Annotated in this window: 47 protein-coding genes, 1 tRNA gene and 6 pseudogenes (2 of these 54 cut by a window edge); 23 read left to right on the forward strand and 31 right to left on the reverse strand. The window is 55.8% G+C overall.

Annotation, left to right across the window (positions count from 1 at the left end; genetic code table 11):
• From ACMYSN_RS18065 to ACMYSN_RS18090, 6 genes are all read right to left on the reverse strand, one after another.
• Positions 1-40, reverse strand: the beginning of a protein-coding gene (locus ACMYSN_RS18065; protein ID WP_123756376.1) for an ElaB/YgaM/YqjD family protein. Its footprint begins 266 nt before the window's first position; 40 of the gene's 306 nt are visible here — the first part of the coding sequence; it begins with the start codon at positions 38-40; its stop codon lies off the left edge, out of view.
• Positions 41-85: 45 nt separating this feature from the next.
• A complete protein-coding gene (locus tag ACMYSN_RS18070) occupies positions 86-454 on the reverse strand; it encodes a DUF1090 domain-containing protein (protein WP_123756377.1) in 369 nt (122 codons plus the stop codon).
• Between the two features lie 149 nt (positions 455-603).
• Positions 604-987 carry an EnvZ/OmpR regulon moderator MzrA gene (gene mzrA, locus ACMYSN_RS18075; protein WP_462498282.1) on the reverse strand — a complete coding sequence of 128 codons (384 nt, stop codon included), beginning with the start codon at positions 985-987 and terminating at the stop codon, positions 604-606.
• Positions 988-989: 2 nt separating this feature from the next.
• Positions 990-1652 (reverse strand): DedA family general envelope maintenance protein YqjA, encoded by a 663-nt coding sequence (gene yqjA / locus ACMYSN_RS18080; RefSeq protein ID WP_123756378.1) that lies wholly within the window; start codon positions 1650-1652, stop codon positions 990-992.
• A gap of 332 nt (positions 1653-1984) precedes the next feature.
• Complete coding sequence (gene exuR / locus ACMYSN_RS18085) at positions 1985-2761, reverse strand: transcriptional regulator ExuR (RefSeq protein WP_462495680.1); 777 nt, start codon at positions 2759-2761, stop codon at positions 1985-1987.
• A gap of 129 nt (positions 2762-2890) precedes the next feature.
• On the reverse strand, positions 2891-4192 hold the full coding sequence (locus tag ACMYSN_RS18090; protein ID WP_462495681.1) for an MFS transporter: 1302 nt from the start codon (positions 4190-4192) through the stop codon (positions 2891-2893).
• 482 nt (positions 4193-4674) lie between these two features.
• Between ACMYSN_RS18090 and uxaC the strand changes: the two genes are divergently transcribed.
• The 3 genes from uxaC to ACMYSN_RS18105 all read left to right on the forward strand — a co-directional run bounded on the left by uxaC (position 4675) and on the right by ACMYSN_RS18105 (position 8241).
• Positions 4675-6087, forward strand: coding sequence for a glucuronate isomerase (gene uxaC, locus ACMYSN_RS18095; RefSeq protein WP_123756381.1), 1413 nt, complete (start codon positions 4675-4677; stop codon positions 6085-6087).
• 18 nt (positions 6088-6105) lie between these two features.
• Positions 6106-7593 (forward strand): UxaA family hydrolase, encoded by a 1488-nt coding sequence (locus ACMYSN_RS18100; protein ID WP_462495682.1) that lies wholly within the window; start codon positions 6106-6108, stop codon positions 7591-7593.
• 93 nt (positions 7594-7686) lie between these two features.
• Complete coding sequence (locus ACMYSN_RS18105; protein ID WP_462495683.1) at positions 7687-8241, forward strand: YgjV family protein; 555 nt, start codon at positions 7687-7689, stop codon at positions 8239-8241.
• Positions 8242-8259: 18 nt separating this feature from the next.
• Here the strand turns inward: ACMYSN_RS18105 and sstT are convergent, their stop codons facing one another.
• The 4 genes from sstT to ACMYSN_RS18125 form a co-directional block, all read right to left on the reverse strand.
• Positions 8260-9507, reverse strand: a complete 1248-nt coding sequence (gene sstT, locus ACMYSN_RS18110; protein WP_462495684.1) for a serine/threonine transporter SstT — start codon at positions 9505-9507, stop codon at positions 8260-8262.
• A gap of 254 nt (positions 9508-9761) precedes the next feature.
• Positions 9762-10730: a TerC family protein gene (locus ACMYSN_RS18115; protein WP_462495685.1), complete on the reverse strand. Its 969-nt coding sequence runs from the start codon at positions 10728-10730 to the stop codon at positions 9762-9764.
• Positions 10731-11010: 280 nt separating this feature from the next.
• On the reverse strand, positions 11011-12000 hold the full coding sequence (locus ACMYSN_RS18120; protein ID WP_462495686.1) for a Gfo/Idh/MocA family protein: 990 nt from the start codon (positions 11998-12000) through the stop codon (positions 11011-11013).
• 73 nt (positions 12001-12073) lie between these two features.
• Positions 12074-12574 (reverse strand): M48 metallopeptidase family protein, encoded by a 501-nt coding sequence (locus tag ACMYSN_RS18125; protein WP_123756387.1) that lies wholly within the window; start codon positions 12572-12574, stop codon positions 12074-12076.
• 136 nt (positions 12575-12710) lie between these two features.
• On the opposite strand from ACMYSN_RS18125, the gene rlmG reads away from it, so the two are divergent.
• Positions 12711-13847, forward strand: a complete 1137-nt coding sequence (gene rlmG, locus ACMYSN_RS18130) for a 23S rRNA (guanine(1835)-N(2))-methyltransferase RlmG (RefSeq protein ID WP_462495687.1) — start codon at positions 12711-12713, stop codon at positions 13845-13847.
• Positions 13848-13928: 81 nt separating this feature from the next.
• On the opposite strand, the gene ACMYSN_RS18135 is transcribed toward rlmG, so the two are convergent.
• The 3 genes from ACMYSN_RS18135 to lsrR form a co-directional block, all read right to left on the reverse strand.
• Positions 13929-15950, reverse strand: coding sequence for an oxidoreductase (locus ACMYSN_RS18135; RefSeq protein WP_462495688.1), 2022 nt, complete (start codon positions 15948-15950; stop codon positions 13929-13931).
• A gap of 321 nt (positions 15951-16271) precedes the next feature.
• Positions 16272-17861: an autoinducer-2 kinase gene (gene lsrK / locus ACMYSN_RS18140; RefSeq protein ID WP_462495689.1), complete on the reverse strand. Its 1590-nt coding sequence runs from the start codon at positions 17859-17861 to the stop codon at positions 16272-16274.
• Positions 17862-17898: 37 nt separating this feature from the next.
• On the reverse strand, positions 17899-18870 hold the full coding sequence (gene lsrR, locus ACMYSN_RS18145) for a transcriptional regulator LsrR (protein ID WP_123756391.1): 972 nt from the start codon (positions 18868-18870) through the stop codon (positions 17899-17901).
• A 217-nt stretch (positions 18871-19087) separates the two neighbouring features.
• On the opposite strand from lsrR, the gene lsrA reads away from it, so the two are divergent.
• The 6 genes and pseudogenes from lsrA to lsrG all read left to right on the forward strand — a co-directional run bounded on the left by lsrA (position 19088) and on the right by lsrG (position 24813).
• On the forward strand, positions 19088-20575 hold the full coding sequence (gene lsrA / locus ACMYSN_RS18150) for an autoinducer 2 ABC transporter ATP-binding protein LsrA (RefSeq protein WP_462495690.1): 1488 nt from the start codon (positions 19088-19090) through the stop codon (positions 20573-20575).
• Positions 20572-21606, forward strand: coding sequence for an autoinducer 2 ABC transporter permease LsrC (gene lsrC / locus ACMYSN_RS18155; protein WP_174509461.1), 1035 nt, complete (start codon positions 20572-20574; stop codon positions 21604-21606). Before lsrA ends, lsrC begins: the two co-directional genes overlap by 4 nt.
• Positions 21607-22606 (forward strand): annotated as a pseudogene (gene lsrD, locus ACMYSN_RS18160) (autoinducer 2 ABC transporter permease LsrD).
• 1 nt (position 22607) lies between these two features.
• Positions 22608-23621 (forward strand): autoinducer 2 ABC transporter substrate-binding protein, encoded by a 1014-nt coding sequence (lsrB, locus tag ACMYSN_RS18165; protein ID WP_462495691.1) that lies wholly within the window; start codon positions 22608-22610, stop codon positions 23619-23621.
• 11 nt (positions 23622-23632) lie between these two features.
• Positions 23633-24520, forward strand: coding sequence for a 3-hydroxy-5-phosphonooxypentane-2,4-dione thiolase (lsrF, locus tag ACMYSN_RS18170; RefSeq protein WP_462495692.1), 888 nt, complete (start codon positions 23633-23635; stop codon positions 24518-24520).
• Entirely contained in the window at positions 24517-24813 is a 297-nt protein-coding gene (gene lsrG / locus ACMYSN_RS18175) for a (4S)-4-hydroxy-5-phosphonooxypentane-2,3-dione isomerase (protein WP_462495693.1), read from the forward strand. The genes lsrF and lsrG overlap by 4 nt, the downstream gene beginning before the upstream one ends.
• A gap of 67 nt (positions 24814-24880) precedes the next feature.
• Here lsrG and ygjK read toward each other — a convergent pair whose 3' ends face one another.
• The 7 genes from ygjK to ebgR form a co-directional block, all read right to left on the reverse strand.
• Positions 24881-27232, reverse strand: a complete 2352-nt coding sequence (ygjK, locus tag ACMYSN_RS18180) for an alpha-glucosidase (RefSeq protein ID WP_462495694.1) — start codon at positions 27230-27232, stop codon at positions 24881-24883.
• A 17-nt stretch (positions 27233-27249) separates the two neighbouring features.
• Entirely contained in the window at positions 27250-28308 is a 1059-nt protein-coding gene (gene ygjJ, locus ACMYSN_RS18185) for a protein YgjJ (RefSeq protein ID WP_462495695.1), read from the reverse strand.
• A 52-nt stretch (positions 28309-28360) separates the two neighbouring features.
• Positions 28361-29794 (reverse strand): APC family permease, encoded by a 1434-nt coding sequence (locus ACMYSN_RS18190; protein WP_462495696.1) that lies wholly within the window; start codon positions 29792-29794, stop codon positions 28361-28363.
• A 224-nt stretch (positions 29795-30018) separates the two neighbouring features.
• Positions 30019-31452, reverse strand: a complete 1434-nt coding sequence (locus ACMYSN_RS18195) for an APC family permease (protein ID WP_462495697.1) — start codon at positions 31450-31452, stop codon at positions 30019-30021.
• Between the two features lie 94 nt (positions 31453-31546).
• Positions 31547-31996: a NanQ anomerase/TabA/YiaL family protein gene (locus tag ACMYSN_RS18200; RefSeq protein WP_462495698.1), complete on the reverse strand. Its 450-nt coding sequence runs from the start codon at positions 31994-31996 to the stop codon at positions 31547-31549.
• Positions 31993-35085: a beta-galactosidase subunit alpha gene (gene ebgA, locus ACMYSN_RS18205; protein ID WP_462495699.1), complete on the reverse strand. Its 3093-nt coding sequence runs from the start codon at positions 35083-35085 to the stop codon at positions 31993-31995. The genes ACMYSN_RS18200 and ebgA overlap by 4 nt, the downstream gene beginning before the upstream one ends.
• Before the next feature lie 235 nt (positions 35086-35320).
• Complete coding sequence (gene ebgR, locus ACMYSN_RS18210) at positions 35321-36304, reverse strand: transcriptional regulator EbgR (RefSeq protein ID WP_462495700.1); 984 nt, start codon at positions 36302-36304, stop codon at positions 35321-35323.
• A gap of 218 nt (positions 36305-36522) precedes the next feature.
• Here ebgR and ACMYSN_RS18215 point away from each other — a divergent pair, with 218 nt between their 5' ends.
• Positions 36523-36855: a tRNA-binding protein gene (locus ACMYSN_RS18215; RefSeq protein ID WP_462498283.1), complete on the forward strand. Its 333-nt coding sequence runs from the start codon at positions 36523-36525 to the stop codon at positions 36853-36855.
• Positions 36856-36938: 83 nt separating this feature from the next.
• Here the strand turns inward: ACMYSN_RS18215 and ygjG are convergent, their stop codons facing one another.
• Positions 36939-38318 carry a putrescine aminotransferase gene (gene ygjG, locus ACMYSN_RS18220; protein WP_123756398.1) on the reverse strand — a complete coding sequence of 460 codons (1380 nt, stop codon included), beginning with the start codon at positions 38316-38318 and terminating at the stop codon, positions 36939-36941.
• Between the two features lie 246 nt (positions 38319-38564).
• Positions 38565-39140, reverse strand: a complete 576-nt coding sequence (locus ACMYSN_RS18225) for a PadR family transcriptional regulator (protein WP_462495701.1) — start codon at positions 39138-39140, stop codon at positions 38565-38567.
• Positions 39141-39378: 238 nt separating this feature from the next.
• Between ACMYSN_RS18225 and ACMYSN_RS18230 the strand changes: the two genes are divergently transcribed.
• Positions 39379-40155: a siderophore-interacting protein gene (locus ACMYSN_RS18230; RefSeq protein ID WP_462495702.1), complete on the forward strand. Its 777-nt coding sequence runs from the start codon at positions 39379-39381 to the stop codon at positions 40153-40155.
• Positions 40156-40225: 70 nt separating this feature from the next.
• Here ACMYSN_RS18230 and dhaM read toward each other — a convergent pair whose 3' ends face one another.
• The 3 genes from dhaM to dhaK are packed head-to-tail and all read right to left on the reverse strand — an operon-like array spanning position 40226 to position 43371.
• Complete coding sequence (gene dhaM, locus ACMYSN_RS18235; protein WP_462495703.1) at positions 40226-41647, reverse strand: PTS-dependent dihydroxyacetone kinase phosphotransferase subunit DhaM; 1422 nt, start codon at positions 41645-41647, stop codon at positions 40226-40228.
• Positions 41648-41657: 10 nt separating this feature from the next.
• A complete protein-coding gene (dhaL, locus tag ACMYSN_RS18240) occupies positions 41658-42290 on the reverse strand; it encodes a dihydroxyacetone kinase subunit DhaL (RefSeq protein WP_123756401.1) in 633 nt (210 codons plus the stop codon).
• Positions 42291-42300: 10 nt separating this feature from the next.
• On the reverse strand, positions 42301-43371 hold the full coding sequence (gene dhaK / locus ACMYSN_RS18245) for a dihydroxyacetone kinase subunit DhaK (protein ID WP_462495704.1): 1071 nt from the start codon (positions 43369-43371) through the stop codon (positions 42301-42303).
• Between the two features lie 596 nt (positions 43372-43967).
• Between dhaK and ACMYSN_RS18250 the strand changes: the two genes are divergently transcribed.
• From ACMYSN_RS18250 to ACMYSN_RS18260, 3 genes are all read left to right on the forward strand, one after another.
• Positions 43968-45065 carry a glycerol dehydrogenase gene (locus ACMYSN_RS18250; protein WP_462495705.1) on the forward strand — a complete coding sequence of 366 codons (1098 nt, stop codon included), beginning with the start codon at positions 43968-43970 and terminating at the stop codon, positions 45063-45065.
• A 96-nt stretch (positions 45066-45161) separates the two neighbouring features.
• On the forward strand, positions 45162-47102 hold the full coding sequence (gene dhaR, locus ACMYSN_RS18255; protein ID WP_462495706.1) for a PTS-dependent dihydroxyacetone kinase operon transcriptional regulator DhaR: 1941 nt from the start codon (positions 45162-45164) through the stop codon (positions 47100-47102).
• A 179-nt stretch (positions 47103-47281) separates the two neighbouring features.
• Entirely contained in the window at positions 47282-47581 is a 300-nt protein-coding gene (locus tag ACMYSN_RS18260) for a DUF1889 family protein (RefSeq protein WP_217426887.1), read from the forward strand.
• A gap of 136 nt (positions 47582-47717) precedes the next feature.
• Here ACMYSN_RS18260 and ACMYSN_RS18265 read toward each other — a convergent pair whose 3' ends face one another.
• A complete protein-coding gene (locus ACMYSN_RS18265) occupies positions 47718-48047 on the reverse strand; it encodes a hypothetical protein (protein ID WP_462495707.1) in 330 nt (109 codons plus the stop codon).
• 436 nt (positions 48048-48483) lie between these two features.
• On the opposite strand from ACMYSN_RS18265, the pseudogene ACMYSN_RS18270 reads away from it, so the two are divergent.
• A pseudogene (locus tag ACMYSN_RS18270) lies at positions 48484-48642 on the forward strand (tyrosine-type recombinase/integrase); the annotation flags it as partial.
• Positions 48643-48648: 6 nt separating this feature from the next.
• Positions 48649-49164: a Fic/DOC family protein gene (locus ACMYSN_RS18275; RefSeq protein WP_462498284.1), complete on the forward strand. Its 516-nt coding sequence runs from the start codon at positions 48649-48651 to the stop codon at positions 49162-49164.
• On the opposite strand, the gene ACMYSN_RS18280 is transcribed toward ACMYSN_RS18275, so the two are convergent.
• Complete coding sequence (locus ACMYSN_RS18280; protein ID WP_102016203.1) at positions 49161-49319, reverse strand: hypothetical protein; 159 nt, start codon at positions 49317-49319, stop codon at positions 49161-49163. The two genes, ACMYSN_RS18275 and ACMYSN_RS18280, sit on opposite strands and share 4 nt — an antisense overlap.
• A gap of 189 nt (positions 49320-49508) precedes the next feature.
• Between ACMYSN_RS18280 and ACMYSN_RS18285 the strand changes: the two are divergent.
• From ACMYSN_RS18285 to ACMYSN_RS18300, 4 genes and pseudogenes are all read left to right on the forward strand, one after another.
• Positions 49509-49853, forward strand: a pseudogene (locus ACMYSN_RS18285) (replication endonuclease); the annotation flags it as partial.
• 113 nt (positions 49854-49966) lie between these two features.
• Positions 49967-50390, forward strand: a pseudogene (locus ACMYSN_RS18290) (DinI-like family protein).
• Positions 50391-50613: 223 nt separating this feature from the next.
• The gene (locus ACMYSN_RS18295) at positions 50614-51129 is read left to right on the forward strand and encodes a hypothetical protein (RefSeq protein WP_462495708.1); all 516 of its coding nucleotides are present in this window, start codon (positions 50614-50616) and stop codon (positions 51127-51129) included.
• Positions 51126-52214 (forward strand): hypothetical protein, encoded by a 1089-nt coding sequence (locus ACMYSN_RS18300; protein ID WP_462495709.1) that lies wholly within the window; start codon positions 51126-51128, stop codon positions 52212-52214. Before ACMYSN_RS18295 ends, ACMYSN_RS18300 begins: the two co-directional genes overlap by 4 nt.
• A gap of 332 nt (positions 52215-52546) precedes the next feature.
• Here ACMYSN_RS18300 and ACMYSN_RS18305 read toward each other — a convergent pair.
• A pseudogene (locus ACMYSN_RS18305) lies at positions 52547-53405 on the reverse strand (phage portal protein); the annotation flags it as partial.
• On the opposite strand from ACMYSN_RS18305, the pseudogene ACMYSN_RS18310 reads away from it, so the two are divergent.
• A pseudogene (locus ACMYSN_RS18310) lies at positions 53346-53588 on the forward strand (phage late control D family protein); the annotation flags it as partial. The pseudogenes ACMYSN_RS18305 and ACMYSN_RS18310 overlap by 60 nt on opposite strands.
• A 243-nt stretch (positions 53589-53831) precedes the next feature.
• On the opposite strand, the gene ACMYSN_RS18315 reads toward ACMYSN_RS18310, so the two are convergent.
• A tRNA-Ile gene (locus ACMYSN_RS18315) sits at positions 53832-53907 on the reverse strand.
• Between the two features lie 124 nt (positions 53908-54031).
• Between ACMYSN_RS18315 and mug the strand changes: the two genes are divergently transcribed.
• Entirely contained in the window at positions 54032-54538 is a 507-nt protein-coding gene (gene mug, locus ACMYSN_RS18320; RefSeq protein WP_462495710.1) for a mismatch-specific DNA-glycosylase, read from the forward strand.
• A 94-nt stretch (positions 54539-54632) separates the two neighbouring features.
• Here mug and rpoD read toward each other — a convergent pair whose 3' ends face one another.
• Both rpoD and dnaG read right to left on the reverse strand, forming a co-directional pair.
• Complete coding sequence (rpoD, locus tag ACMYSN_RS18325; RefSeq protein ID WP_123756414.1) at positions 54633-56477, reverse strand: RNA polymerase sigma factor RpoD; 1845 nt, start codon at positions 56475-56477, stop codon at positions 54633-54635.
• A gap of 149 nt (positions 56478-56626) precedes the next feature.
• A protein-coding gene (dnaG, locus tag ACMYSN_RS18330; RefSeq protein WP_123756415.1) for a DNA primase crosses the window boundary here: on the reverse strand, positions 56627-57671 show its 3' portion. It continues 701 nt past the right edge of the window; 1045 of the gene's 1746 nt are visible here — the last part of the coding sequence; its start codon lies off the right edge, out of view; the stop codon is at positions 56627-56629.

A 57671-nucleotide genomic window follows, 5' to 3' on the forward strand; every position in this document is an offset into this window, starting at 1 on the left:
GTTCGGCACGCAGATCGTCTGCAACGTTGTCTTTAGGCATCTTTCTCTCCTATAGAGTGGTTCCATATACGTAAGAAATTACGGATTAATAATCACGCGACTCCAGCGTTTTCAGCTCTTGTTGCGCTTCATCAAGCTTGCTCTGACGCTTGCTGATTTTATCCTTGTCACCTTTCTGCCGGGCTTCCTGCAGGTCGCGCTGGCGTTCAGCCACTTCTTCCCGCTGTTTGGCGATTTTTTGCTGATGATCGGCCTTGAGCTGGCCGTCATTGCAGTGTGCTCTGACTTCACTAAGCGCTTTGTTCAGACCGTCAATGCGGTTCTGATTGTGGTGTTTTTCAGCGTAGGTGATCTCACGCTTGATATCCTGCTCTTTTTCCTGACACGGGGAGTTGGCAAAGGCGCTGGCGCTCAGCGAACCCATAACCAGCAGCAGAACGACGTGGTATTTCATGAATGCTACCTTCCATTGTGTAAGGGCATATCCGGGAGATATGCCCGATCCAGTCGATAAACGTCAGCCCGGCGGCTCCCGCAATCTTAAGCATAGTAAGTAAAACGAGATTTCACCAAACTGTGTGAAAATATTCAGAATTTTGGTAATTATCCGAATCTATGAGGGACGTCGCGCAGGCGAGAGAGCCATGCTGTTGGCGTATTTTCATCCTCATGCAAAGCAATAATATAACCGTGCGGCAGGGCGCGGCCCAGCACTTCTTTTGCCGCGATGCTTTGCTCGCTGGAGTCAAACTTAATCAACAGCCCGTCTTTTTGAGGGGTAATGCTTTTAAAGCGAATGCCGTTGGCGTCGAGATGATGCCAGACGGAGAAGCCATCCGGCATGCCAACACCCTGGGTGACAGGGTGGATCGCCAGGGTGGATTCCTGCTGTTGGACAGCAAGCCAGAGCCAGAACAGGGCGCACAGAAGCACAGAGCCGCCCAGCATCCAGCCAATCTGGCGCACAGAGAGGCTTTTTTTGACCATCTTCATCCCCGACTACTGTGTTTTTTCTTCCACAGGACAACTAACGAACCGACCAGGCCAAACACCAGCAGCACCACCGGCAGCAGCATCAGACAGGACATCAGCTGGTCCTCATACTTCAGGAAGACCGGCGTTTTACCCAGCAGATAGCCCAGGGTCGTCAGAATCAGCACCCACAGCAGGCCGCTCATCCAGTTAAAGAACTGAAAACGGGCATTATTCAGACCGGACAGCCCGGCGATGGTGGGCAGCAGAGTACGTACGAACGCAATAAAGCGGCCAATCAACAGCGCGGAGAGCCCGTGCTTGTGGAACAGGTGATGCGCACGCTGGTGGTAGTGCGACGGCAAATGTGACAGCCAGTTTTGGACTATTCGCGTATTACCAAGCCAGCGCCCCTGGATATAGCTGAGCCAACAGCCCAGGCTGGCGGCGGTGGTCAGGAGAAGCAGCGTTTCCGGAAAACCCATCGCCCCTTTGGCAATCAGCACACCGACCAGCACCAGCAGGCTGTCGCCGGGCAAGAAGGCGGCAGGAAGCAGGCCGTTCTCAAGGAACAAAATCATAAATAAGACAAAATACAGCATGCCAATCATGGAGGGATTGGCGAGAGTTTCGTAATCCTGGCTCCACAGAGCATTCAACAATTGGGTTAATAGTTCCATTCACGATTCCTGGTACATCGGTTAACGATATGTCTGAACGCGGTAGCGACCTGGATTCTTATTAGATTATGGCCGTTGCTCATGCGTTCTGAACGGTTCCTTGTTCAAAAGTGAAGCCAGCAAAAGCTAACTCTCAGAGCGACAAAATGCATCTAATTGTAACAAAGGCACCGACTTTTCGTCAGAAAAATTGCAGTTTGTTGCGCATTGATTTTGCTGATTGCAATGGCGGGTGGCGAGTGTCTTTACACAGGCTGACACTATATATGTTTGCTTACCCAAACGAGGGAACAGGCAGGCGCAGACGGCCTGCCCGACAGGCGGATAATCGCTTATTTTACGCCGTTGGTCGCCGTATCGAGGTGAACAACAGGATTATCGGCAAACAGGTAACGATCGGCGTTGAACTCAAAATCATCGCTGGTTTCGTTGAACAGCATCAGCTTGGTGTTTTCCAGATGCTGCCACATCGCCAGTTTTGCCGCGTGCGGATCTTTGCGAATCAAGGCTTTGAGGATTTCGTCATGATCGTCACACCAGTTATCCACGGTGCGCAGGTCGATGTGATCATGCAGTTTTTTCCAGTACGGGTTGTGCACGCGCTGGGTCCACATTTGTTCGACGATAGCCGCGAGGGCAGTATTCTGCGTCGCCAACGCAACCTGGACGTGAAACAGCAGGTCCCACTCAGAATCGCGGTACGACTTCTCTTTGCGCGATTTCTCCTGGATCTCCATCAGTTTCATGATGTCCTGCTTGGTCACCTGGGTGGCGGCGAACTCAGCGATGTTACTTTCAATCAGCTGACGCGCCTGCAGCAGTTCAAACGGACCATAGCTGGCGAACTCCAGGTTCTCATCAATGGCCTGCTGGTATTTCGGGTGGTTAGAGATAACGTGGATGCCTGAGCCTTTACGGACTTCAACATAGCCTTCCACTTCCAGCATGATAATGGCTTCGCGAACCACGGTGCGGCTGACGCTTTTCTCGTCGGCGATAAACCGTTCTGCGGGCAGTTTATCGCCCACAAGGTAGACACCTTGCTCAATACGCGCCTTGAGCTCAGCGGCAAGCTGCTGATACAAACGACGCGGTTCTGTGATTTCCATATTCACTCCCGGAAGATGGCGACAATATTGGATTTGTTATACCACTTTTACGCCCATCTCACCACTGTAAGACATGAAAAAGCCGCCTGTAAGAAGGCGGCCTGGTGAACAACTCAATCAGTATAACAACTAGCTCTGCGTCGCCGGTTTACTCGTTTTGAGCGAGGGAGAGTCGTCATCGGCTGATTGGTTCTTCAGCACGGTCCAGATAACGACGGCACCCAGCAGGTCGAAGACCGCCAGTACGGCAAACAGCGGGCTGAAACCAATGGTATCGGCCAGCGCACCGACCACCAGAGCAAACATGGTACTTGCCATCCATGCCGCCATACCGGTCAGACCGTTGGCGGTTGCCACTTCGTTACGGCCAAACACGTCGGAAGAGAGCGTAATCAGCGCACCGGACAGGGCCTGGTGAGCGAAGCCACCGACGCACAGCAGGGCGATAGCAACGAACGGGCTGGTGAACAGGCCGATCATCCCTGGGCCAATCATCAGCAGGGCGCCCATGGTGACCACCATTTTACGGGATACAATCAGGTTCACACCAAACCAGCGCTGGAACAGCGGCGGCAGGTAACCCCCGATGATGCAACCCAGGTCGGCAAACAGCATCGGCATCCAGGCGAACATCGCGATTTCTTTCAGGTTAAAGCCGTAGACTTTAAACATGAACAGCGGGATCCAGGCGTTAAAGGTACCCCAGGCTGGTTCAGCCAGAAAACGCGGCAGGGCGATGCCCCAGAACTGGCGGTTGCGCAGAATCTGCCACGGAGACATTTTCTTGCCGTTATTGGTCTGATGCTGAGATTCCTGACCACCAATAATGTAGTCACGTTCTTCGGTGGTTAATTTTTTCTGGTCGCGCGGGTGTTTGTAGAATACCAGCCAAGCCATTGCCCAGATAAAACTCAAGACACCGGAAATAATGAACGCCATCTGCCAGCTGTGCATCACGATCGCCCAGACCACCAGCGGCGGAGCAATCATTGCGCCGATAGAGGAGCCGACGTTGAAGTAGCCTACGGCAATAGAACGTTCTTTTGCCGGGAACCACTCAGAGCTGGCCTTCAGGCCTGCCGGGATCATCGCGGCTTCTGCCGCACCGACGGCGCCACGTGCCAATGCTAATCCACCCCAGCTGCCCGCCAGCGCCGTGGAGCCACAGAAGATAGCCCAGGCAATCGCGAAGAAGGCGTAACCGATTTTCGTCCCCAGGACATCAAGAACGTAGCCCGCAACGGGCTGCATGACGGTATAAGCAGCTGAATAAGCTGCAATTATATAGGAATACTGTTGGGTGGAGATGTGTAACTCTTCCATCAGAGTCGGCGCAGCCGCAGCCACAGTGTTACGCGTCAGGTAGCCCAGCACGGTGCCCATGGTCACCAGTGCAATCATATACCAACGTAACCCTTTAATTTTACGCATGTAAAACCTCATCGTTTGTTTTATCTCCGCAGCGAGTGCGGCCATCTTCAAACCCTGTCACCAGGGTTGAGAAGGAGAAACGGAGGGCTCAGGGGGATTAACCCATATGGCCCGAACCTTGCCATCAATTGTTTTGCTTAATTCGGTATCCATACCGGTCAATGCGATGTGATAAATCATCGCGAAATCATTCCAACGGTTTATATGTTGCGACGGCAGAACGATAACTTGTCATACAACTTTAAAAGTTGAGTGCTGTCACAAAAGTGGGAAAGTTTATGGGGGTATTATTCCCTGCGGAAGAAGCCAGTGCTGGCGCGGCTTGCAGCGGTGTTTACTCCGGAGTGAGTACTTTTTTTGTCAGCGTTTATTGATCTAACTCACGAAAAAGATTTCGGCCTGTAGAAATTGGTGTGATAACTTTGTCAGCATATAGTCAATCATCTGAACGGCTCCTCAAGGGGAGCGAAGAGGAAATGAAAATGACAGCGTTTATGACCGAAGATTTTCTGCTTGATACCGAGTTCGCTCGTCGTCTGTACCATGATTACGCCAAAGATCAGCCGATTTTCGACTATCATTGCCACCTTCCACCGCAGCAGATTGCCGACGATTACCGTTTTAAAAACCTGTATGACATCTGGCTGAAAGGCGACCACTACAAGTGGCGCGCGATGCGCACCAACGGCGTGGCTGAGCGCCTGTGTACCGGCGATGCCTCGGACCGCGAGAAGTTTGACGCCTGGGCCGCCACCGTACCGCATACCATCGGCAACCCGCTGTATCACTGGACGCACCTGGAACTGCGCCGTCCGTTTGGTATTACCGGTCAGCTGTTATCGCCGCAAACTGCGGGTGCTATCTGGGATCAGTGCAACGACCTGCTGGCTCAGGACCGCTTCTCTGCCCGCGGGATCATGACCCAGATGAACGTCAAAATGGTCGGTACCACCGACGATCCGATCGATTCGCTGGAACATCACGCGGCGGTGGCCAAAGTGACCACCTTCAAAACCAAAGTGCTGCCAAGCTGGCGCCCGGATAAAGCCTTCAACATTGAACAGGCGACGTTCAACGACTACATGGCGAAGCTGGGTGAAGTGTCTGATACCGACATTCGCCGCTTTGCCGATCTGCAGTCCGCGCTGACGAAACGTCTGGATCACTTCGCCGCTCACGGCTGTAAAGTGTCTGATCACGCGCTCGACGTGGTGCTGTTTGCTGAAGCCAGCGAAGCGGAACTGGACAGCATTCTGGCCCGTCGCCTCTCCGGCGCGGCGCTGAACGAACAGGAAGTGGCGCAGTTTAAAACGGCGGTGCTGGTCTTCCTCGGAGCTGAATATGCCCGTCGCGGCTGGGTGCAGCAGTACCATATTGGCGCATTGCGTAACAATAACCTGCGTCAGTTCAAACTGCTGGGGCCTGATGTGGGCTTTGACTCCATCAACGACCGCCCGATGGCGGAAGAGCTGTCGAAGCTGCTGAGCAAGCAGAATGAAGAGAACCTGCTGCCGAAAACTATTCTTTACTGCCTGAACCCGCGCGATAACGAAGTGCTGGGCACCATGATCGGCAACTTCCAGGGCGAAGGGATGCCGGGCAAGATGCAGTTTGGCTCCGGCTGGTGGTTCAACGATCAGAAAGACGGGATGGAACGTCAGATGACCCAGCTGGCACAGCTCGGCCTGCTGAGCCGTTTCGTCGGGATGTTAACCGACAGCCGCAGCTTCCTGTCCTACACCCGTCATGAATATTTCCGTCGCATTCTGTGCCAGATGATTGGCCGCTGGGTTGAAGCCGGCGAAGCGCCAGCGGATATCCAGCTGTTGGGTGAGATGGTGAAAAATATCTGCTTTAACAATGCGCGTGATTACTTCGCTATTGAACTGAACTAAGACCAGAGGCCGGTTGATATGCAATACATTAAAATCCATTCGCAGGATAACGTTGCTGTCGCGTTAGCTGACATGGCTGCGGGGACTCAGGTCACCATCGACGGTGATACGGTCACCCTCGGCCAGGACGTTGTACGCGGTCATAAGTTTGCATTACGCGCGATTGCGAAGGGAGATAACGTCATTAAGTATGGTCTGCCCATTGGTCATGCGCTGGCGGATATCGAGCCAGGTGAGCATATTCATGCCCATAACACGCGGACCAACCTGAGCGACCTTGACGAGTATAGCTATCAGCCGGAACTGATCGAGCCATCGGCACAGCCGGAAGACCGTGATGTCCAGCTTTATCGTCGTGCGAATGGTGACGTCGGGGTGCGCAATGAATTGTGGATCCTGCCCACCGTCGGCTGCGTTAACGGTATCGCTCGTCAGATCCAGAACCGCTTCCTGAAAGAGACCCAGGATGCGGAAGGCACCGATGGCGTGTTCCTCTTCAGCCACACCTACGGCTGCTCGCAGCTGGGGGATGACCATGTGAACACCCGCACCATGCTGCAAAACATGGTGCGTCACCCGAACGCCGGAGCGGTGCTGGTGATTGGCCTGGGTTGTGAGAACAACCAGGTAGATGCCTTCCGTGAAACCCTCGGGGATTTCGACCCTGAACGGGTCCACTTTATGGTCTGCCAGAAGCAGGACGACGAAGTGGAGGCCGGGCTTGAGCATCTGCATCAGCTGTATGAAGTGATGCGCCACGACAAGCGTGAGCCGGGTAAACTGAGCGAGCTGAAGTTTGGCCTGGAGTGCGGCGGATCCGACGGTCTGTCCGGGATCACCGCGAACCCGATGCTGGGTCGTTTCTCGGATTACCTGATCGCCAACGGCGGCACCACCGTGCTGACCGAAGTGCCGGAAATGTTCGGCGCCGAGCAGCTCCTGATGAGCCACTGCCGTGACGAAGAGACCTTCGGCAAGTTGGTGACCATGGTCAACGACTTTAAACAGTACTTCATCGCGCATAACCAGCCGATCTACGAGAACCCATCGCCGGGCAACAAAGCGGGGGGCATCACCACGCTGGAAGATAAATCATTAGGCTGCACCCAGAAAGCGGGTTCCAGCCAGGTGGTGGACGTCCTGCGCTACGGCGAACGTCTGAAAGTGCACGGCCTCAACCTGCTGAGCGCGCCGGGTAACGATGCGGTCGCCACCAGCGCACTGGCCGGCGCAGGCTGTCATATGGTGCTGTTCAGCACCGGTCGCGGTACCCCGTACGGCGGTTTTGTGCCGACGGTAAAAATTGCCACCAACAGCGAGCTGGCAGCGAAGAAGAAACACTGGATCGACTTCGATGCCGGGCAGTTGATTCATGGCAAAGCCATGCCCCAGCTGCTGGAAGAGTTTGTCGATACCCTGGTTGAGTTCGTGAATGGCAAACCGACCTGCAATGAACGCAATGACTTCCGCGAGCTGGCAATCTTCAAGAGCGGCGTCACCTTGTAGGTTCGAGAGGGATCCCGGTCTTTGTCGTTAACGTGAAAACGGCGCTCCTTCGCAGGAACGCCGTTTTTTTCTTTTTGCTGAAAAGGATCTTTCATGACTGCGTATTGGGTTGCCCAGGGCGTCGGCGTCATCGCCTTTTTTATCGGTATCACCACCTTTGTTCACCGCGACGAGGGTCGCTTTAAACGTCAGCTGGCACTGTACAGCGGGATCATCGGCCTGCACTTTATTCTGATGGGGGCGATACCGGCGGGCATGAGCGCCGGGCTGAACGCCGTGCGCACCTTGATTTCATTGCGTACCCGTAGCCTGTGGGTGATGACGATTTTTATTGTGCTGACTCTGGTGTTGGGGCTGGGGAAACTACAGCATCCGATGGAGCTGTTGCCGGTCGTGGGCACCGTAGCCAGCACCTGGGCCCTGTTCCGCTGTAAAGGGCTGACCATTCGCTGCGTTATGTGGTGCTCTACCGCCTGCTGGGTGACGCATAACCTGTGGCTGGGGTCGATTGGCGGAACGCTGATTGAAGGCAGCTTTTTGATCGTCAACGGTCTGAATATTATCCGTTTCCGACGCATGATAAAGCGGGGGATCGATCCGTTTAAACAGGAAGTGGCAGAGATGCAAGAAACCCCCTCCGCACGCTAGCGGAGAGGGTCGGCAGGATTAATCGCGCAGCGCGTTTTTCGCCAGCTGATTGTCTTCAGCCATACAGGCCGCGGCGGTGAACAGCACGTCGGTAGAGGAGTTCAGCGCCGTTTCGCAGGAGTCCTGCAGAACGCCGATGATGAAGCCTACAGCAACGACCTGCATGGCGACATCGTTCGGGATGCCGAACATGTTACAGGCCAGCGGGATCAGCAGCAGAGAGCCACCGGCGACGCCGGAAGCACCACAGGCGCACAGCGATGCCACGACGCTCAGCAGCAGGGCGGTCGGCAGATCCACCGGGATACCCATGGTATGGACGGCGGCCAGCGTCAGCACCGTAATGGTAATTGCGGCCCCGGCCATGTTGATGGTGGCACCCAGCGGGATGGAGACGGAGTAGGTATCGCGATCGAGGTTCAGCTTTTCGCTCAATGCCATATTCACCGGGATGTTGGCGGCGGAGCTGCGGGTAAAGAAGGCGTACACGCCGCTTTCACGCAGGCAGGTCAGCACCAGCGGATACGGGTTGCGACGGATCTTCCAGAACACCAGCAGCGGGTTAATCACCAGCGCCACCAGCAGCATACAGCCCACAAGTACAACCAGCAGCTGACCATAGCCCCACAGCGTAGAGAAGCCGGTAGTCGCCAGGGTGGAGGAGACGAGGCCGAAAATCCCCAGCGGCGCGAAGCGAATCACCATTTTCACAATGAAGGTCACCGCATGGGAGACATCGTTGATCAGGTTTTTGGTCGTCTCATTGCCGTGACGCAGCGCAAAGCCCAGGCCAACGGCCCATACCAGGATCCCGATATAGTTGGCGTTCAGCAGTGCATCAATAGGGTTCGACACCATGCTCATCAGCAGCCCGCGCAGGACTTCGACAATCCCCGATGGCGGGGTGATATCGCCGGCGGCAGCGGACAGGTGCAGCGTGGAAGGGAAGGCAAAACTAAACAGCACGGCGGTTAATGCTGCGCTGAAGGTCCCCAGCAGGTACAGGAACAGAATCGGACGGATGCTGGTCTTCTGCCCCTGCTGGTGGTTAGCGATCGATGCCATCACCAGCATCAATACGAGTACCGGTGCGACGGCTTTCAACGCGCCGACAAACAGCGTGCCGAGCAGGCCAACGGCAATGGCCGCCGGTTTTGACACCAGCGCTAACAGCACGCCAAGAATCAGCCCTACTAAAATTTGTTTTACCAGGCTGCCCTGAACAAGACGCTGTAGCAGGCCCGATGAAGGAGTTTGTGTCGTCATAATGCATTCCTTGTGATGATGTCGCTGTCCGTCTCATGTACGTACTCTTTGTTACGCTTATGTCCGGATGTAAATAAATGTTTGCCTGGTCGAGTATACGGAAAGCGCGGCGGGTAGGAAGCGTAAAATGCTGCTTATTTCGTTCAGATCTTATTTTTTAACTATATATTAACGAATGTGTGACATGGTGAGGGATAATGCATGGTGCCAGTTGCTGGCCGGGCAAAAAACCTCTTCACCCGGCCATTTGCGGCTTATTGCTGTAATTTTTTCTTGTCGTTCTGCATGTTGACCCAGGCGTTAATCAACAGGGTCAGGCTCAGAATGCCGCCCACCACGCCGAGCGAAACGCCAATCGGGATGTGGTAGAAATCGACGATCAGCATCTTGATACCGATAAACACCAGGATCACCGACAGGCCATATTTCAGCATCGAGAAGCGCTCCGCCACGCCCGCCAGCAGGAAGTACATGGCGCGCAGGCCAAGGATCGCGAACAGGTTTGAGGTCAGCACGATGAACGGGTCGGTGGTCACGGCGAAAATCGCCGGGATGCTATCGACCGCGAAGATAACGTCGCTTAACTCCACCAGGATCAGTACCAGCAGCAGCGGGGTGGCGAACAGGACACCGTTCTTGCGCGTGAAGAAGTGTTCATTTTCAATTTTATCGGTCATGCGCAGGTGGCTGCGGATCCAGCGTACCAGCGGTTTGTCGCCGATGCCGGAATCATCTTCCTTCGCCAGCGCCATTTTCACACCGGTAAACAGCAGGAACGCACCGAAGATATAGAGCAGCCACTCGAACTGGGTGATAAGCCAGCTTCCGGCGAAGATCATCACCGTACGCAGCACGATCGCCCCAAGAACACCGTAAACCAGCACCCGACGCTGCAGCGCAGGCGGCACGGCGAAGTAGCTGAACAGCATCAGCCAGACGAAGACGTTATCAACGGCCAGCGCTTTCTCAATCAGATAGCCGGTAAGGAAAGCCAGCGCCTGAGGATCGGCAACCTCGCGGCCCTGGGTCTGCGCCAGGTACCACCAGAAAGCGGCGTTAAAGAGAAGGGAGAGGGTGACCCAAAGCATCGACCAGCCTGCAGCCTGCTTGATGGTCATGCCATGCGCGCCACGCCGACCCTGAAGAAACAGATCGATGGCCAGCATGATCACGACGACAACGGCGAATCCACCCCACAATAACGGTGTGCCGACAGTATTCATTACTCGATTCCTTACATAAAAACAAAACGGCTGACGTCGGAAGACGGCAGCCGCTGCGTGTTTATGCATAGACCTCGCCTTCCGGCAAGGTCTCACTTACAACAACCAAAACACCGCGCACTGAAGGCGGACACTTTGGTTATTGCCCGGCGACCGGATGCGGTTTTGCACGCATCGTAATGACGATCCACCGGCAAGGAAGTTACTCCCCTTTGCACGTAACAAAATATTACAAGTCATAAGAGGCGTCAATGATCGAAGACGGCCTCTTTACACTCTTTTACGCCACCTGTGGATTATCCGCCGGGAATACCACACCGGTCTGACGGCGAATTTCACTGAGCAGTTTGGCCGTAATCCGGCTGACTTCCAGACCCGGGTGATTCACCTGGCTGGCCTCGACCAAATCCGCGAAAACGTCCGCCTCATACAGCATAGTATTGATGTGCTGAGGCTGCGTCAGATCCTGCGCTTTGCCACCGCGGGGGATGAAAGCGACCTTCTGGCACTCCGAGATTTTCTCGATCACCAGCGCACCGGCTTCGCCCTGGATTTCGCTTGGCAGCGTAGAATCGCTCACTTTTGAGTGGTGCAGCGTGACGTCAAAATCCGCATAGCTCAGTACCACGGTACCCTGGGCATCCACGCCGCTGTCCAGCAGGCTGGCGCTGGCATGCACGGCACGCGGTTCACCCCACAGCGCGACGGTCGAGGCCAGGCAGTAAAAACCGATATCCATGATCGAGCCGTTGGAAAACGCCGGGTTGAAGGTGTTCGGGTTCTCGCCATCAAGGTAACGCTGATAGCGGGAGGAGTACTGGCAGTAGTTGATAAAGGCTTTATGCAGCTTGCCCACTTTGCTGAGCGACTGCTGCAGCAGCAGGAAATTCGGCAGGCTGGCGGTTTTGAAGGCTTCGAACAGCACCACCTGGTTTTCCTGGGCGGTACGGATGGCGGCTTCGACTTCCTGAATGTTGGAGGCCAGCGGCTTTTCACAAATCACATGCTTTTTATGGCTCAGGAACAGCTGCGTTTGCGGGAAGTGCAGGGAGTTCGGGCTGGCAATATACACGGCGTCGACGGCATCGCTCTGCGCCAGATCCTCCAACGACGTGAACAGATGGTCGACGGGATAATCGCGCGCAAAAGCCTGGGCTTGTTCAAGGCTGCGAGAGTAAATTGCGGTGAGTTTATACTTGCCAGTTTCATGGGCGGCATCGACAAACTGTTTGGTTATCCAGTTTGTACCAACAACAGCGAAACGTATCATAAACGTTGACGAACTCCGTTAAAGGGGACCTTTTGCCACTCTACCATGCCAGCATGACAAAACCAGTGCGCCATTACGCAGAACGATTTAACGAAAGATGCGTTAGCCACAGGCGGGTATCGAACTCCAGCTGGTGGTACTGAGGCTCCATATAACAGCACAGCTGATAGAAGGCTTTGTTGTGATCTTTCTCTTTGAGGTGCGCCAGTTCATGGACCACAATCATACGCAGAAAGGCCTCCGGCGCATCGCGGAACACCGTCGCCACCCGGATTTCAGCTTTGGCCTTCAGCTTGCCGCCCTGAACCCGGGAAATGGCGGTATGCAGGCCGAGCGCGTTATTCAGCACGTGAATTTTATTGTCGTACATGACCTTGTTGATCGGTGCGGCGCCGCGCAGATAGCGGGACTTCAGATCCTGGGTGTACTGATACAGCGCCTTATCGTTATTGACGTCGTGGCCTTCGGGGTAGCGTTTATTCAACACCGCGCCCAGACGTTGCTCGGCGATTAGCGTGCGGACCTGAGAAAGCAAATGCTCCGGGTAGCCCTGCAGGTAAGTCAGTTGGCTCATCAATACTCCAGACAGAAGAACATCACATCCTCTTTCAGGCGGCTTCGGCGCATCCTGAATGATTTTGTGTGCAAAAAGGGTATACTCACGCACCCTTTCAGGGATAACACCGAAATTTTACCACTCAGGAGGGCCGATGAGCCACTTAGACAACGGTTTCCGTTCACTGACATTGAAACGTTTTCCGGAAACGGACGACGTCAACCCGCTTCAGGCGTGGGAAGCGGCGGATGAATATCTGCTGCAGCAGTTAGATGACACGGAGATTAACGGCCCGGTCCTGATTCTGAATGATACCTTTGGCGCATTGAGCTGCGCCCTGGCGGAGCATACCCCGTTCAGCATCGGCGACTCCTATTTAACCGAACTCGCCACCCGTGAGAATTTACGCCATAACGCGATTGAAGAATCCAGCGTCAAGTTCCTCGACAGCACGGCAGAGTACCCGCAAGCGCCGGGTATCGTGCTGATCAAAGTGCCGAAAACCATGGCCCTGCTGGAGCAGCAGCTGCGCGCATTGCGCCTGGTGGTGACGCCGGAAACCCGAATCATCGCCGGGGCAAAAGCCCGTGACATTCATACCTCGACCCTTGAGCTGTTTGAAAAAGTGCTGGGGCCGACCACCACGACGCTGGCCTGGAAAAAGGCCCGCCTGATCAACTGTACCTTCAGCGCCCCGGCTCTTGCCGATGCGCCGCAGACTTTAAGCTGGAAGCTGGAAGGGACCAACTGGACGATCCACAACCACGCGAACGTGTTCTCACGTACCGGGCTGGATATTGGCGCGCGCTTCTTTATCGAACACCTTCCGTCAGACCTTGAAGGCGAAATCGTCGATCTGGGCTGCGGCAACGGGGTGGTCGGGCTGACGCTGCTGGAGCAAAACCCGCTGGCCAGCGTGGTGTTCGTCGATGAGTCGCCGATGGCCGTCGCCTCCAGCCGCCTGAATGTCGAAACCAACATGCCGGACGCGCTGGATCGCTGCGAGTTTATGATCAACAACGCCCTGTCAGGCGTCGAGCCTTTCCGCTTTAACGCCGTGCTGTGCAACCCGCCGTTCCACCAGAAACATGCGCTGACGGACAATATCGCGTGGGAAATGTTCCACCACGCGCGCCGCTGCCTGAAGATCAACGGCGAGCTGTACATCGTGGCGAACCGTCACCTTGACTATTTCCACAAGCTGAAGAAGATTTTCGGCAACTGCACCACCGTTGCCACCAACAATAAATTCGTGGTGCTGAAAGCGGTGAAAATGCGCAAGTTGCGCTAATTGCAGACCGCCAGCCGGGCTACTCATCTCAGTAGCCCGTACCCGTAGCCCGGGCAAGCGAAGCGCCCCCGGGAAATTCCGTTAAATCTCCAGTGCCAGCTTCGTCCCCTGGGCGATGGCGCGGCGAGCATCCAGCTCCATCGCCACATCGCACCCGCCAATCAGATGCACTACTTTCCCTGCCGCACGCAGCGGATCTGCAAGCTCGCGGCGCGGCTCCTGCCCGGCACAGATAATCACCTGATCGACGCGCAACACCTGCGGCTCTCCGCCGATCGTGACATGCAGCCCCTCATCATCGATCTTCTGGTAGCTCACGGCCGGGATCATCTTAACGCCGCGCGCCAGCAAGGTTGCCCGGTGGATCCAACCGGTGGTTTTGCCTAAACCGTCGCCAGGCTTACTGGCCTTGCGCTGGAGCATCACAATATTGCGCGGACTTTTCTCCAGCTGCGGCCCTTCCGGGCGCAGGCCGCCGGCGGTCTGCAGGCTGGTATCGATGCCCCATTCTTTGCAAAATTCGGCGATATTCTGGCTGGTGGCGATGTCGGGCTGGCTCAGGAACATCGCGGTATCAAAACCGATCCCGCCGCAGCCAATAATCGCCACGTTATCGCCCACCGGCGCTTTGTCACGCAGGACGTCGAGATAGCTCAGCACTTTCGGGTGGGTGATGCCGTCGATCTCCGGCATCCGCGGGGCGATCCCGGTGGCGAGGATTACTTCGTCAAACACCGTCAGACGATCCGCCGTCACCCGTTCGCCGATGCGTACGTTAACGCCGTGCCGATCCAGCATCCGGCGGTAGTAACGCAGCGTTTCGTAAAACTCCTCTTTGCCTGGGATCTGTTTGGCGATATTAAACTGGCCGCCGATCTCCTGCTGCGCATCAAACAGGGTCACAGAATGGCCGCGCGCGGCGGCATTTACGGCAAACGCTAGCCCGGCGGGGCCCGCGCCGACCACCGCCAGGCGTTTTGGTACCGGAGCCGCTGTCACCGGCATCAGGGTCTCATGGCAGGCGCGCGGGTTGACCAGGCAGGAGGTGACTTTACCGACGAAGATCCGATCCAGGCAGGCCTGATTACAGCCGATGCAGGTGTTGATCTCGTCCGCCCGTCCGTTTTGCGCTTTGCTCAGGAACTCGCCATCGGCGAGGAAGGGGCGGGCCATCGACACCATGTCGGCATCACCGTGGGCGAGGATCGCGTCCGCAACGCCAGGATCGTTGATGCGGTTGGTGGTCACCAGCGGGATCGACACGGCGCCTTTAAGCTTACGGGTCACCCAACTGAAGGCTCCGCGCGGGACCGGGGTCGCGATGGTAGGAATGCGCGCTTCGTGCCAGCCGATACCGGTATTGATAATTGTGGCACCCGCCGCTTCGATGGCCTGCGCCAGCGTGGTGACTTCTTCCAGCGTGCTGCCGTCGGTCACCAGATCGAGCATCGACAGGCGGTAGATAATAATAAAGTTGCGGCCAGCCCGTTCGCGGACCGCGCGCACCACTTCCACGGCAAAACGCATGCGCCGGGCATAATCGCCGCCCCACTCATCGGTACGCTGGTTGGTGCGGGTGGCGAGGAATTCGTTAATCAAATAGCCCTCTGAACCCATCACTTCAACGCCGTCGTAACCGGCCTCCTGGGCCAGTTGCGCGCAGCGGGCAAAATCGTCGATCAGCTGCAGGATCTCCTGATGGCTTAGCGCGTGCGGGGTAAAGCGGTTAATTGGCGCCTGTAACGCCGACGGGGCCACCAGCTGCGGCTGATAGCTGTAGCGCCCGGTATGCAGAATCTGCAGGGCGATTTTGCCGCCTTCACGGTGTACCGCTTCGGTAATCTGCCGATGGTGCGCCAGATGGTGGGCATCGTCGAGCACCGCGCCGCCTGCCATGGTGACCCCGGAGGCCGTAGGGGCCACGCCGCCGGTGACAATCAGCGCCACGCCGTGACGGGCGCGTTCGGCGTAAAAGGCCGCCAGCCGCTCTGCGCCGTCGGCATGTTCTTCCAACCCGGTGTGCATGGAACCCATCAGCACGCGGTTTTTCAACTGGGTAAAACCCAGGTCGAGCGGGGCGAATAACGACGGGTAGTGGCTCATAATGGCTTCCAGTCTCTTATACCCGTCATACTTCAAGCTGCATATGTGTTGGCTGCGCCCGCTCACCCCAGTCACTTACTTATGTAAGCTCCTGGGGATTTACGGCCTTGCCGCCTTCATGCAGCTTGAATTATTTCGGGTATGTAACATTATTGTTATGTGGTCGGATGAGTTACTAATTTAGCCGTCGCGCGGAAAAAGGGAAAAAGAGAGTGCGGTGATTGTGATGGGATTCAAAGATCCTGCAGGCTAGCTGAACGGCGATGCTGGAGTCAGCATGCGCCGCCTGTGATGTGGTCGGTGCTGTCGGGGTGGGGCAGGTTACGGCGTCCGCGCCCGGACGGGCGGAACCAGCCCCGGCGCCTGCCACATCGAGGTGGTCAGGCCGCTGTCCACCAGTCCCAGCTGGTCGGCATAGACCGACTGCCATTTTTCCATCATCCCCTGATACAGCTCGCGGTGGGCCGGGTTCGGTGTAAAGACCCTATGCCAGCTCACCAGTTTTTCCCCGGCGGTTGCCATATCGTGGTACAGACCGGCGCCGGTACCGGCGGCAATGGCGCAGCCCAGCGCGGTGGCTTCGCGCACCACCGGCACCCGCACCGGCAGGCCGGTGACGTCGCTGAGGATCTGGCTCCACAAGGCGCCTTTCGAACCACCGCCGGCGAATACCAGGCTGTCGAAGGTTACCCCGGAAAAGCGCGAGATCTGCGCCAGATTACAGGCGGAGACGATGGCCGCGTTCTCCTCCAGCGCGCGGAACAGCGTGGCCTTGTTGCATTTCTCCGGGTCGATGGAGAGGTTAATAAACGACGGCGCGGCGTGATACCACTGCTTGAAATGCATCGCATCGGAGAAAATTGGCATCACGCCGTGCGAGCCTGCCGGTACGCGGCTGGCCATCTCCTCCAGCAGGGAATAGGCATCCACCCCGAGGCGTTCGGCAACCAGCTTCTCTTCGGCGCAAAACGCATCGCGGAACCAGCGCATGGTCAGGCCGGTAAAGAAGCTAATGGACTCCGCCTGCGCCATACCGGGAATGACGTGCGGGTTCACGCGGATGTTCATGTCCGGGTCGGTCCGCACTTCCGGCAGGTTGACCACCTGTTGCCAGAAGGTCCCGCCCAGCACGGCGCTTTGCCCGGCGCGCACCACCCCAAGGCCCAGACAGCCGAGCTGAACATCACCGCCTCCCATCACCACCGGCGTGCCGGCCCGCAGGCCGCACTGCTGCGCCGCCGCGTTGGTCACCGTGCCGAGCAGTGTCCCGGTCTCTTTGACCGGGGAGAGCATATCCGCGCGCAATCCCGCCATATCGAGCAGCGCCGGGCGCCAGTTGCGGCTGAACAGGTCGAGCATGCCGGTGGTACCGGCGTTGGACGGATCGACGGCCAGCTCGGCGGAGAGTTTTGCCGCCAGCCAGTCGCTAATCATGGTGATGGTCGCCGCCTTGCGGTAGATATCCGGGCGATGGTGGGCCAGCCACAGCAGACGCGGCATGGCGCTCAGCGCCAGGGTCTGGCCGGAGACGTCATACACTTCGGATTCAAAATGAAAATCGTGGATCTCTTTGAGCTCCGCCACTTCGCGGCTGGCGCGGGCATCGACGTTGGCGCAGGCCCAGATAGCCTCGCCGTTACGATCGTACAGCACGATGCCTTCGCGCATCGAACAGCAGGCCACGGACTGAATATCGGCCCCCTGGAGATGGGCGTTTGCCAGCGCCTGGCGAATGCACTGGCAGGCCAGCTGCCAGTTGGTGGTGAGGTCGAACTCCATCGAGCCGGGCACATTTTCGATACTCAGATGCTTCCATTCCGCCTGGCCGACCGCCAGCTGGCGGCCGCTGAGATCGAAAATTACCGCCCGAATACTGCCGGTCCCGGCATCTAACGCTAACAGGTAACTCATGACATGCGCCTCGCGATTGTTGCGCGGCGCAGGACCGTCAGGAGGCCAGCGTGAGCACCGCGCGTGCTGTTGTCTCTTCCGTTACCAGGCCATTGATGCGTTTGCCCACCAGGGCGGCATAAATCGCCTGCGCTTTTTCCGTCCCACCGGCAACGCCGACAATAGTCGGCAACTGCGCCAGCTCGTCGAGGGTCACCCCGAGTAATTCCCGGTGAATCTCCAGTCCCTCAACCCGCTGACCATCGGCCTGCAGGAAATACCCCAAAATGTCGCCCACCGCACCTTTGCGGGCATACATCAGCTGTTCGCCTTCGCTGATGTAGCCAGAGCGCAGGATCGTGGCATCGCGATGCTGGTCGATGGCGCCGATACCCACGACCGCCGCATCTGCCGCCGTCGCCGCAAGGATCACGTCCCGCACGCTCGACTCCCGGCGTAAAATTTCTGCCACATCGGCCGAAGAGACCCGCAGCGGCGCCGGAATAATGCTGACGCGACAGGCGGCGTCCAGCTGGCCGATGCCGGTCATATACGGGCCGACGCCGCCGGAGAGCGTGACCAGGCGTACCTGCTGCGAGCTGATAAATCCGCTGAGGTGCTGCAGGCAGCTCATGGTCGCTTCGCCAAAACCCACCGCCAGCAGCTGCCCCGGTTCGAGGACGCCCATCAGCGATTGCGCCGCGCCAATCCCCAGACGGGTGTTCATCGGCGGGGTGTTGAGCGCCGGCAGCACCCGGGCGATCTTCAGGCCAAAACGCTGCTGCAGTTCGGTTTCCAGCGCCAGGCACCCCTCATAGCGAGAGTTGATCTGCACGCGGATCACCCCGGACTGGCGGCCTTTCTCCAGCAGGCGGGAGATCTTTAAGCGCGGCAGCCCCAGGCGCTCGCCGATATCGTTCTGCGTCAATCCATCGTGGTAGTAACACCATGCCACGCGCGCCACCAGCTCCTCTTCGGCTAACGCCAGGCCAGCGTAGCGGCTCTCTTCCGTAATGCGTTTTTCGCTCATAAAGTGAACTCTTATAAAAATTTAGATCATATGTTCGCTCTTGCGCAGGCGGAAAGTGTGAGCCGACTGGCAAATCCGATCTTTCATGGTTTGGCGATTTTTTCCAACGATCTAAAGCACCAAACTGTGATCTTTGCACGGTTGTAAATATAGTTCACGGTCTACGCTTTTGAACATTATTAAATTAAAAAATCATTTGTTCATACGAGGCGTGACAATGAAGCCATTGCTTGAAGCTCGCCAGATCCGCAAACAGTTCTCCGGCATCGCCGTGCTGAAGGGCATTGATTTCACGCTCTTTTCCGGCCAGGTGCATGCGCTGATGGGCGGCAATGGCGCGGGGAAATCGACGCTGATGAAGATTATCGCCGGGGTTGAAACGCCTGATGATGGTGAACTGACGCTCGGCGGCCGCACATTTTCGCGCCTCAATCCGGCGCTGGCTCACCAGTTGGGGATTTACCTGGTGCCTCAGGAGCCGATGCTGTTTCCCAACCTGACTGTGCGCGAGAACATTCTTTTCCGTCTGCCGAGACGACCCGAAAACGGCGGGCGTTTGCAGGAGAAGCTGCAGCAACTGAACTGCCAGATCAATCTGGAGGCGGCGGCCGGCACGCTGGAGGTGGCGGATCAGCAAATGGTGGAGATCCTGCGCGGCCTGATGCGCGACGCGCAGATCCTGATCCTCGATGAACCGACGGCTTCGCTGACCCCGGGGGAGACGGATCGTCTGTTTCGTCAGATCCGCGCGCTACAGGATCTCGGCGTCGGTATCGTCTTTATCTCGCATAAGTTGCCGGAGATCCGCCAGATCGCTAGCCATATCTCGGTGATGCGGGACGGCGCGGTGGTGCTGAGCGGTGAAACGACGGCATACAGCGACGCCCAGCTGATTAGCGCGATGACGCCAGCTGACCGCCAGCACGATCTGAGCGATTCGCAGAAGCTGTGGCTGGCGCTGCCGGGCAACCGCCGTACCCAACCGCAGGATTTTCCGGTGCTGCGGGTGGAGGATCTGACCGGCGAAGGGTTTATCGATCTCAGTCTGGAGATCCACGCCGGCGAGATCGTCGGCCTGGCCGGGCTGGTGGGATCCGGGCGCACCGAATTTGCCGAAACGTTGTACGGCCTGCGTGCGCCGCGGGCCGGGCGCGTGTGGCTGGAGAACCGCGATATCAGCCGCGACAGCACCCGCCAGCGTCTGGCTAGCGGGCTGGTCTATTTGCCCGAGGATCGGCAGGTGTCCGGGCTGTTTCTCGATGCGCCGGTGCGCTGGAACACGGTGATGTTCAACCAGCCATCGTGGTGGCAGCAGCGCCAGCGCGAAGCAGCGGTGGTGGAGCGCTACCACCGGGCGCTGGGCATCAAACTGAATCATAGCGAGCAGACCGTGCGGACGCTCTCCGGTGGCAATCAGCAGAAGGTGCTGCTGGCCCGCTGTCTGGAGGCCAACCCGCTGCTGCTGATCGTCGATGAACCCACGCGCGGCGTCGACGTTTCTGCCCGGGCCGACATCTACCAGCTGCTGAAAAGCGTCGCCGCGCAAAACGTGGCGGTGCTGATGATATCGAGCGATCTTGATGAGTTCGTCGGGCTGGCCGACCGGGTACTGGTGATGCACCAGGGCCGGCAGAGCGGGGAACTGCTCAGGCCAGCGGTGACCGTCGATCGCATGATGACCCTGGCCTTTGGAGGAGAGTCATGAAAACGTTACTCAGAAACCGCGAGCTCAGCGCGCTGCTGGCGATTCTGGCGCTGTTTGCGCTGCTGATCGCCCTCAACCCGGCCTGGTTCAGCCTGCAGATTCTGGCGATGATCTTTGCCAGTTCGCAAATCCTGTGCCTGCTGGCGCTGGGGGCCACGCTGGTGATGCTGACCCGCAATATTGATGTTTCCGTCGGTTCGACCGTCGGCCTGAGCGCGATTGCGGTCGGCGCAGCGCTTAACGCCGGCTATGACCTGACGCTGGCCATCGGCTTTGCGCTGGCGGTTGGCGCCCTGGCCGGGGCGTTTAACGGCCTGCTGGTGGTGGGGCTGCGTATTCCGGCGATTGTCGCCACCCTGGGAACCCTGGGGCTGTATCGCGGGGTGATGCTGCTGTGGACCGGCGGCAAGTGGATCGAGGGGCTGCCCGATAGCCTGAAGTCGCTGTCGGAGCCGCTGTTTATCGGCGTCTCTCCGCTGGGCTGGCTGGTGCTGGGGCTCCTGCTGGTGGGCGCGTGGCTGCTGGCACGCACCGCGTTTGGCCGTGACTTCTACGCCGTGGGTGACAACCTGGCCGCCGCGCGTCAGCTCGGCGTGGCGGTGAATCGCACGCGCATGCTGGCTTTCACCCTGAACGGCATGCTGGCGGCCTGCGCCGGGATCGTCTTTGCCGCGCAAATCGGTTTTGTCCCTAACCAGACCGGCAGCGGGCTGGAGATGAAAGCCATCGCCGCCTGCGTCCTCGGTGGGATCTCGCTGCTGGGCGGAACCGGCACGCTGGTGGGCGCTTTCCTCGGCGCCTTTTTCCTGACGCAAATCGACACCGTGCTGGTGCTGCTTCGGCTGCCGGCGTGGTGGAACGACTTTATCGCCGGCCTGGTGCTGCTGGGCGTGCTGGTGCTCGACGGACGACTGCGCCAGGCGCTGGCGCGTCATCAGCGGGCGCTGAAGTACAGCCGCTTTCAGCCCGGTAACAAAGGGGGAAAGCACGTCACCCCGTTCACCAACCGTAAGAACAAAGAGGTGGCGTAGATGAAACTCAACTGGGAATGCGCGCTGCTGCTGTTACTGGTGCTGGAGATCCTGCTGTTTGGCGCGATCAACCCGCGGATGCTGGACCTCAACATGCTGCTGTTCAGCACCAGCGATTTTATCTGTATCGGTATCGTCGCGTTGCCGTTGACGCTGGTGATCATCAGCGGCGGGATCGATATTTCGCTGGGCTCCACCATTGGCCTGTGTGCCATTGCCCTCGGGGTGATGATGCAGGCGGGCTGGCCGATGGCGTTGGCGATCCCGCTGACCCTCGTGGTGGGGCTGCTGTGCGGCCTGCTTAACGCAGCACTGATTCACTACACCGGCATCAGCCCGCTGGTGATCACCCTCGGCACACTGTACCTCTACGGTGGGGCGGCGCTGCTGCTTTCCGGGATGGCGGGGGCGACCGGTTATGAGGGGATTGGCGGTTTCCCGGACAGCTTTACCGCCTTCGCCAACCTGACGCTGCCCGGACTTCCGTTGCCGTTACCGCTGGTGCTGTTTGCGGTGCTGAGCTTTTTCTTCTGGCTGCTGGCCCATCGTGGGCGCTTTGGCCGCGACCTCTTTTTGCTGGGACAAAACCCCCGGGCCGCGCGCTATGCGGCGTTGTCGGTGAACGGCATGCCGTATGTGCTGTATGGCCTGGTGGGGGTGGCGTCGGCGATAGCGGCGCTGATTCTGGTCTCCTACTTCGGCTCGGCGCGATCGGATCTCGGCCGCGACCTGCTGATGCCGGCCCTCACTGCCGCCGTGCTCGGCGGGGCGAATATCTACGGTGGGTCCGGTTCGGTCCTCGGTACGGCACTGGCGGCACTGCTGGTGGGGTATCTGCAACAGGGTTTACAGATGGTCGGCATCCCCAACCAGGTGTCGAGCGCGCTGTCAGGGGCGCTGTTGGTTGTGGTGGTGATGGGGCGCTCGCTGAGCCTGCACCGTGAATGGTTGCGGATGGCCTGGCGACGTGTTTCACGCGCATAACTCAATCGGAGCATAAAATGAAAGCTAAACATCTCTTGCACATCAGCGTCCTCGCGATCGCGATGAGCGTAGCCACCGCCCAGGCGGCAGACCGCATCGCTTTTATTCCTAAGCTGGTCGGCGTCGGCTTCTTTACCAGCGGCGGCAACGGCGCGAAAGAGGCGGGCAAAGCGCTCGGCGTGGATGTCACCTACGACGGCCCCACTGAACCCAGCGTCTCGGGCCAGGTGCAGCTTATCAATAACTTCGTCAACCAGGGTTACAACGCGATTATCGTCTCTGCGGTGTCGCCGGATGGCCTGTGCCCGGCGCTGAAGCGCGCGATGCAGCGCGGGGTGAAGGTGCTGACCTGGGATTCCGACACCAAACCAGAGTGCCGCAGTATTTATATCAACCAGGGCACGCCGCAGCAGCTCGGTGGCCTGCTGGTGGAGATGGCCGGGAAGCAGGTGAGTAAACCGGCCGCCAAAGTGGCGTTTTTCTACTCCAGCCCTACGGTCACCGACCAGAACCAGTGGGTGAAAGAGGCAAAAGCCAAAATCGAAAAAGAGCACCCGGAGTGGCAAATCGTCACCACCCAGTTTGGCTATAACGATGCCACCCGTTCCCTGCAAACCGCTGAGGGGATCTTAAAAGCCTACCCGGATCTTGACGCCATTATTGCCCCGGACGCCAACGCGCTGCCGGCCGCCGCGCAGGCGGCAGAAAACCTCAAACGCCAGGGTGTCGCCATCGTCGGCTTCAGTACGCCGAACGTTATGCGCCCGTACGTTGAGCGCGGCACGGTGAAAGCCTTCGGCCTGTGGGACGTGGTGCAGCAGGGAAAAATTGCGGTCAACGTCGCCGATCGCTTGCTGAAAAAGGGCGATCTTAACGTCGGTGACAGCGTGGAAGTAAAAGATCTCGGGGCGCTGAAGGTCGAGCCAAACAGCGTGCAGGGTTATCAGTATGAAGCGAAAGGCAACGGGATCGTGCTGCTGCCGGAGCGCGTGGTGTTCACCAAAGAGAACATCAATAACTACGACTTCTGAGGGAGGATGAGATGGCAGATTTAGACGATATCAAAGAGGGAAAAGACTTCGGTTTTGACCGGCCGCAGAAAAACACGCTCTATACGTTGAAAGGCTGCGGCTCGCTGGAGTGGGGGATGCAGTCCCGACTGGCGCGTATCTTTAATCCGCACAGCAACCGGACGGTGATGCTGGCCTTCGATCACGGCTACTTCCAGGGTCCGACCACCGGGCTGGAGCGGATTGACCTCTCTATCGCCCCGTTGTTTGATGAAACCGATGTGCTGATGTGTACCCGCGGGGTGCTGCGCAGCCAGGTCCCGGCGGCGACCAACAAGCCGGTGGTGCTGCGGGCATCCGGCGGCAACTCAATCCTCAGCGAACTCTCCAATGAGTGCGTCGCCGTGGCGATGGAGGACGCATTGCGCCTGAACGTCTGCGCGGTGGCGGCCCAGGTCTATATCGGCAGCCCGTATGAACATCAGTCGATCAACAACATCATCAAGCTGGTGGACGCCGGGAACCGTTACGGCATGCCGGTGCTGGCAGTCACCGGTGTGGGCAAAGAGATGACCCGTGATGCCCGCTACTTCTCGTTAGCCAGCAGGATTGCCGCCGAGATGGGGGCGCAGTTCGTGAAAACCTATTTCGTCGAAGAGGGGTTTGAAAAAGTCACCGCCAGCTGTCCGGTGCCGATCGTGATCGCCGGCGGGAAAAAGCTGCCGGAACTGGAAGCCCTTGAGATGTGCTGGCGGGCAATCGACCAGGGGGCATCCGGCGTGGATATGGGGCGCAATATCTTCCAGTCCAGCGCGCCGCGCGCCATGCTGCAAGCGGTGAAAAAAGTGGTCCATGAGAATATCAGCGCCCGTGAGGCGTACCAGTTCTGGCAGGAAGAGAAACAGGGAGAGCTAAAATGAACGTGACGCTGGTGGAGATTAATATCAAGCCGGAGCGGGTGGATGAGTTTCTCGACGTCTTTCGCGCCAACCACGAAGGGGCCCTGCAGGAGCCGGGGAATCTGCGTTTTGACGTGCTGCAGGACCCCGAGGTGAAGACCCGCTTTTTTATCTATGAAGCCTATAAAGACGACGCGGCGGTGCTGGCGCATAAGAAAACCCCGCACTACCTGGCCTGCGTGGAGAAACTGGAAGAGATGATGTCGCAGCCGCGGCAGAAGCGCAGTTTTGTGGGACTGCTACCGGAGGTATGAGCATTGCCGGGCCTACGAGTCAAACCTCGTAGGCCCGGTAAGCGTAGCACCACCGGGCATTAATGGACTACGGCTTCCTGAAAAAATCGTTATACAACATATACAAATGTGCGGCGCTCCAGGAGAAGTTGGGGGCGCCTTGCTGGGCGCCGGTCAACGGATTGTAGTTCTCCTGAATCGGGCCGTCGGAGGTGAGTCCTTTGGCGTGCTTGAAGAAGGTATCCGCCAGCTTCAGCGCTTCTTCACGATGGCCGTAGCGTGCCATTCCTTTGAGGCCGAACCAGAACTGATCCACCCACACCCGGCCGCGCCAGTAAATATCCGGGCCGAATGCCGGGTTGGTTAATGCGGCGGTCCCCAGCGGCACGAAGGTATTGAACTCTTTGGCATCGAGCATCACGCTAATCACCCCATCGGCGTGCTGCTGGGTTGCCGCGCCGTTAAACAGCGGCGACCAGCCTTCCGGGCCTTTGCCACGTTCGACAATTGGCTTCCCGGCGCAGCCGTTGGCCAGCGGCTTTTCTTCGATCCGAATGTCGTAATAGAACGAGGTCTGTGGGTCGAACATGCAGGTGTTGATATAGTCCGCCAGCTTCTGTGCCAGCACCTGATAGTGTTTCGCCTCATCAGGTTTACCGAGAAGGGTTGCCATCTCTGCCAGATAGTGGTTGTCGCTGTACATATAGCTGGCCTGATCCACCGACTCCTGTAACAGCGAATAGCCCAGCAAATGTCCTTGTTTATCGCGGTTTTCGGCAAAGTTCACCGTCCAGTCGCTTCGCTTGCCACCGTTGGCCACGTATTTATCCAGCTGATCTTTATCGATAAAGCCGAACACCGCCGCGTCATCGCGCCCTGACTCCCAGGAAGCGGCGACCTGCGCCGGGATCTCCAGGCTGTCATAGTCCCCCTTGCGGGTGACGGCTTCATAGGTTTTCAGGCCAGAAAGCGTCTCTTCGCTGTCGCCTTTTTTGCGCGTAAACAGCATCGCACCGTCGGCGGTATTATGGGCTTTATCGCGAGTGGCACCGTACTCTGGCACGCCGTTACCGTTATGATCGCGATTGCGTAGCCACCAGTCGTGATAGGCCACCAGCTTCGGATACATCTCCTGTAGCCACGCTTTATCTTTGGTGACGTGATAGACCTCCATCACTGACCAGGCGGCCAGGCTTGGCTTGGTATTGCGCTCGTTCCAGTTAGTGCCATCGCCGCCGCGCTCCGGGCTCAGATTCCAGGCGATGAGGTCCGGGACGAAGCCGACATCCTGCGGGCGTACCTTGTCGTTGGCCTGAATCTGCCAGGAGAAGACTGCGCGAATATTCTCTTTGGCAATCTCGGGGTTAAAGTGCGCCATGGCATAGGCCTGTTTCCAGGTATCCCACGGCCAGGTCTGATTGCCGGAGAACCAGCGCCCGGTAACCGATGGGGTGATGGTATTGTGCTGCACTGCGCCGCCCGGCGCGCGCCAGTTACCGTTAAGCGTTTCGATAGCCTTGACCGCTACCCGGGTCTGTTCTGCGGTGGCCTCCGGGTTAGTCAGTCCTTTTTGCAGATAGCCGTCCCAGCGCTGTTGCGACGCGTTCAGGTAGAACGCCGGGCGCGCGAGGATATCGCGGATTTGCGCTTTCTCCGTTCGCACCTGCTCCGCCGTCAGCAGGTGCGAATAGGTCGTGTAAATCGTCGTGGAGCCGCTGATTTTGGCCGAGCTGGTAAAGCGGTGACCGTCGATCCTGGTCTCGGCCGGCAGGGACTTATGGATCTGATACTGCGACGCACCGGAGGTCATCAGGTCAGACGCGGAACGCACCTTGCCGAAGCTGACTGTCAGGCCGTCGTGGGTTGCCGTCAGCCGGCGCTGATAATCCGGGAATGTACCGTCGATGGTTTTATCCGAGAGTGGTTTGCCCTCTTTGGCTTCCAGTTTATCCAGCAGCTCGCCGTCCCACACCAGCGTGAGCGGCGTATTGCTGGTGATTTTGGTCTCCAGCAGCGAGGTGTGCGGGCTGGCAAAGCGCAGTGTCATGACAACGCGTACGCCGGGGGCGGTTAGCGTCTGTACCAGCGCGCCGGGCAGACTCCAGGCCTGAAGGGTGAAGGCCACTTTTTGACCGTTCTGATAGACCGTCAGGCGATCGAAGCTGGTGGCCATAAAGTTGATGTACTCTTCGGTCAGCAGCGCCGGGCCGGGGAAGCCGCCCATGGTTGCCGGGCCGTCCGGTAGCAGATGCCCGTGCCACGCGCCGAGATCGAAAAACGGGTTGAAACGCTGGTGGTCATCGTGGTCAAAATCATGCATGTACTGCGGCGAACCGGCCCGGTTGATGACGTTTTTAAACGCCTCGGCGGTGACCGCGTGGGCGGAAAAACTCAGTAGCAGCGCACAGGCCAGCGGCGTGAAACGGGTAGTGATATTCATGGTATTTATATCCCTTCTTACCAGTAAAAATATTGCATCAGGAAGAGCTGATCGGCCGGATCGCCAGAAGCGTTTTTCATATAAAAACGGCTGTCGGCGGCGGTAGCAAAACGGCCGCCGCCATATTCGTACCAGATACCAAATTGCATAAACGAGGTGGTCTCTTCGGCGGCCCGATCCGGGCGATGTCTGGCGTAGCTGTATGCGGTTGAAAGGTAAAAACCTTTTAATGCTTCATACATTGCGCTGGCCATAAACCCGGTTTCACTGCCGGGGACGCTCAGGCCTTTAGCGCGTCCGGTATGGTGCCAGGCACGGGCGGCGAGGTTGGGCGAGAGAATACCGGTTAAAAACAGCTGCCCGGTGCCGTCGGTCACTTCCAGGCCGTTCATCCAGGTGACCTCTTTGGCCAGGTCGTACTGGATATAGCCGTTGACCATTGCCGGATAGGTATATTTATCGTCGTAGCGGTCATATTTGCCAAAGTGCAGCCAGGCTTTGCTTTCGTCATGATGTCCGGCTGGCGTAGCGGTGATGCTGTAGCGCAATTCTCCAGTCAGGTTTTGCACCTTGAGGGCGTACATGATGTCGCGGGTGTTGGGAATCACGTAGCCCAGATCCGGCGTAAAATCGCCCCACCACTGCAGGTCATCCAGCGAAGAGTCCTGGCGCAGGCTGAGCATGATTTCGGTGCTGTCATCGGTTTTATAGCCGCCATAAAGCCGGTTTATTCCGCCTTCAAACCCGCCCCAGCCGTGGCCGGGCTCCCAGGCATTGCCCTGACTGTCCGCCTGCACTGTCCAGCCTTCGCCGTAAATTAAGCCGAACCAGTGTCCATGCTTTATTTCGAGACCACCTTCAATATAGGTCCCGTCGCTATACTTATGTTTATTTTCACCTTCTAAATCCATATATCCGCCGAGGCCCATCTCGCCATAAAAACGGAATGAAGGAGAAGTGATTTCAGGCGTTTTGGTATCATCATGCTCTGCTGGATGGACGACCTCGGCGCCAATAGCCGGGCAGCAAAAAACGAGGGCAGCGAGTGCCCCGTACAGCGAATTATTATTTTTCATAATGTTTTCAGAGGTATTGTTGTTTATATTTTTAGAATGATTTTTAGGCGTATTAAGAAATATTTGAGACCGGATCGGCTTCCATTTTCTTCTCTTCCGGGGTTAATCCTTTGACGTATTTGCTGTATTTCCACCATGCAAATCCAAGGAAAATAACAATTCCGCCGACGTTATAGAAAATAATCGTCATGATATTGCCGCCGCTCGGGAAGGTGGAGGCGATAAAGCCGATAGTGAAAATGACAATCAGCATTGAGACGACCGCGATGCCGGTAGTTCGTGAGCCCATTTTGAAATCACGCGGCAGGTGATCGAGTTTACGGCGCAGGTTAAGATACGCCAGCATAATAAACAGCGGTGGCAGCATGGACGCGGCAGCGGTCATATTAATGATGGTATTCATTAATTCCTGAACGGTGTTGGAACCCAGCATCGGAATAATCATTAACGGGATGACAATCAGGAACTGAATCCATGCTGCGCGAGCCGGTACGCCATTTTTGTTCAGTTCAACGGTCTTCTTACCGAAGATACCCTCGGGAATTTCGGAGAAGAAGATTTTTACCGGCGTCGCGGTCCACATCAGCAGCGAGCCGAACATGGCGGTAAAGGAGACGAGGCCGACGAAGCGGTTCATCATGATTTCAGGCAAACCAAAGTACGCGGCCAGGCCGTGGAATACCTGCACTGAACCGCCGGTAAATTTCAGCTCTTTGCTGCTGATGAAAACGTTGATCAGTACTGAAGAGACAGAATACAGTACGCCAATCACAATCCCGGCAAGGATGATCACTTTGACAAAGGATTTCGAACCGCCTTTGACGTCATTGACGTAGACCGCAACGGACTCTGCCCCGCCGGCGGCCATAAAGATCCAGGTGGTTATCCCAAGGAACGCCCAGTTAAAATTCGGGATCATTGCTTCGACGGTAATCGGGTCCGCCGGCTGTACGCCGCCGACCAGCGCGGTTCCCGCCAGTAAAATATAGGAGAGTGTCAGCAGCAGCATCAATGATGAGGTTACGGAAGTAATCGGCCCCAACATTTTTGCGCCGTTGGTTGAAACCCAGGTGGAGAAGGCGAACAGCACCATGCTGAGCACCGTTGTTGCTACGGGAGTCAGAATGTACTCGTAGCCTAAAAAGGCGTACGAGGCGTAGGCGATAACGCGTGGCAGCAGGGAAGTAAAAAAGAACAGGTTCACGAACCAGTAAGTATAGGCAGTAATAAACGCCCAGCGGCCGCCTAGCGAGCTTTTGACCCAGGCATAGACCCCCGCTTCGGAGGTTTTATTCAGCGACACGAATTCCGCAATGATCAGGCAAAACGGGATGAAGTAGAACAAGGTGGCGAGGAAAAACATCGGTGCCGATGCCAGTCCTAATTCGATATTGTTATTGATAACGTTATTAAAACTGTAAACGGCGGCGAAGGTCAGCGACAGCAGGCCAAACTTACCGATGGTATTACGTTTGATATCAGACATAACACATCTCCACACATTGTCCTTCAGAGAAAGCCGAAGGGGGTTGTGTTGTTTGTAGGATAGAGGTAGTTAAGTAATTATGTTTATTTTAGTAAAAATTTTAGTAAATAAAAGGAGTAAAACCTGGTTGCTTTAACTCGATCACGAAAAAGCTGAGGGTTACGTAATGACAGGCAGAAAAAAGCCCGCCAGCGGGAATAGCGCTGACGGGAGAGCGTGATACGTTATTTGGTGATACCCGGCGCCGGCGCAATCGACGCTTTCTGGCGCTGCTGCTGTTTTCTCTCAAAGCGGGTGATCCACCACCATGCGAGACCTGAGAACACGGCGGTCATAAAGACGTTGATAAAGAAGGCGTTAACCAGGTCGACGCCCGCCGGGAAGGCGGAAGCCGTCATGCTGACCACAAAGATCACAATCAGCATGGAGACCACGCTCATGCCGACCTTGCGCGAGCCCATGCGGAAGTCGCGCGGGGTATCATCGTGTTTCCAGCGCAGGACAAAGTAGGCCACCATAATAAACAGTGGTGGCAGCATGGCGGTACCGGCGGTCAGGTTAATAGCCGTATTCATCATCTGCTGAACGCTGGCGGAGCCAAAGCCGTTAACGATGAGCATCAGGAAGACGAACAGGAACTGCCACCAGGCGGCACGCACCGGTACGCCATGCGCGTTCAGTTCGGTGGTTTTCTCGCCGTAGATGCCGGCCGGAATTTCAGAGAAGTGGATTTTTACCGGTGCAGCGGTCCACATCATCATGCTACCGAAGATGGCGATAAACAAAATAATCCCGACAAAGCGGCCCATCAGCAGCTCAGGAATATGGAAGTAAGCCCCCAGTCCGGTAAAGATTTCCACCATTCCACCGGCGTAAGTCAAATCTTCACGGGCGACGAAAACGTTAACCAGCAGCGAGCCTAGCGCATACATGCCGCCAATCAATACGCCAGCGGATATAATGACTTTGATAAAGGATTTCTGGCCGCCTTTGGTATCGTTCAGATAGGCTGCCACGGTTTCCGCGCCGCCTGCGGCCTGGAAAATCCAGCACATGATGCCCAGCGTGGCCCAGTTGATGGTCGGCTCCATGGCGGAGAGCGTAATCGGCTGTGCCGGGACGTGGCCAGAGCCTAATGCGGTAAAGGCGCCGACGACGTAGATAGCAAATAGCGCGAAGACGCCGTAGGCCACGCACTCAGAAATTCTCCCCAGCCACGTTGCCCCTTTAGTCGAGATGTGAGTCGCCATGGCGAACAGCACGATGGAGATCATTGAGGTAACCATCGGGGAGAAGGGAATGGCGTATCCCATCACGGCGTATGAGGCATAGGCCACGACGTTGGGCAGTAGCGAGATGAAAAAGAACAGGTTCACGAACCAGTACAGGAACGAGCCGAGATAGGCCGCCCGTGACCCTAACGGCTGTTTCAGCCAGGCATACATGCCCGATTCGGAATGCTTATTGGCCGAGACAAATTCGGCAATAATAAAGACAAAGGGGATGAAATAGACCACCGTGGCAAACAGGAATATCGGGGCGGAACTTAACCCTAGCTCGATGTTGTTATTGACGATGTTCCGCACGTTAAACACGGCGGTGAAGGCCATCGACAGCAGGGCGAATTTGCCTATTTTGGCGCGAACTGATTCGGACATAAGTCCTCCGGGAAATCATTTAGCCCGCATTCTGGGCTGGAAACGGTCAGGTCAGCGGGTGTCCCGCTGACCTTGGGCATTGCTGAAGGCGGTACTATTTATTCAGGAAATACCCGTCTTCAATCGTCACTTTGAGCACCACTTTTTTTACCGGTGTGTCGCTGATAAAGCGGTAGGCCTCATCGTTATCACAAATCACCATCTGGCCTTCATGCACCTGGACGGTTTCACCGAGGCCTTTCAGGTATTCGCGATCCGTCTCATCCCGGTAGCAGGCCACGGTTTGCAGCTGTGCTTTCGCGGCAAACTCGATCTTTTGCTGTCCCTGCAGGTAGTAATGCACCTCGAAGTAGCGGCGGTGGCCGGCAAACAGGGCATCGGTGGTGCTGTCGTTTTCCACGCGATAGGAGAGTGAGTCCCCGATCGAATGGGCCACGCCAGGGCGAATATTGTCGATGTTATTGATGGCTTCCACGCAGCGTTGCCATTTACGTCCGCTGTGATAGATCTGCTTAAATTGTTCTAAATTATCAAGAATTCTCATTTTTCAGCCTCGCTGTGTGAAACGGGGGAAAAGAAACCGGCGCCGAAGTCATGGTTCGCCAGTACCTGCGAGGAGCCGCATCCGCCTTCCAGCGGCAGCAGCGTAAAGCCATAGTTGAAGGGGGTGAGCCAGACGCGCCAGCTATCCAGCACTTCACTGCCCCAGGAGTTGGAGCCAAGACCGAGCAACCGGGCGTCGATGTTCAGCGTGATGTCATCGCTGCGCTGTAGTTCGTTGCAGTGCTGGGCCGCGTGCAGGTTTTCTGCTGTGTAGTGCCAGGCGCTGAGGTTCACCGGCGCACGTGGAACCACCAGCAGGCCGCTGCCGTGACGATTGGTAAATGACGCCCAACGTACGTGCTGACGGTTGCCGTTATTCTGTGGGAACGGGTAGTTCTCAAACATGTCGTCAACATTGGTGCGCCAGACATCGATGATGTTGCTCTGCTGGCTGTCGGCGTAGTTCTCACCCGGCCCGCGACCGTAATAATTGACCTGCTCAAACTGACCGTTAATTCCCATCATAAAGCCGATGCACGGAACGATATGCGGGTAGTCGCCGTAGCGCTCACCCTGCAGTTCAACGTTGATATGGCCCTGTGGCGTGATCTGCCAGCGATAGGTGCAGCGCATCCCGAAATCAAAAACCGGCGGCGCGATAATCGTCCGCGTGGTGACGATAACGGTCTCACCCTGCTGTTCAACGCTGAACTCCCGCAGATGCTCCTGCATGATGTGCAGGTGGCTCGGCTGCCACAGCCCTTCATATTCCTGTTTATGGTTATCAATCATCGGCTTGAAGAAGTTAATCTTCGGCTCGCGGGTCACCTGCTCGCAGCCATTAACCAGCCAACGGGTTAGCTTGCCGCTGAGTTTAGAGAATTCGACGCGGAAATTATGCCCGGTGAGGGTGTAACTCAGGCGTTCGTCAGCCATCTGTAGCGGCGTTGCGCTGGCATTGACGAGCGTCGTTTTTGCCGCTGTCTGCGCCTTTAGCGGGAACTGATACACGGCAATATTGTGGTTGGCTTCGCTGTACAGGGTTCGGGAGTCTTTGGTCACTATGACGTTGACGAATGTTTCACGCGCGTCCATTTCGGGCAGCGTAATCGTGATGTCTCGACCACTGTTCGGTGGCAGATCGCGAACTTTTATCGTCTGAGTCGACAGCGTTTCCCCTTCGGCGCGTACTTCGATGCGCAGGGTGTAATCGTCGAGGGTGGAGAACCACAGCTTGTTCTCAATGCGCAGTTCGCCGCGATGGATATCCGTCGCCTGCACCTTGACCGGCGCAATAACCTGCTTGTACTCCCTTAAACCCGGCCCTGGGGTCTGGTCGGAGAAGATCAGGCCGTCGAGGCAGAAGTTGTAGTTGTTCGGGTAGTCGCCATAGTCGCCGCCGAATTTGTACCATACTGCACCGTTCTCATCGGTGGCCTGAATGCCGTGATCGCACCACTCCCACACGTAGTGGCCCTGAATGCTGTCGTACTGGTAAAAAACGTTCTGGTATTCGGTCAGGCCGCCCGGGCCGTTGCCCATGGCGTGGGCATACTCGCAGATAATGCGCGGCTTCTCGTGCGGGTGCTCGCCGAACTCATTCATCAGCGGCACGCGGGTATACATGGTCGAGATGATATCGACGACTTCGGCGTCACGGTCTTCTTCGTAGTGCACCAGACGGGTATCATCCAGCGCTTTGGTGGCGTGATACATCGCGCGAATATTACAGCCGTAGCCGGACTCATTTCCCAGAGACCAGATGATGATTGATGGATGGTTTTTCTGCGCGTGTAGGTGCCGCACGATGCGCTCGACGTACACGTGCTCCCAGCTCGGGTCATCGGTAATGCGACTCAGGTTGCCGACGTTAGCGAAACCATGGGACTCCACGTCGGTTTCCGCCATCACAAACAGGCCGTAAATGTCGCACAGCTCATAAAAGCGCGGATCGTTTGGATAGTGGGCGGTGCGCACCGAGTTGATATTGTGCTGCTTCATCAGCAGCAGATCTTTTTCGACGCGATCCATCCCGACGGCGCGGCCTTTCAGATGGTCGTTGTCGTGACGGTTGACGCCGTGGAGCATCACGTAATGGTTGTTAATATAGAACAGGCCATTGCGTACCTTGATGTCACGAAAGCCGATGCGCTGCGGGATGATTTCAAGCACTTCACCGGCGGCGTTTTTCACCGTCATCACCAGATGATAGAGCCAGGGATTCTCCGCCGACCACTGCTGCGGGGCTGCCACATCAATGGCGAAACCGCTCTCCAGTGATTGCCCGACCGTCAGGCGCCCGGTGGTACCCTGATACAGCGCATTGTCGCCATCGAACAGGGTATATTCCACGCTGACATCGGCAGGTCGGTCGCTCAGGTTTTCCAGTACCAGCTGGCAGGAGAGAGTGGCGTCGCGGTAATCGTCATTAAAATCAGTGCGTACGGTAAAGTCCTGTACGTGAAGTGGATTTTTACCCACCAGGTAGACGTCGCGGAAGATCCCCGCCATCCACCACATATCCTGGTCTTCAATATAGGTGGAGTCTGCCCACTGCATCACCCGCACGCACAGCAGGTTGTCGCCGGTTTTCACTGCCGCGCTGATGTCAAATTCGGCGGTCAGACGGCTGCCTTTACTGAAGCCAATATACTGGCCGTTGACGTAGACTTCGAAGTAGGTTTCGACGCCGTCGAACTTAATCAGGGTCTGCTTACCCTGCCAGCCGTCACCGAGGGTGAAGATGCGCTGATAGGCGCCGGTCGGGTTGTCGGTTGGTACGTACGGCACGTCGATCGGGAAGGGAAAACCTTCATCGGTATACTGAAGCTGCCCATGGCCTTCCATCTGCCACATTCCCGGTACGGTGATCGGGCCCCAGCCTTTGATATATTCGCGGGTGAACGCTTCCGGCACCAGCAGAGGGTGCGTGAAGAAGCGAAAGTTCCATTGCCCGCTAAGCGATAAAAAGCGGCTGCTGGTTTCGCGGACAAAAGTGCGCGCCTGAGCCAGCGTATCGTAAGAGAAGAAATACGCTCGCGGCGGCAGCCTGTTTTCATGAGTGAGTTGAAGATTTTCCCAGCGATTCATATCGCCTCCCTGTACGGATCTGATGTAATACGGCTATTTTAGTAAAACTTTTACTAAATAAAATGGGCAGGGATGATTTACTTTAACTCGATCACAAAATGAGCGCTGTCAGAGAGGGGGTGTGCAAACCAGAAAATACCGGGGCGGCATGTTACCGCGTTGACACAAGGATGGACGTAGAGAAGGTCATCCCGGCAAGCCTGGTGCCGCCGGGAAAGTATCGTGCGCAGAGGTGTTATCGGGTGGTGCCGCGCAGCTTCAGGACGCTGGGGACAAAGACGTTCAGCGGTAACGCCCGGCCGTCGCGGGCTTTTTCGTACAGCAGGTTCACCCCCTGGCTTCCCATCATTTCAGAGTGGATGCGCACGGTAGAGAGCGGTGGGAAGGTGAAGCGCGCGGTCGGAATATCATTCACGCTGATTAAAGAGATATCTTCAGGTATCGACAGGCCGCGTTCGTGAATAGCGCGCAGGACGCCGATGGCGATAGAGTCCGAGGCGACAAACAGCGCCGTCGGGTAGTCTTCCTGAGCCAGCATCGTTTTCGCCAGTTCATAGCCCGACGAGCTGGAGAAACCGCCGCGCCAGATATCACCCTGTGAGACCACGCCTTTTAGCTGCCCATACTCAACGAACGCCATTTCGCGGATATCGGCTTTGCCGGGTTCATCCTGGCCTCCGATAAAGCCAATGCGTGAGGCCCCCTGGGCGATAAAGAAGTCGATCACCTCTTTGGCGATGCGCACAAGATCGATATCCACCGCATCGTAGCTGCTGTCTGGCTCATGAAAATCGATAAAGCAGATATTGTCGGTCAGCGCGGTGGCGGCTTCGCGAATGGCGCGAGAAGGTTTGCCGACAATCAGTACGCCGGTGGCTTTTTTCAGTTCGGGCAGTGCGTTGTTGAGGTAGCAGTTGGTCAGCTCGATCCCCAGCTTTTCGCACTGGGTTTCAATCCCATGGCGGATTGCCAGATAGTAAGGATCGTTAATCTCCAGATCCTGCTGGTAGCTGTAGAGTGCCAGAATATGGTGATGGCCCACGGCGTGAACCTGTGCCTTGCGAGAGCTGCTGCTTTTATATTCCAGCTTCTCTGCAATTTCCAGGATACGGTGCTTGGTCTCTTCTTTCACGTTCAGGGTTGGATCGTCGTTTAATACCCGTGAAACCGTCGCCAGTGAGACACCCGCTTCGGTTGCGATATCTTTGAGTGTTGCCATCTTATTCCTTATCTGACGTTGCCCCATCTGCGCCCGCCCATTGTAAAGCAAGCTTGGGTTCCTGCATCTGTTTTCAGTAAATATTGCTGGTTTTATTTGCAGCGAACGGGGACTTTTTTCCGCCATAAAGAGTGACGAAAGTAACATTCCTGTCAGCGGGGTGCTGAACAAATAATAAAACTTGCTATATTTTACTAAAATTTTACTGGAGGTAAATGATGGATACTGTTGCTTACGATGATTTTGCCAGACTGGAAATGCGTACCGGAAAGATTGTCGAGGTTAAGCGGCATGACAATGCCGATAAACTGTATATCGCGAAGATTGATATGGGTGAGCGGATCTTGCAAACGGTGACAAGCCTGGTGCCTTACTACAGCGAGCAGGAGTTGCTGGGAAAAACGGTGGTGGTGCTGTGCAATCTGGCTAAGGCCAAAATGCGGGGTGAGACATCGGAGTGCATGCTGCTGTGCGCAGAGACAGAAGATGGCAGCGAAAGCGTACTGCTGACGCCGGAACGTCTGATGCCACCTGGCGTACGGGTCGTTTAAGCTCCGTTTCTCTCTGTGAGGACATCCGCGGAACCGCAGAAAAAGCGCCTCTCCCCGATGGGGAGAGGACAGCGCAGAGAGCTTCAGGCCTCTTCCACTGAAACCCGCAGTGCAGCCAATGCTGTACGTGCCGCTTTAAGCACCTGCTCACACTGCTCAAGCGTCAGCGTCAGCGGTGGCTCAATGCGGATGGTTTTGGCGTTGTTGAGCGTCCCCGCCACCAGAATGCGCTGGCGGAACATCTCACTGGAGAAGCTGTAACCGATTTCGTTATCCACGAACTCAATCGCCATCAGCATCCCTTTACCACGCACCTCATTCACCAGATCCGGGTACTCGCGGGACAGCTGACGGAAGCCATCCAGCAGCAGTTCGCCTTTCTGTTCCGCCTGTGCCGGGAGATTTTGCGTCAACAGAACGTTGATCGTCGCCAGCGCCGCGGCACAGGCCAGCGGATTTCCACCGAAGGTGGTGGTATGCAGGAACGGGTTGTCGAACAGCACCGAGAACACCTCTTCGGTGGCGACCGTCGCGCCAATTGGCATCACGCCGCCGCCGAGGGCTTTGGCAAGGCACAGAATGTCCGGCTGAACGTTCTCGTGCTCACAGGCAAACATTTTGCCGGTGCGCCCCATGCCGGTCTGCACCTCATCGAGGATCAGCAGTGCACCAAATTCATCACACAACTTACGTACCGCCGGCAGATAGCCCTGAGGAGGCAGGATCACGCCGCCTTCGCCCTGGATCGGCTCAAGGATCACCGCCGCGACGTCATCACCGGTTTTCTTGCACTCACTGAGCAGCGTGCGCATGGCGTTGATATCGCCAAACGGCACGTGACGAAAGCCCGGCAGCAGCGGCATAAAAGGCTTACGGAAGGTCGATTTGGCGGTAGCCGACAGAGCACCCAGCGATTTCCCATGGAACGCGCCGCTGGTGGCCACGAAGGTAAATTTGCCACGTGGCGACTGGTAGGCTTTGGCGAGCTTGAGCGCCGCTTCGACCGATTCCGTACCGCTGTTACTGAAGAAGCTGTATTTCAGTTTGCCGGGCGTTAATGCTGCCAGCGTTTTGGCCAGCATGGCCCGAAGCGGGTCCAGCAGTTCCTGACTATGAAGAGGTTGTTTAGCGAGCTGATGCTCGACGGCGGAAATCACAACTGGATTACGGTGCCCTACATTAAAAATCCCAAAACCACCCAGACAATCGACAAACTCTTGTCCTTGAGTGTCGACAAGCGTATTTAACCCTCCCGCCTGCCACTCTACGGCTCCGTAATCCCCGCCAGCGGTGACCGATTTTCGGTACTCTAAAAACCCTGGATTCACATGCTCTTTAAAGTATTCCCTGACCTCCTGGTTAAGTGCTTTCATCTCCTCATGATCAAGCGTTCGCTTCTCAATGAGATTCAGTGCGTGTGCGCTGCAGGCCAGAGCCGATGCGCTGGAAGGTAACCTGTTCAAAGTGAGCTCCTGGGGCGGGCGTATCACATGATACTGAATTAAGTATTGCAGGGATTACGCCACTTCGGTGGAGGCGCTGAAAATCGGGATAAACGCAGCGTGAAAGCGGATATGTGCGGAATTTAATCTCACGGCGATATTTTTGGCATGTTTTACTCCTGAAAGGAGCTAATAACCTGCTGGCAGCTATACCGCCGCGTGCTTCGCGGCGGTGCAGGTTGCCCAATTAGAGGGCAGAAGGGTGGTTTAATCGAGCTGGGAAATTTCCATGGCTGCGCGGTCGATAACGGCGACGATCTGCTTGAGCTGCGCGTCGCTGGTGGGCTGCTGATTCACTTTCAGATCCAGTACGGTTTTAAAGTTCTCCAGCGCCCGCTTCATTTGCGGATTTTTGCGCAGTTCACAGCCGACCATCCGCTCCTGTAAACGCTCTTGAATTTGAGCCAGTTGCTCGAGATTTTCGGCGTGCAGCTGGCTGCCTTCGGCGGTAATGGCGATTTTCTTGCGGCCATTTTCCTCTTCAACGCTGATCAGACCCTGATCCTGCAGGAGATCGAGGGTGGGGTAGATCACGCCCGGGCTAGGGCTATAGTTACCCTGAGTCAGGGTCTCTATCTCTTTAATCAGTTCGTAGCCGTGGCTGGCGTTGCGAGTCAGGATATCGAGGATAACCAGTCGCAGTTCGCCGTGACCAAAGAAACGCTGACGGCGTCCGCCGCCTCTGCGTTCGTGCTCGCCATGGTCACCGCCTCTGTGGCCGTGTTCCCCACGTTCACCGCGGTGCCCACGTGGCCCGCGCCCTTCTTCATGATGATGTCGCATCGTTTATTCCTCATTAGTTTTGATATATCTAATGTATATCTAAAAAATGACGGTTAGCAAGTATGAGATCTGATATTTTTTTAATTTATTGATTTTAAATGTTTTTATTGATGGGTTTGGACTTTTTTGCTTTTTGTCACGACTATATCAAAAATAACTTGCATTCTTTTTTAATGGCAATCATTATCATTTAGGTTGTGTTTAGATATATCTATTTTTCACGAAGGCGATCGAATCGATGATGATAAAAACGAAAAACACTCAGTACCCGCAACGCGTTCGTAATGAGCTGCGTTTCCGTGAGTTAACCGTCCTGCGCGTAGAGCGTATCGGCGCGGCTTTTCAGCGCATTGTGCTGGGCGGGGAGTCGCTGGAGGGTTTTGTTTCCCAGGGGTTTGACGACCATACCAAACTGTTTTTCCCCGAAGCCGGCGCCGCGTTTACACCGCCGCAGGTTACTGATGAAGGCATTAACTGGGGTGAGAATGTTCGTCCGGCAACCCGCGACTATACGCCGCTGTACGATGCCGAGCGCCATGAACTGGCGTATGACTTCTTTATCCACGACGGCGGGATTGCCAGCAGCTGGGCGCTGGCGGCCAAACCGGGCGATACCCTGGTGATTGGTGGGCCGCGCGGTTCACTGGTGGTGCCGGAAGATTATGCCTGGCAGCTGTATGTCTGTGATGAGTCCGGGATGCCGGCACTGCGCCGTCGCCTGCTCGGCCTCAGCCGTCTGCCCGTGCGCCCGCAGGTGACGGCGCTGGTCACGATCGGCGATGTATCTTATCAGGATTATCTGGCGGACCTGCAGGGCTTTAATATCGAGTGGGTGGTGGGCCATCAACCCTCCGTCGTGGCAGAGCGTCTGGCACAGGTGAGCGTGCCGCCAGAGGATTACTTTATCTGGGTCACCGGCGAGGGCGCGGTCGTCAAATCGCTGCTTGGTCGTTTCGAAAACGACGAAATTGATCCGCAGTTGGTGCGCTCTCAGGCCTACTGGCACAGCAAATAATCGCTGCTCTTGCGAGCGCTCCCCGGGTAACGACATAGACGCGTAGCCCGGGGCCTCTTTAGCCTTATCTTTAGCTACGCATCACGCGCTGCCCGACGACATCCAGCGTCAGCGTTTCACCATCATGAAAGCGGGTTAGCACCTCACGTTGCTGGCACAGGAAGGCGATGCCGGCCTGGCGGGCGATAATCGCCCCGTGGGCGAGGTCGCTGCCTTCCTGCAGACAGATGCCTTTTACCTGCCGGGGATCCAGCTGCACGACTGTGGAAGGAAAGATATCGTCGGCGATGAGGATCGTCGGTCCTTGCAGGCGCGGCGGCTCCTCGTTGTGACCCGCGAGATGGCGCAGCGTACGCTGCAGCAGATCGTCGATATCGATATAGCGAGCCTGCAGATAGGCATCGTCCAGATCGCGGTATTGCTGGCTAAGATCAACCAGCACCTGATACCACGCCCAGGCCGCGCCGCAGCGCTCATTTCGCATGATCTCGCAGGCGGTATCGTATAAATCAGGATCGTCGAGCAGCGTATGGTGGCCGGAAAAGATCGCCGAGATATCAGCGGAATAACGATCTTCCGCCAGCGAAGTCAGCGCGGTGAGATCCGCCAGGGTCTGGTCGATCGCCTGTTTCAGGCGCTGCATCTCATCGGTAATATCTGCGCCGCTTTGCCGCTCCGGCCGGGTGTGAGGCCGTGGGTAGCGCATCGCGCTCCCCTGGACGCGGACGACAGCCGGCGCAGGGGCGGCTGGCGCAGCGTCCGGCTGCTCACCAAAGTTTTCTGCCGCCAGTGCCTGAAATGCCGCCAGCGCCGCCTCGGCGTCCGGCCCGCGGGCTAGCAGTCGCAAGGTATCGTTGCAACGAACCTGGAGCAGGGCAATCTGGTTGATGCTGTCCGGCGACACGCATTTACCGCCTTTCTCCAGCACCAGATCCGCCTGGAACCCGGCTAAGGCCGCCACCAGACGCGATGCCGGGCGAACGTGCAACCCGTTGTGATTTTTGATCACCACCGAGACGGACTGCCCGCTCAGATCATCAACATTGGGCGTTGCCTCAATGACCTCGTGTGCTGACGATGGTAATCCCAGCTGCACGCGCTTGGCTTCCAGGGCGTGCATGGCGTCGGCGATCACTTTATCGATATCCGATCCGGTGGCGGCGCTGACCGTGGCGGCCAGCGTGCCTTCGACCAGCGGGGCGGCGCACAGGCGGACCTTGGCCGCGATGGCCGGATCGAGGAGATCCAGCGCGGTCTCCGCGCTGAGCAGGGCGCTGCCGATATCCATCATTACCAGCACGTGGTCGGTATCGGCCACGGACTCGATCGCCTCCATCACCTTCAGCGGATCGGTGCCGATCGGGTTCTGCGGATCGTCAATCCCGGCGGCGATCGCCAGCTTGCAGCCATCGCCAATTAACATCTGCCGGGCCAGTTCCCCGACGCCTTCGCCCAGCCGGGCGCTATGAGAAACAATCACCAGGTTTACCATCGCCTTATCCTTACGCTTTGGCGGCTGCCGCCAGTTCCTGAATCATCAACATCACCGAAGTTGCCCCCGGATCCTGATGCCCGATGCTGCGCTCGCCGAGGTAGCTGGCGCGGCCTTTGCGGGCCTGCATAGTGATGGTGGAACGAACGGCTTCCTCCGCCTGCTGCGCCGCGACGTCCAGCGCCTGTTGCACCGACAGGTGCTGTTCGCCGGACTGGCGCAGCGACTCGACCACCGGCAGCCAGACATCGCACATGGTTTTATCGCCGGGCTCTGCCTTGCCACGATTGACCACGCCCTCGGCCCCTTCGCGCATCATCTGATACAGCTCATCGAGGGTCAGGCTCTGGTGAGCCTGAGTCACCTGGGCTGCGCGAATAAAGAAGGTGCCGAACAGCGGCCCGCTGGCGCCGCCGACGTTGGAGAGCAGCGTCATCCCGGTATTCTTGAGAATAAAACCGATGTCTTTATCGGCGATGGACGGTAGCTTCTCCACCACTTTGCTGAAGCCACGATGCATGTTCAGACCATGGTCGGCATCGCCAATCTCTTTATCGAGGCCGGTCAGGAAATCTTTCTCGCGGGTGAAGGTATCGCCGCAGCGATAGAGCCAGTTAACGATTTGCGTTCTGTTCAGTGACATGTCGTGCTCCTTAGTGGCCCCAGTTCAGCGCAGGGGTGTGAACGGGGGCGTCCCATAACGTCAGCGTGGCGTCATCGACTTTCAGCAGCGTGATGGAAAAGCCCACCATATCCAGCGACGTGCAGTAGCTGCCGACGAGGCTGCGGGCGATCGTGATGCCGTGCTCCTCGCAGCGCATTGCCAGGCGGTTGAATACGCCATACAGCTCCGATAGCGGGGTCGCGCCGAGGTTGTTGACCAGGGCGATGACGCGGTCGCCTTTCTGCAACGCCTGTTTGCTTTGCTGCACGTCCTGCCAGCTGCCTTTCAGGTGATCCCACTGGCGCAGGGTACGGCTGTAGGTCCCGTTTTCCAGCAGGGTGTCGAACATCTCATCCACGGTGCGATCGAGAGAGCTAAAGGCGCGACGGTCGATGCCCGGTTCGCCATGAATACCGACGCCGAACTCCATCTCATTATCCTGTAGCTCAAACGACGGCTGTCCGGCGGCCGGCACGGTGCAGGCGCCCAGCGCAATGCCGATGGAGTGGCCGTGGTTGTTGAGACGGCGGCCCAGTTCAGCGCAGGCTTCCAGCGAATCACCGCGTTCGGCGGCGGCACCCACCAGCTTCTCTATCAGCACGGTGTTGGCGACGCCACGGCGTCCGGCGGTGTAGAGGCTGTCTTTGACCGCCACGTCGTCATCGATCACCACGGTGGTGACCTTGACGCCGCTTTCATGCAGCAGCTCGGTGGCGGTTTCGAAATTGAGGATATCCCCGGTGTAGTTTTTGATGATCAGCAGTACGCCTTCACCGCCGTCGATATTCATGGCGCACTCGAACATTTTGTCCGGCGTCGGCGAGGTGAAAATCTCGCCCGGACAGGCTCCGGAGAGCATCCCTTTGCCGATATAGCCGCAGTGCATCGGCTCGTGTCCGCTTCCGCCGCCGGAGAGCAGCGCGACTTTTCCGGCCACCGGCGCATCGGCGCGGGTGACGTAGACCGGGTCCTGATGCAGCGTTAATTCAGGGTGGGCCTTCGCGAGGCCTTGTAATTGTTCACTCAGGACATCTTCGACACGGTTAATCAGTTTTTTCATTATTCATGCTCCGTCGACGTGATGCGATGCGGCCTCTCTGCGCACGGAGGCGGTCATCGTGTAGGGGTATCGCCTGGCGGGAACAACAACCGGCGATGTGATGATTCTGGCTGAGTTAACGGAAAAAAAAATGCCGCGAAAACGGGTTTCATTACGGAACATGATTATTAATTTTCGTTCCGTAATGGAACGTTTTTGCTAGGGAAATGCGAAAAATGCGAGTCAGGGCGGTTTTTTCGCCTCGCGCACCACGGTGGTGGATGGCGGTCGGGACGACTTTTTCGGCGTTTTTTTGCCGGGAGAGGGGAACGTCACCCGCCGCTGGTCCCTGGTTTTGTGGCGTTTGGTGACTGAAGGGGCCGATCGGGATCGCAATCCCGGTGTTTCTTCGCCAGTCATGTTCCAATATGAAACATTAAAAATCGATCGTCGTTTCAGATCAGAACAAAATCGGCAAAAATTTTTTTGTTCGCCGCTCGCCCTACAGTGTTTGCATCGCTCCGGTCATGCTCCCGTTCCCGCCTTTTACCGAAAGCTGAACGGGATGACGCCAGGGCACATCATGTAAAACATGCACTTATTTGAGGGTGAAAGGAATGCTAAACGTTATTCAATCTCCGGCCAAATATCTTCAGGGACCTGATGCATCCACGCTGTTTGGCCAGTATGCCAAAAATCTGGCGGACAGTTTTTTCGTGATTGCCGATGACTTCGTCATGAAGCTGGCGGGGGAGAAGGTGCTCAATGGCCTGCATAACCACGGACTCAGCTGCCATGCCACACGCTTTAACGGCGAATGCAGCCATGCGGAAATCAACCGCCTGATCGCCATTCTGCAGCAGCACGGCTGCCGCGGCGTGGTGGGGATTGGCGGCGGCAAGACGCTCGATACCGCCAAAGCCATCGGCTTCTACCAGAAGCTGCCGGTGGTGGTGATCCCGACCATCGCCTCGACCGATGCGCCAACCAGCGCGCTGTCGGTGATTTACACCGAAGCCGGTGAATTTGAAGAGTATCTGATCTACCCGAAAAACCCGGATATTGTGGTGATGGATACGGCGATTATCGCCAAAGCGCCGGTGCGTCTGCTGGTGGCGGGGATGGGCGATGCGCTTTCCACCTGGTTTGAAGCGAAGGCCTGTTTTGATGCCAGGGCTACCAGCATGGCCGGCGGCCAGTCCACGGCGGCGGCCTTGAGCCTGGCCCGCCTGTGCTATGATACGCTGCTGGCGGAAGGCGAAAAAGCGCGTCTGGCGGCCCAGGCCGGCGTCGTGACCGATGCGCTGGAGCGTATTGTCGAAGCCAACACCTACCTCAGCGGCATTGGCTTCGAAAGCAGCGGCCTTGCGGCGGCGCACGCTATTCACAACGGCTTCACCATTCTGGAAGAGTGCCACCATCTGTACCACGGCGAGAAAGTAGCCTTTGGTACTCTGGCTCAACTGGTGCTGCAAAACAGCCCGATGGAAGAGATTGAGACGGTGCTGGGCTTCTGCCAGAAAGTGGGGCTGCCGGTGACGCTGGCGCAGATGGGCGTGAAAGAGGGCATTGAAGGGAAAATTCAGGCGGTGGCGAAAGCGACCTGTGCGGAAGGTGAAACCATCCATAACATGCCTTTTGCCGTGGCGCCTGATAACGTCTATGCCGCGATTATGACGGCCGACCTGCTCGGTCAGCAGTGGCTGGCGCGTTAAGGTTACGCGAACGCGTAGTCTGAACGTGAAGGACGTTTCTCCCCTCCGACAGTCTCTGCCGGAGGGGTTGTCTATTGGTCAACAGTGGAAAGGGACATGGCGGCGCAGACTCAGGATTCTTCACAGACAGCATCTTCCGTAATCGGCCAGTCATGGCATCGTTGCAGCCGGTTTATGCAGCGGGACACCTGGCAGGCGCCGCATCAGGCGCAGGGGCTGACGTTTGAGTCGATCTGTCGGCGTAAAACCGCGCTGCTGACCATCGGCCAGGCCGCGCTGGAAGATGCCTGGGAATTCATGGACGGCCGCCCCTGCGCGCTGTTCATTCTGGATGAGTCCGCCTGTATTCTCAGCCGCTGCGGTGAAGCGCAGACGCTGGCGCAGCTGAAAACGCTAGGGTTCCTCGACGGCAGCTATTGCGCCGAAAGCATTATCGGCAGCTGCGCGCTGTCGCTGGCCTCGATGCTGGGGCAGCCGGTGAGAACCTCCGGCGATCAACATTTTAAACAGGCGCTGCACGGCTGGTCATTTAGCTCGACGCCGGTGTTTGATAACCACGGACGCCTGTTTGGTTCCATTTCGCTGTGCTGCCTGATCGAACAGCAGGCGGCTTCTGATTTGTCCCTGACCCTCGCGATTGCCCGGGAGGTGGGGAATTCACTGCTCACCGACAGCCTGCTCGCCGAATCCAATCGCCACCTCAATCAGATGTACGGTCTGCTGGAAAGCATGGACGACGGGGTAATGGCGTGGAATGAGCAAGGGGTGCTGCAGTTTATTAACGTCCAGGCCGCGAGGCTCCTGCATCTGGATGCGCAGGCCAGCCAGGGGAAAAATATTCACGACCTGGTGATGCTGCCGGCGCTGCTGCGTCGGGCCATTAAGCACGCGCGGGCGCTGAACCATGCGGAAGTGACATTTGAGAGTCAGCATCAGTTTATCGACGCCGTGATTACCCTCAAGCCGATTGTCGAAGCGCAGGGCAACAGCTTTATTCTGCTGCTGCATCCGGTGGAGCAGCTGCGTCAGCTGATGACCAGCCAGTTGGGCAAAGTGAGTCATACGTTTGAGCAGATGTCTGCGGACGATCCGCAAACGCGGCGGCTGATACATTTTGGCCGGCAGGCCGCACGCGGCGCTTTCCCGGTTCTGCTGTGCGGCGAAGAGGGCGTCGGGAAAGAGCTGATCGCCCAGGCTATTCATAATGAAAGTGAACGGGCGGGCGGCCCGTATATTGCGGTTAACTGCCAGCTGTATGCTGACAACGTGCTGGGGCAGGATTTTATGGGCAGCGCGCCGACTGATGATCAAAACGGCCGTTTGAGCCGCCTGGAGCTGGCCAGCGGCGGGACCTTATTCCTGGAAAAAATCGAGTACCTGGCGCCGGAACTGCAGTCCGTGCTGTTGCAGGTGATTAAGCAGGGGGTGTTAACCCGGCTCGATGCCCGCCGGCTGATCCCGGTGGATGTGAAAGTGATCGCCACCACCACCGTCGATCTCGCCAACCTGGTGGAGCAGAACCGCTTTAGCCGCCAGCTCTACTATGCGTTGCACTCGTTTGAGATTGTCATTCCGCCGCTGAGGTCGCGGCGCAGCAGTATTTCCGCGTTGGTGCATAACCGTCTGCGCAGCCTCGAACGGCGTTTTTCATCGCGGCTGAAAGTGGACGACGACGCCCTGGCTCAGCTGGTGAACTACTCCTGGCCGGGCAATGATTTTGAGCTCAACAGCATTATCGAAAATATCGCCATCAGCAGCGATAACGGCCATATTCGCTTGAGCAACCTGCCGGAATATCTTTTCTCCGAGCGCCTGGGCAGCAGCGACAGCGCGTCGCCGCTCTTACCCGCCAGCCTGACCTTCAGCGCCATCGAAAAAGAGGCAATTATTCATGCCGCCCGCGTCACCAGTGGCCGGGTGCAGGAGATGTCCAGCCTGCTCAATATCGGGCGCACGACGTTGTGGCGCAAGATGAAGCAGTACGATATCGACGCCAGCCAGTTTAAGCGTAAAAACCAGGACTCATCGTTGACCTGATGCCCGCGCGGCGCGCCAGCTAGTGCGGAAACGAGCGTCTTAAGTGCGCAGAAAACCGCCATGCAAACGTTTGAATGAGGGCTGAATCAAATAAAGGCAACGTTCTCTTTGATATCCCGGCGAACTTGGGTCCATAGTATAAACATGTTCATCACATGGTTAATTTTAAGGATAAGAGCATGCCAACAGCGATAGATAAAGCATTAGATTTTATTGGTGGTATGAACACATCAGAACCGGCTCCGCCTTCAATGGATGAAAGCACCGCTAAAGGCATTTTAAAGTATTTGAATGAGTTAGGTGTTCCGGCAAGTGCCGATGACGTGATGGCGCGAGGTCAGCAGGAGGGATGGAACGCCGGGTTCACGGAAAAAGTGGCCGGATGGGCAGATAAGATCGCATCTGGTGACCGTCTCATTATTAAAAACCCTGAGTTCTTCTCTTCCTACATGCGGGAGCAGCTGCGGGAACTGGTGTGAGTTGAGCGTTTCAACCGCCCATTCATAATCGTGCTGTTCAGCGTATAAGGTATAAAAAAGGAGCGAACCGTTATTAACGGCGCTCCTTTTATTTTCACCTGTCTGCGGATGGCTTCAGCGGCGATGGCGGCGGATTCTAACCGCAAACGTAGGTCGTGTTGTGTTCTATCAGCACCGGCTTAAAACCTGCTTTCACCGCCAGCATGGCGTTATCAGGACCGCCCGCTTGCTTGTAGATGCCGACTTTAAAACCGTCATTGGCATCCGTCGATGACTGCAGCTCCAGAAATGTACCGTTTACCCGCAGTGTTTTCGGGAACAGCGTCACATCCACCTGATAATGCTGGCCCCCGTCGGTGCCACACGCCAGCACCGGACCACTTGAAGCGGGAAACACGCTTGCGCTAGCCGAAACCGAAAACCATCCCGCAACCAAAGCCAAAATAATGATCTTCCTGAAATCCATCGTATTGCCTTCAAAATGAAAGGGGCGAAATGTAATGGTGTTCCGTGGGCAGCAACAGTCCTTTAATGGCCTGTTGGCGGGCGTTAACTGGTGTGGTGTGAGTGCGAAACGCTAAAAAGCGCAAGGGCCGGCGATTTCTCGCCAGCCCTTGCGGTGTCTGGTGGCCCCTGCTGGACTTGAACCAGCGACCAGGCGATTATGATTCATAAAATTGGCATGTTTTTAATTGTTCGCCATTGTCTCTGTTTGTATTTTTAATTGTTTATAATCAATTAGTTGTTAGGTTATTTTTGTTTCTGATTGGTTCTCTCATTTCCCCATTGCACTATCTTTACCTGACCCGTTACCTGATCCGATGAATACCAGCGTGGGTATTACGTTCGATCTTGAAGTAAATCCGGTATCGGCCATACCGAAACAGTCTTCGGCGGAGAAAGTGGGTGAGGCGGGGATCAGCAAAGAGATCCGCGATCGTATTCAGAACCATGCTTTGAATGATGTCAGCTCCAAACACTACGGCCGTTATGATTACCTGACTGAAAAGCGCAGAGCGCTTGAGATCTGGGAAGATCGGGTCAACAACTATCAGCGGCAGCAGGAAATGGAGGCGCTGGAGTCTGGCTTGCTGCTGATGCTGTATGAGCAGCTATTTATTGAGGGGCAGACACCTGATGTGCTGGCTTTTGAGCACCTCAGCAGATGGCATCGCCAGTGGCTGGGGAATGTGTACGACTGGGCAGGGAGGCTGCGTAATGCCAACTTAACTAAGGACGGCTTTCAGTTTGCCGCTGCCGACAGGATTCCGCTTCTTCTTGATGGTTTCGAGAAGCAGTTTCTCGCTCGGTCTGGTGAACTGAAATCCCTGGCTCGTCTGGAGCTGGTAAGTTATCTGGCTAAATGCCATGTGGAGTTTATTTTGATCCACCCATTCAGAGAAGGTAACGGGCGTTTGTCGAGATTGCTTTGCGATGTGCTGTCGGTTCTGGCAGAGAAGGGCTTACTTGATTACAGCCTGTGGGATGAGCACAAGGCGTTTTACTTCAAGGCAATACAGGCAGGTGTATCAGGGAACTACAGCCCTATGATGCAACTGGTGAGCGACATCTTGCCAGATTAACGGGCGAGGCCAACGGCTTTCGCCTGTGCCTGATTTTGTTTCAGTTGCTGCTCAATTTTTTGCACAGAAACACCGGTTTCTATCGCGGTTGAGCTGGCAACGGAACGGTAGATTTGAGTTTTAGTGATCTGGCTGTGTACTGTTTTTTTTGTCATCGTTAAAGCCTCGTTTTGCTGCCATGATTCTAGTTCGGATGGGAACTGCCTGCAAGGCTGCTCTCAATAGGGGGGACAACGGTGAATACCTGTATCGTCCATAACCGAAGTTGTCGAATGGGCCAGGACAGGTCGGGGCGGTAAAGTCTATGACCTGGTTAAGGCAAGCCTCAATACTGCCACTTGCTCATCACGATATCCAAACCGTTGAGTCGAAGCGAAAGGCGGAAGCTAACGACCCGACTTAGGGATAACAAACGGGTCACTAGCCGGGAATTTGTCCACGGAACGGATAAACAAAGCTCGGCAATTGACAGAACAATAGGCGAGATTCAGCTCACGACCGGCGAAACCATCAGCCGAGGTGAGGCCTTGCACCTGATGACCGGTGGAAAAAGCTGTATAAACGGCAAATGGTGCCGTGGTTCCGCAACCGGTGAAATTTTTCCGGCAGCCCCCTCACATCGGGCGAAGGCCAGACAAATCCTAAATCGAGTCGCGGGGTTAGCGTCAATTACTAAGTTGAGACTGTAATTAATTTATGTCCATATCATGTACATACGTCATTTTTTGGTGATGTTTTTCTTTCATTTTTTTATCGATACGTGATGCTGTGTATTTATACAGTTATCCGTATTGGAGGTTGTGTGGATAGAGAGTTAAGCGAGCAAGTCATGATTGCGCGTCTGACGACAGAGAGTGTTTGTCAGGACAGGGAACGTGAAATTGCTTTAAATTTAATCGCGGAAATAGCGAGAGGCAACCTAATGAAAAATAATGATTTTTCTGTTTTTTTTTTCCGCTCCGCTTGTTGATGAAATCTTTGCAAGGGAGGGCAAAGTGAAAGTTAACATCACGTTAGATAAAGACCAAAAAATAGGCCAGCCAATAATTGATGCTTTTCAATGCGAATTGACCAGGCGAATACAGTCTGTTTTTCCATCTACGTGCGTTACTGTCAAAAAGGGCTCAATGACAGGTGTCGAGTTGATGGGATTCAACAAGGATTCAGAGCGTGAGGCGTTGGAAAGCATTCTTCAGGAAGTTTGGGAAGATGAAAGTTGGCGGTAGCACCTGAAAAAAGTGCTGAACATAACCCCACGGCTAGTTGCGTGGGGATTGGAAAATGTAGTTCGTATTTTCTATCTCTCTCAAAGACTGTAAGTTGAAAAGTGTTCTTTTGGATGTGTTAACCTCATAACAGTTCCAACTTTAGAACTTGTAAAATAAGACGCTACGTTTATGATTGATAAAAACTAAAAGAGCATAAAGAGGCAAGAAAGGAGTTTTATCTATGCCTGTATTTCAAAATGAGCAGCAAAATCAATTTGATGAGCACGCTCCAGCAATAAATGTAGATTTAATCGAACATTTTGCTGAACAGCCTATAGCCCTTGTCTATCAATATAGTCAGCAAATTAGCGATCTTGCACCTCAATGTCCGCCGGCCGCCGCGACTGAATGTGATAAGGAATGTTGGCGCTTCACTCTCAATCCGATAACAGAAAGTTGCTTTTGGCCTCCCAAAAGAAGGGTTCCAGAGAGAGTTGCGTCGGACAGTGAGCAGGAGTGCTCTATGTGGGCGTTGTCTATGTATGAATCAGAACGACAAGCTGTTGTTGCTTATGCTGGGCTTTCTAAATCTATAAAAAATATTAAGAAGGCAATTGGAGATCATCTTGCAATAGGTGCAGTGACTTGCCGTGATGGCAAATGCATGCCTCCAAATAGAAAAGGCCATTTCGACTTTCATCCATATTTAGATGCTGAGTTTTCTAATGGCTTTCAGGTAATAAGAGCATTGCCATGATAAGATTAGATGCTAAAAGAATTAATGCACCTGCAGTCGGGGATTACTCGTGGTATTCAGATTTGGTATATTTTGATGGGCCATTAATTTGCTTATTTCGAGGGAGTGGTTATAAGGATGCGCTGTATGTTTGGCTTGATAATTCGGCTCGAACTAACCGTTGGTGTTTAATCCCTGTTTCTAGATCGACATTAGACTCATATCTTAATCAAAGGATGAGTTTAAGAGAGATTATACAATCAAATGAGTGTGTGTATATCTGCAATCATTACGCAGAAACAGGGCGTAAAAATTACAGTCTTCTGAGTGTGGAAAATTTCCCTGAAGAGTATATGCCTGATGAAGACTCATATTTATATGAGGAGATATGTACCGATGATGCGCTATTGTTAAAACAAGAACGTACTTCTAGTTACATGCTTGGTTTGGATAATCAATTGTTTATAAACGATTTATCTGTTATTCCAAAGGTTTTTGAACAGTTGTACTCTTTTCACTATGGGCTTGCTCATTTGGGGCGAGTTTCGATTAGAAACACGATGCTGCGATTAATGGGTAACTGGACTGGGGGTATCTCAGCAGTAAATATATTTACTGGGTTAAAGAATATTATCCCTGTTTTGCATCGCCCGGAGGTTAGTTCACTACAATACAACTCGCCTGGGCATATTGAATTGAACCTACTTCCTGATTTGGCTCAGAGTGTTCAAGATGTATCTGCTCGCGTCGAAAGTGAATTTATTTATGATCGTCTAGAAAAAATTTATAAGAATACTTACGCATATTTTAGAGATAAAGGATTGTCTGGGTTTGACGAGGATGGAGGGATTGAGATTAGGAACATCGATCTTGAAACTACCGAAAATCTTCGTAAGCGCGTTAGGATTTTTTTTAGATGTTTGGGATGGCAAACTTACCAAGCTCAATTTGATATGATTGGCGCCCACCCTTTGCAACAGTTACGCGCAGTTATGGCGTACTACAGGCGCCTGAAAATACTAAGAGAATATATCGTGTCAGAGAAATTATTCGTTGGTCAGTCGCGAGTGCAGGTAGCGCAAATTGTTGCACAACCTGAAGGTTAGCTTCTCGCATGTGAATGCGTGAATTTGCATTAGCTATTGATTCATCCCGCAGATACTCTAGGGCTCATCCGCGCTGACCTTTGGACTACTATGCAATTACATTAAAACTACCCATGAAGCGGGCAGGCGAGGCGGGGAAAGCACTGCGCGCCAGCGTACTTTTGCGCATTTATTTTCGCAAGCCTGAGCGCGTCGCTGCGCCGCGCGGATTCGCGAGTGTGTCGGTGGGCGATGCGGAGGCGTTCGAGGGTATGGCGGGCTTTTGAGGCGGTCAGGCGTGGGGGTAAGAAAAAGCCGCCCGGAGGCGGCGGAAATCAGTTACATTTGGTGCCGCCGAGCGAGCCGACGTTTTCCGGCTTGCCACCCATCAACTGGAACGGGATGCGGTGTGCGTCGAGCAGGTCGGCAGCGCTGACTTTTTTGATATTGAAGAAATCGTCTTTCGTTGCCACCTCACTGAGCGGCACAATTTTTATGCCGTCCGGTTTTCCGTGCGGTGCGTAGAAAAACAGATTTTTGAAGTTGTCGAGCCCCTTCGAGCTGCGCATCGCATTGCGCAGCGCCTCAACATCGGTACCGCTTTGCGCGGCGTCCGTCACATACATGATGTAACCCGTATGCGCTCCGTTCTGGTAATACTTGCGACGGAACAGCATCGCCGCTTCACTCAGCCTGACGGAGTTTAGCGCGCTGAGATATTCCGGCATGCCGTACAGCTCCTGATTGATGCCAGGCTCCAGCAGGTGGAATACGGATCCGGTGCGGCTGGTCGAATGACGGCACCCACCAGTAGACATCATCCTCAATACCACGCCGCGTGTATTTCGCCGGTGACGCTTCCAGCTTCAGTGGGCGAGCAGTGACACTCTTTCGGAGCTCTAAAAACGCGTTGCCAAACACCAGAAAATCAAGCGCGAAGCGGCTGAAGTCCTGTTGTGACAGTAGCGGGTGCGGAATAAACGTTGAGGCCAGAATGTTGCGCTTAACGTAAATCGGCGAGCTGTGATGAACGGCGGCGCGCAGGCTTTTCGCCAGCCCGTAAAAGCTGACTGGCGGTTCGAACCAGCGGCCGTTATTGACGCATTCCACGTAATCCAGAATGTCGCGTCGATCGAGCACCGCGCTCGGCTCGCCAAAGGTATCACCGGCAACATCAGTAATCGGTTGATGAGCCTGACCATGACAGACAATCGCGGATTCGAAGCCGACCAACTCGACATCGAGCTTGATGATGCTGACGGGCTGGTCGAGCTGCCGTTACGCGGTGCCGTACTGGCGCTTTACCTCGGGTGGAAAGGCTTTGCGTTGATTAGTAAGGGAAGTTTTACCGTCGATGAGGTTGAACATCATGGCGCGCCGGACACGGCGACAATCGGTGGAACGTTTTATTGTTACACCAGGTACGATAGTACCGGCCCCACCTCACCCGACTGTCGGTGGTCAGCGGCCATTGTGGCTCTGATAAATTTCCGCTAAATGCCCGCCGCGTGCGGGTTTTTTATGCCCTCTGTAGAATGGCGGTAAAAATCCACCGCCATTCTATCGCCACTCGAAAACGAGGTAACAAAAAGGCCACTCGCGAGAGTGGCCTAAGTGCATGTATCTACTTATAAAATTTGGTGGCCCCTGCTGGACTTGAACCAGCGACCAAGCGATTATGAGTCGCCTGCTCTAACCACTGAGCTAAGGGGCCGTGGCGAGGGATTATAAAGTAACTGGCAAGCGCAATCCAGCGTAAAACGCACGGCTGCTGATTTTATAAACAACGCATTTTCAATCCTTTATAATCACCTTTTCGATATTGAGTGGGTGAAAAGATGATCAACGATATTCTGGCTCCGGACCTGCGGGTGGTCTTCTGCGGCATCAACCCCGGGAAGTCCTCCGCGCATACCGGTTTTCATTTCGCTCATCCGGGAAATCGTTTCTGGAAGGTGATTCACCAGGCCGGGTTTACCGAGCGCCAACTGGCACCGGAAGAGGAGCAGCATCTGCTCGATACCGGCTGCGGTATCACGATGCTGGTGGAACGCCCGACGGTGCAGGCCAGCGAAGTGGCATTGCAGGAGTTTCGTAGCGGCGGGCGGGAGCTGATCCTGAAAATGGAACAGTATCAACCGCGAGCGCTGGCGATCCTCGGCAAACAGGCTTTTGAGAAAGCCTTCCAGGTGCGCGGCGCGCGCTGGGGCAAGCAACAGGTGACTATCGGCGTGACAGAGGTGTGGGTGCTGCCTAATCCCAGTGGATTGAACCGGGCGACGCTGGAGGCGCTGGTGGCGGCCTATCGCGAGCTGGAGGAGGCGCTGACCGCGCGAGGTCGATAATCCGCACGCTGCGGACGTGAACAGCTGCGGCCCTCCCGGTAAATTGAGGGCAAAAAAAAGCTCCCTGCAGGGAGCTTTTTATATGCAACAACGATTAATCGTCGAGGAAGCTACGCAGCACTTCAGAACGGCTCGGGTGACGCAGCTTACGCAGCGCTTTCGCTTCGATCTGACGGATACGTTCGCGGGTTACGTCGAACTGTTTGCCGACTTCTTCCAGCGTGTGGTCGGTGTTCATATCGATACCGAAACGCATACGCAGAACTTTCGCTTCACGGGCGGTCAGGCCAGCCAGAACGTCGTGAGTGGCGGCACGCAGGCTTTCCGTGGTAGCGGAATCCAGCGGCAGCTCGAGGGTGGTATCCTCGATGAAATCACCCAGATGCGAATCTTCATCGTCGCCGATCGGCGTTTCCATGGAGATTGGCTCTTTGGCAATTTTCAGCACTTTGCGAATTTTATCTTCCGGCATCAGCATGCGTTCAGCCAGCTCTTCCGGCGTCGGCTCGCGACCCATTTCCTGCAGCATCTGGCGGGAGATACGGTTGAGCTTGTTGATGGTCTCAATCATATGCACCGGAATACGGATGGTGCGCGCCTGATCCGCGATAGAGCGGGTAATTGCCTGACGGATCCACCAGGTAGCGTAGGTGGAGAACTTGTAGCCGCGACGATATTCGAACTTATCAACCGCTTTCATCAGACCGATGTTACCTTCCTGAATCAGATCCAGGAACTGCAGACCACGGTTGGTGTATTTCTTGGCGATAGAAATAACCAGACGTAAGTTTGCTTCAACCATCTCTTTCTTCGCACGGCGGGCTTTCGCTTCACCGATGGACATACGACGGTTGATATCTTTAACCTGTTCGATGGTCAGGCCGGTTTCTTCTTCAATCTGCTGTAGTTTCATCAGGCCGCGCTGAACGTCTTCTTTCACGTCATGCAGCTTTTCAGACCACGGCTTGTTCATAGCGACAGCGGCGTTGAACCAGGTTTCGCTGGTTTCGTTGCCGGTGAACAGCGTGATGAAGTTTTTCTTCGGCATTTTGCACTGTTCAACGCACAGTTTCATGATGATGCGTTCCTGAGTACGGACGCGATCCATCATGCTACGCATGCTGCCAACCAGGTAATCGAACTGTTTCGGTACCAGACGGAACTGTTTGAACACTTCGGACAGCTTGAGAATTTCTTCCTGCGCGGCGGCGTGGCTACGACCTTTTGCTTTAATGGTGTCGCGGGTCAGTTCGTACTGCGTACGCAGCTCACCGAATTTCGCGCGCGCCAGCTCAGGGTCGATGCTGTTGTCGTCATCGCTGCTGTCGTCATCGTCGTCTTCATCTTCGTCTTCGTCGTCATCCATCTCTTCCTGAGACAGTTCAGAACCAACGTGCGTTGCGGTCGGAGCCAGATCTTCTTCAGCGTTAGGATCGACAAAGCCGGTGATCAGGTCAGACAGACGTGCTTCTTCCGCTTCAACGCGATCGTACTGCTCGAGCAGATAGGTGATGGCTTCCGGATATTCAGCAACGGAGCACTGAACCTGGTTAATCCCATCTTCAATACGTTTGGCGATGTCAATTTCGCCTTCACGCGTCAGCAGTTCGACGGTACCCATTTCGCGCATGTACATACGCACCGGATCGGTTGTCCGTCCGATTTCAGATTCAACACTGGACAGCACCTGTGCAGCTGCTTCTTCTGCATCTTCGTCAGTGTTGTTGCTGTTTTCAGCCAGCAGTAGATCATCGGCATCCGGTGCTTCTTCCATCACCTGAATGCCCATGTCATTGATCATTTGGATGATGTCTTCGATCTGATCGGAGTCGACGATATCTTCCGGCAGATGGTCATTGACCTCGGCATAGGTCAGATAGCCTTGCTCCTTACCACGTTGGACAAGAAGCTTCAGCTGTGACTGCGGGTTTTGCTCCATAAGACGGTATCCACACTTATTTCGTTTGATTGGTGTCGACAACAAACTGCCAACATTTAAAGCGAGGGCGTACTTATATTATTGCCGCTGCGCCTCAGCGCGGCTGTCGGGGGCTTCCCGAACGATATTCGGCACTTAAGCCGTGCAAATCATTTCTTTGCCAGTTCCTGACTGATGGTCCAGAGTTCCCGGCGTTCTTCACTGCTTAAACCGTGTGTGCGGTCACGAGCTATCAACTCTTCTTGCCGCAGTTCAAGCAGTGAATCAAACATATGGTTGAGCGAGTCGGTGAAGGTTTTTTCCGCGATATCTTTATCTGCTATATCGTCCCACATCGACAGTTTTTCAAGGGTGGCGGCCTCATTTGTGCCGCGATACTGCTCTAAAAGTTGCCCGGTCGTCAGGCCTGGCTGTGACAAACAGGTTTTCACCAGTTCGCTGAACAGACCCAGTCCCGGCATTTTGCGCTGATCCAGACCTTCTAAAGGTGGAACCAGCGGGGCCAGATCCGGGTTTTGCACCAGCAGCCCTATAAGTATACGCATGGTCGTGCGTTTTAGCTGCGGTGCGGGACGCGGGGCACCACTTTCTGTCTGTTTTGGCATTAAACGTTCAAGCTGGGCGTCATCTAAAATCCCTAACTTGTTGCCTAATTCCTGACGTAAATAAATGCGCAGCGTTTCGCCCGGCACCTGGGTTATCAGCGGCAGCGCCAGCGTACTGAGCTGCGCACGCCCATCCGGGGTGCTTAAGTCGACCTGTGGCATCAGGCTGTTAAACAAAAACGTGGAGAGCGGCTGAGCCTGCTCCATCCGCGCTTCGAACGCCGCTTTACCCTCTTTACGCACCAGCGTATCCGGGTCTTCACCGTCAGGCAGAAACATAAAGCGTAGCTGACGACCGTCGGTCATGTACGGTAGCGCCGTTTCCAGCGCTCGCCAGGCGGCATCGCGGCCGGCCCGGTCGCCGTCGTAACAGCAGATGACCTGGTTGGTGGCCCGGAACAACAGCTGAATATGGTCAGCGGTGGTCGAGGTCCCCAACGACGCTACGGCATAATTGATGTCGTACTGCGCCAGCGCCACAACGTCCATATAGCCTTCGACAACCAGCAGACGGGGTGGTTCGGCGTTATCCTGCTGCGCCTCATAAAGGCCATACAGCTGGCGACCTTTATGGAAAATATCGGTTTCC

It is taken from the genome of Klebsiella sp. R445 (assembly GCF_051131755.1).
In the GTDB taxonomy this organism is placed as follows: domain Bacteria; phylum Pseudomonadota; class Gammaproteobacteria; order Enterobacterales; family Enterobacteriaceae; genus Klebsiella; species Klebsiella lignicola.

Excerpts from the sequence above, each read along its gene's own strand:
- ACMYSN_RS18070 (WP_123756377.1), bottom strand. The coding sequence starts at position 454 with ATGAAATACCACGTCGTTCTGCTGCTGGTTATGGGTTCGCTGAGCGCC.
- mzrA (WP_462498282.1), bottom strand. The coding sequence starts at position 987 with ATGGTCAAAAAAAGCCTCTCTGTGCGCCAGATTGGCTGGATGCTGGGC.
- yqjA (WP_123756378.1), bottom strand. The coding sequence starts at position 1,652 with ATGGAACTATTAACCCAATTGTTGAATGCTCTGTGGAGCCAGGATTAC.
- exuR (WP_462495680.1), bottom strand. The coding sequence starts at position 2,761 with ATGGAAATCACAGAACCGCGTCGTTTGTATCAGCAGCTTGCCGCTGAG.
- ACMYSN_RS18090 (WP_462495681.1), bottom strand. The coding sequence starts at position 4,192 with ATGCGTAAAATTAAAGGGTTACGTTGGTATATGATTGCACTGGTGACC.
- uxaC (WP_123756381.1), top strand. The coding sequence starts at position 4,675 with ATGACAGCGTTTATGACCGAAGATTTTCTGCTTGATACCGAGTTCGCT.
- ACMYSN_RS18100 (WP_462495682.1), top strand. The coding sequence starts at position 6,106 with ATGCAATACATTAAAATCCATTCGCAGGATAACGTTGCTGTCGCGTTA.
- ACMYSN_RS18105 (WP_462495683.1), top strand. The coding sequence starts at position 7,687 with ATGACTGCGTATTGGGTTGCCCAGGGCGTCGGCGTCATCGCCTTTTTT.
- sstT (WP_462495684.1), bottom strand. The coding sequence starts at position 9,507 with ATGACGACACAAACTCCTTCATCGGGCCTGCTACAGCGTCTTGTTCAG.
- ACMYSN_RS18115 (WP_462495685.1), bottom strand. The coding sequence starts at position 10,730 with ATGAATACTGTCGGCACACCGTTATTGTGGGGTGGATTCGCCGTTGTC.
- ACMYSN_RS18120 (WP_462495686.1), bottom strand. The coding sequence starts at position 12,000 with ATGATACGTTTCGCTGTTGTTGGTACAAACTGGATAACCAAACAGTTT.
- ACMYSN_RS18125 (WP_123756387.1), bottom strand. The coding sequence starts at position 12,574 with ATGAGCCAACTGACTTACCTGCAGGGCTACCCGGAGCATTTGCTTTCT.
- rlmG (WP_462495687.1), top strand. The coding sequence starts at position 12,711 with ATGAGCCACTTAGACAACGGTTTCCGTTCACTGACATTGAAACGTTTT.
- ACMYSN_RS18135 (WP_462495688.1), bottom strand. The coding sequence starts at position 15,950 with ATGAGCCACTACCCGTCGTTATTCGCCCCGCTCGACCTGGGTTTTACC.
- lsrK (WP_462495689.1), bottom strand. The coding sequence starts at position 17,861 with ATGAGTTACCTGTTAGCGTTAGATGCCGGGACCGGCAGTATTCGGGCG.
- lsrR (WP_123756391.1), bottom strand. The coding sequence starts at position 18,870 with ATGAGCGAAAAACGCATTACGGAAGAGAGCCGCTACGCTGGCCTGGCG.
- lsrA (WP_462495690.1), top strand. The coding sequence starts at position 19,088 with ATGAAGCCATTGCTTGAAGCTCGCCAGATCCGCAAACAGTTCTCCGGC.
- lsrC (WP_174509461.1), top strand. The coding sequence starts at position 20,572 with ATGAAAACGTTACTCAGAAACCGCGAGCTCAGCGCGCTGCTGGCGATT.
- lsrB (WP_462495691.1), top strand. The coding sequence starts at position 22,608 with ATGAAAGCTAAACATCTCTTGCACATCAGCGTCCTCGCGATCGCGATG.
- lsrF (WP_462495692.1), top strand. The coding sequence starts at position 23,633 with ATGGCAGATTTAGACGATATCAAAGAGGGAAAAGACTTCGGTTTTGAC.
- lsrG (WP_462495693.1), top strand. The coding sequence starts at position 24,517 with ATGAACGTGACGCTGGTGGAGATTAATATCAAGCCGGAGCGGGTGGAT.
- ygjK (WP_462495694.1), bottom strand. The coding sequence starts at position 27,232 with ATGAATATCACTACCCGTTTCACGCCGCTGGCCTGTGCGCTGCTACTG.
- ygjJ (WP_462495695.1), bottom strand. The coding sequence starts at position 28,308 with ATGAAAAATAATAATTCGCTGTACGGGGCACTCGCTGCCCTCGTTTTT.
- ACMYSN_RS18190 (WP_462495696.1), bottom strand. The coding sequence starts at position 29,794 with ATGTCTGATATCAAACGTAATACCATCGGTAAGTTTGGCCTGCTGTCG.
- ACMYSN_RS18195 (WP_462495697.1), bottom strand. The coding sequence starts at position 31,452 with ATGTCCGAATCAGTTCGCGCCAAAATAGGCAAATTCGCCCTGCTGTCG.
- ACMYSN_RS18200 (WP_462495698.1), bottom strand. The coding sequence starts at position 31,996 with ATGAGAATTCTTGATAATTTAGAACAATTTAAGCAGATCTATCACAGC.
- ebgA (WP_462495699.1), bottom strand. The coding sequence starts at position 35,085 with ATGAATCGCTGGGAAAATCTTCAACTCACTCATGAAAACAGGCTGCCG.
- ebgR (WP_462495700.1), bottom strand. The coding sequence starts at position 36,304 with ATGGCAACACTCAAAGATATCGCAACCGAAGCGGGTGTCTCACTGGCG.
- ACMYSN_RS18215 (WP_462498283.1), top strand. The coding sequence starts at position 36,523 with ATGGATACTGTTGCTTACGATGATTTTGCCAGACTGGAAATGCGTACC.
- ACMYSN_RS18225 (WP_462495701.1), bottom strand. The coding sequence starts at position 39,140 with ATGCGACATCATCATGAAGAAGGGCGCGGGCCACGTGGGCACCGCGGT.
- ACMYSN_RS18230 (WP_462495702.1), top strand. The coding sequence starts at position 39,379 with ATGATGATAAAAACGAAAAACACTCAGTACCCGCAACGCGTTCGTAAT.
- dhaM (WP_462495703.1), bottom strand. The coding sequence starts at position 41,647 with ATGGTAAACCTGGTGATTGTTTCTCATAGCGCCCGGCTGGGCGAAGGC.
- dhaL (WP_123756401.1), bottom strand. The coding sequence starts at position 42,290 with ATGTCACTGAACAGAACGCAAATCGTTAACTGGCTCTATCGCTGCGGC.
- dhaK (WP_462495704.1), bottom strand. The coding sequence starts at position 43,371 with ATGAAAAAACTGATTAACCGTGTCGAAGATGTCCTGAGTGAACAATTA.
- ACMYSN_RS18250 (WP_462495705.1), top strand. The coding sequence starts at position 43,968 with ATGCTAAACGTTATTCAATCTCCGGCCAAATATCTTCAGGGACCTGAT.
- dhaR (WP_462495706.1), top strand. The coding sequence starts at position 45,162 with ATGGCGGCGCAGACTCAGGATTCTTCACAGACAGCATCTTCCGTAATC.
- ACMYSN_RS18260 (WP_217426887.1), top strand. The coding sequence starts at position 47,282 with ATGCCAACAGCGATAGATAAAGCATTAGATTTTATTGGTGGTATGAAC.
- ACMYSN_RS18265 (WP_462495707.1), bottom strand. The coding sequence starts at position 48,047 with ATGGATTTCAGGAAGATCATTATTTTGGCTTTGGTTGCGGGATGGTTT.
- ACMYSN_RS18275 (WP_462498284.1), top strand. The coding sequence starts at position 48,649 with ATGGAGGCGCTGGAGTCTGGCTTGCTGCTGATGCTGTATGAGCAGCTA.
- ACMYSN_RS18280 (WP_102016203.1), bottom strand. The coding sequence starts at position 49,319 with ATGACAAAAAAAACAGTACACAGCCAGATCACTAAAACTCAAATCTAC.
- ACMYSN_RS18295 (WP_462495708.1), top strand. The coding sequence starts at position 50,614 with ATGCCTGTATTTCAAAATGAGCAGCAAAATCAATTTGATGAGCACGCT.
- ACMYSN_RS18300 (WP_462495709.1), top strand. The coding sequence starts at position 51,126 with ATGATAAGATTAGATGCTAAAAGAATTAATGCACCTGCAGTCGGGGAT.
- mug (WP_462495710.1), top strand. The coding sequence starts at position 54,032 with ATGATCAACGATATTCTGGCTCCGGACCTGCGGGTGGTCTTCTGCGGC.
- rpoD (WP_123756414.1), bottom strand. The coding sequence starts at position 56,477 with ATGGAGCAAAACCCGCAGTCACAGCTGAAGCTTCTTGTCCAACGTGGT.